This is a genomic window from Aquabacterium sp. CECT 9606 (genome assembly GCF_918741295.1).
Taxonomy (GTDB): Bacteria; Pseudomonadota; Gammaproteobacteria; order Burkholderiales; family Burkholderiaceae_C; genus Aquabacterium.
The window spans coordinates 1-57,044 of sequence record NZ_CAKKNB010000002.1 but is presented as its reverse complement, the minus strand read 5'-3'; the positions used below and the strand labels follow the sequence as shown (position 1 = coordinate 57,044).

48 protein-coding genes and 3 tRNA genes are annotated in these 57,044 nt (G+C 64.1%); 37 read left to right on the top strand and 14 right to left on the bottom strand.

Features of this window, described 5'->3' with window-relative positions:
• Window positions 1-77: 77 nt before the first annotated feature.
• The 3 genes from LQ232_RS08050 (at window position 78) to LQ232_RS08040 (ending at window position 2,030) form a co-directional block, all read left to right on the top strand.
• Entirely contained in the window at window positions 78-1,070 is a 993-nt protein-coding gene (locus LQ232_RS08050) for a LirA/MavJ family T4SS effector (RefSeq protein ID WP_230179805.1), read from the top strand.
• An 80-nt stretch (window positions 1,071-1,150) separates the two neighbouring features.
• Window positions 1,151-1,567 (top strand): MarR family winged helix-turn-helix transcriptional regulator, encoded by a 417-nt coding sequence (locus tag LQ232_RS08045; RefSeq protein ID WP_230179804.1) that lies wholly within the window; start codon window positions 1,151-1,153, stop codon window positions 1,565-1,567.
• Window positions 1,568-1,631: 64 nt separating this feature from the next.
• Window positions 1,632-2,030 (top strand): 4-oxalocrotonate tautomerase family protein, encoded by a 399-nt coding sequence (locus tag LQ232_RS08040; protein WP_230179803.1) that lies wholly within the window; start codon window positions 1,632-1,634, stop codon window positions 2,028-2,030.
• 16 nt (window positions 2,031-2,046) lie between these two features.
• On the opposite strand, the gene LQ232_RS08035 is transcribed toward LQ232_RS08040, so the two are convergent.
• Complete coding sequence (locus LQ232_RS08035) at window positions 2,047-3,702, bottom strand: autotransporter outer membrane beta-barrel domain-containing protein (RefSeq protein WP_230179802.1); 1,656 nt, start codon at window positions 3,700-3,702, stop codon at window positions 2,047-2,049.
• Window positions 3,703-3,964: 262 nt separating this feature from the next.
• Window positions 3,965-5,029, bottom strand: a complete 1,065-nt coding sequence (locus LQ232_RS08030) for a lipid A deacylase LpxR family protein (protein WP_230179801.1) — start codon at window positions 5,027-5,029, stop codon at window positions 3,965-3,967.
• Between the two features lie 286 nt (window positions 5,030-5,315).
• On the opposite strand from LQ232_RS08030, the gene LQ232_RS08025 reads away from it, so the two are divergent.
• The 7 genes from LQ232_RS08025 (at window position 5,316) to LQ232_RS07990 (ending at window position 16,349) form a co-directional block, all read left to right on the top strand.
• On the top strand, window positions 5,316-6,722 hold the full coding sequence (locus tag LQ232_RS08025; RefSeq protein WP_230179800.1) for an alpha/beta hydrolase domain-containing protein: 1,407 nt from the start codon (window positions 5,316-5,318) through the stop codon (window positions 6,720-6,722).
• Between the two features lie 124 nt (window positions 6,723-6,846).
• The gene (locus LQ232_RS08020; RefSeq protein WP_230179799.1) at window positions 6,847-9,867 is read left to right on the top strand and encodes a type VI secretion system Vgr family protein; all 3,021 of its coding nucleotides are present in this window, start codon (window positions 6,847-6,849) and stop codon (window positions 9,865-9,867) included.
• Between the two features lie 22 nt (window positions 9,868-9,889).
• Window positions 9,890-10,810, top strand: coding sequence for a DUF4123 domain-containing protein (locus LQ232_RS08015; RefSeq protein ID WP_230179798.1), 921 nt, complete (start codon window positions 9,890-9,892; stop codon window positions 10,808-10,810).
• Window positions 10,811-10,825: 15 nt separating this feature from the next.
• On the top strand, window positions 10,826-11,302 hold the full coding sequence (locus tag LQ232_RS08010) for a DUF3304 domain-containing protein (protein WP_230179797.1): 477 nt from the start codon (window positions 10,826-10,828) through the stop codon (window positions 11,300-11,302).
• Window positions 11,302-13,545: a DUF2235 domain-containing protein gene (locus tag LQ232_RS08005; protein WP_230179796.1), complete on the top strand. Its 2,244-nt coding sequence runs from the start codon at window positions 11,302-11,304 to the stop codon at window positions 13,543-13,545. Before LQ232_RS08010 ends, LQ232_RS08005 begins: the two co-directional genes overlap by 1 nt.
• A gap of 151 nt (window positions 13,546-13,696) precedes the next feature.
• The gene (locus LQ232_RS23590) at window positions 13,697-15,796 is read left to right on the top strand and encodes a bifunctional diguanylate cyclase/phosphodiesterase (protein ID WP_305878620.1); all 2,100 of its coding nucleotides are present in this window, start codon (window positions 13,697-13,699) and stop codon (window positions 15,794-15,796) included.
• 91 nt (window positions 15,797-15,887) lie between these two features.
• On the top strand, window positions 15,888-16,349 hold the full coding sequence (locus LQ232_RS07990) for a VOC family protein (RefSeq protein ID WP_230179795.1): 462 nt from the start codon (window positions 15,888-15,890) through the stop codon (window positions 16,347-16,349).
• Between the two features lie 13 nt (window positions 16,350-16,362).
• Here LQ232_RS07990 and LQ232_RS07985 read toward each other — a convergent pair whose 3' ends face one another.
• Window positions 16,363-17,325, bottom strand: a complete 963-nt coding sequence (locus LQ232_RS07985) for a LysR family transcriptional regulator (RefSeq protein ID WP_230179794.1) — start codon at window positions 17,323-17,325, stop codon at window positions 16,363-16,365.
• 125 nt (window positions 17,326-17,450) lie between these two features.
• Between LQ232_RS07985 and LQ232_RS07980 the strand changes: the two genes are divergently transcribed.
• The 5 genes from LQ232_RS07980 (at window position 17,451) to LQ232_RS07960 (ending at window position 24,553) form a co-directional block, all read left to right on the top strand.
• Entirely contained in the window at window positions 17,451-18,275 is an 825-nt protein-coding gene (locus tag LQ232_RS07980; protein ID WP_371820144.1) for an alpha/beta hydrolase, read from the top strand.
• On the top strand, window positions 18,272-19,498 hold the full coding sequence (locus tag LQ232_RS07975; RefSeq protein ID WP_230179793.1) for an efflux RND transporter periplasmic adaptor subunit: 1,227 nt from the start codon (window positions 18,272-18,274) through the stop codon (window positions 19,496-19,498). The genes LQ232_RS07980 and LQ232_RS07975 overlap by 4 nt, the downstream gene beginning before the upstream one ends.
• Before the next feature lie 12 nt (window positions 19,499-19,510).
• Entirely contained in the window at window positions 19,511-22,723 is a 3,213-nt protein-coding gene (locus LQ232_RS07970; protein WP_230179792.1) for an efflux RND transporter permease subunit, read from the top strand.
• Window positions 22,720-24,114, top strand: coding sequence for an efflux transporter outer membrane subunit (locus LQ232_RS07965; protein ID WP_230179791.1), 1,395 nt, complete (start codon window positions 22,720-22,722; stop codon window positions 24,112-24,114). The genes LQ232_RS07970 and LQ232_RS07965 overlap by 4 nt, the downstream gene beginning before the upstream one ends.
• A gap of 109 nt (window positions 24,115-24,223) precedes the next feature.
• A complete protein-coding gene (locus tag LQ232_RS07960) occupies window positions 24,224-24,553 on the top strand; it encodes a hypothetical protein (RefSeq protein WP_230179790.1) in 330 nt (109 codons plus the stop codon).
• Here LQ232_RS07960 and LQ232_RS07955 read toward each other — a convergent pair.
• From LQ232_RS07955 to LQ232_RS07925, 7 genes are read right to left on the bottom strand one after another with little or no spacing between them, the layout of a single operon-like run.
• The gene (locus LQ232_RS07955) at window positions 24,483-25,232 is read right to left on the bottom strand and encodes an aspartate/glutamate racemase family protein (RefSeq protein WP_230179789.1); all 750 of its coding nucleotides are present in this window, start codon (window positions 25,230-25,232) and stop codon (window positions 24,483-24,485) included. The two genes, LQ232_RS07960 and LQ232_RS07955, sit on opposite strands and share 71 nt — an antisense overlap.
• A 28-nt stretch (window positions 25,233-25,260) precedes the next feature.
• Window positions 25,261-26,058 (bottom strand): GntR family transcriptional regulator, encoded by a 798-nt coding sequence (locus tag LQ232_RS07950; RefSeq protein ID WP_230179788.1) that lies wholly within the window; start codon window positions 26,056-26,058, stop codon window positions 25,261-25,263.
• Between the two features lie 11 nt (window positions 26,059-26,069).
• Window positions 26,070-26,957 carry an ABC transporter permease gene (locus tag LQ232_RS07945; RefSeq protein ID WP_230179787.1) on the bottom strand — a complete coding sequence of 296 codons (888 nt, stop codon included), beginning with the start codon at window positions 26,955-26,957 and terminating at the stop codon, window positions 26,070-26,072.
• The gene (locus tag LQ232_RS07940) at window positions 26,957-27,832 is read right to left on the bottom strand and encodes an ABC transporter permease (protein WP_230179786.1); all 876 of its coding nucleotides are present in this window, start codon (window positions 27,830-27,832) and stop codon (window positions 26,957-26,959) included. Before LQ232_RS07940 ends, LQ232_RS07945 begins: the two co-directional genes overlap by 1 nt.
• Before the next feature lie 6 nt (window positions 27,833-27,838).
• On the bottom strand, window positions 27,839-28,915 hold the full coding sequence (locus tag LQ232_RS07935; protein ID WP_230179785.1) for a porin: 1,077 nt from the start codon (window positions 28,913-28,915) through the stop codon (window positions 27,839-27,841).
• Window positions 28,916-28,962: 47 nt separating this feature from the next.
• Window positions 28,963-30,288 carry a PotD/PotF family extracellular solute-binding protein gene (locus tag LQ232_RS07930; protein ID WP_230179784.1) on the bottom strand — a complete coding sequence of 442 codons (1,326 nt, stop codon included), beginning with the start codon at window positions 30,286-30,288 and terminating at the stop codon, window positions 28,963-28,965.
• A gap of 25 nt (window positions 30,289-30,313) precedes the next feature.
• Complete coding sequence (locus LQ232_RS07925) at window positions 30,314-31,369, bottom strand: ABC transporter ATP-binding protein (protein ID WP_230179783.1); 1,056 nt, start codon at window positions 31,367-31,369, stop codon at window positions 30,314-30,316.
• A 300-nt stretch (window positions 31,370-31,669) separates the two neighbouring features.
• Here LQ232_RS07925 and LQ232_RS07920 point away from each other — a divergent pair, with 300 nt between their 5' ends.
• The 3 genes from LQ232_RS07920 to gph all read left to right on the top strand — a co-directional run bounded on the left by LQ232_RS07920 (window position 31,670) and on the right by gph (window position 35,213).
• Window positions 31,670-33,640: a M64 family metallopeptidase gene (locus LQ232_RS07920; protein ID WP_230179782.1), complete on the top strand. Its 1,971-nt coding sequence runs from the start codon at window positions 31,670-31,672 to the stop codon at window positions 33,638-33,640.
• A gap of 118 nt (window positions 33,641-33,758) precedes the next feature.
• Window positions 33,759-34,448: a PEP-CTERM sorting domain-containing protein gene (locus tag LQ232_RS07915; protein ID WP_230179781.1), complete on the top strand. Its 690-nt coding sequence runs from the start codon at window positions 33,759-33,761 to the stop codon at window positions 34,446-34,448.
• A 27-nt stretch (window positions 34,449-34,475) separates the two neighbouring features.
• Window positions 34,476-35,213 carry a phosphoglycolate phosphatase gene (gene gph / locus LQ232_RS07910; protein WP_230179780.1) on the top strand — a complete coding sequence of 246 codons (738 nt, stop codon included), beginning with the start codon at window positions 34,476-34,478 and terminating at the stop codon, window positions 35,211-35,213.
• Here gph and LQ232_RS07905 read toward each other — a convergent pair.
• Window positions 35,197-35,823 (bottom strand): chalcone isomerase family protein, encoded by a 627-nt coding sequence (locus LQ232_RS07905; RefSeq protein WP_230179779.1) that lies wholly within the window; start codon window positions 35,821-35,823, stop codon window positions 35,197-35,199. The genes gph and LQ232_RS07905 overlap by 17 nt on opposite strands.
• Before the next feature lie 311 nt (window positions 35,824-36,134).
• Here LQ232_RS07905 and trpE point away from each other — a divergent pair, with 311 nt between their 5' ends.
• Window positions 36,135-37,610, top strand: coding sequence for an anthranilate synthase component I (gene trpE, locus LQ232_RS07900; protein ID WP_230179778.1), 1,476 nt, complete (start codon window positions 36,135-36,137; stop codon window positions 37,608-37,610).
• Between the two features lie 11 nt (window positions 37,611-37,621).
• On the opposite strand, the gene LQ232_RS07895 is transcribed toward trpE, so the two are convergent.
• Complete coding sequence (locus LQ232_RS07895; RefSeq protein WP_230179777.1) at window positions 37,622-38,737, bottom strand: acyltransferase; 1,116 nt, start codon at window positions 38,735-38,737, stop codon at window positions 37,622-37,624.
• Entirely contained in the window at window positions 38,734-39,771 is a 1,038-nt protein-coding gene (locus LQ232_RS07890; protein WP_256450034.1) for an acyltransferase, read from the bottom strand. The genes LQ232_RS07895 and LQ232_RS07890 overlap by 4 nt, the downstream gene beginning before the upstream one ends.
• 325 nt (window positions 39,772-40,096) lie before the next feature.
• Here LQ232_RS07890 and LQ232_RS07885 point away from each other — a divergent pair, with 325 nt between their 5' ends.
• Genes LQ232_RS07885 through LQ232_RS07870 form a run of 4 tightly spaced genes read left to right on the top strand, consistent with a single transcriptional unit; the run spans window position 40,097 to window position 43,280 of the window.
• On the top strand, window positions 40,097-40,681 hold the full coding sequence (locus LQ232_RS07885; protein WP_230179776.1) for an aminodeoxychorismate/anthranilate synthase component II: 585 nt from the start codon (window positions 40,097-40,099) through the stop codon (window positions 40,679-40,681).
• A gap of 9 nt (window positions 40,682-40,690) precedes the next feature.
• Window positions 40,691-41,719 (top strand): anthranilate phosphoribosyltransferase, encoded by a 1,029-nt coding sequence (gene trpD, locus LQ232_RS07880; RefSeq protein WP_230179775.1) that lies wholly within the window; start codon window positions 40,691-40,693, stop codon window positions 41,717-41,719.
• A 5-nt stretch (window positions 41,720-41,724) separates the two neighbouring features.
• The gene (trpC, locus tag LQ232_RS07875) at window positions 41,725-42,525 is read left to right on the top strand and encodes an indole-3-glycerol phosphate synthase TrpC (protein WP_230179774.1); all 801 of its coding nucleotides are present in this window, start codon (window positions 41,725-41,727) and stop codon (window positions 42,523-42,525) included.
• Window positions 42,525-43,280, top strand: coding sequence for a uracil-DNA glycosylase (locus tag LQ232_RS07870; protein ID WP_230179773.1), 756 nt, complete (start codon window positions 42,525-42,527; stop codon window positions 43,278-43,280). The genes trpC and LQ232_RS07870 overlap by 1 nt, the downstream gene beginning before the upstream one ends.
• Window positions 43,281-43,302: 22 nt before the next feature.
• On the opposite strand, the gene LQ232_RS07865 is transcribed toward LQ232_RS07870, so the two are convergent.
• On the bottom strand, window positions 43,303-43,878 hold the full coding sequence (locus tag LQ232_RS07865) for a hypothetical protein (protein WP_230179772.1): 576 nt from the start codon (window positions 43,876-43,878) through the stop codon (window positions 43,303-43,305).
• Between the two features lie 173 nt (window positions 43,879-44,051).
• Between LQ232_RS07865 and LQ232_RS07860 the strand changes: the two genes are divergently transcribed.
• The 14 genes from LQ232_RS07860 to LQ232_RS07795 all read left to right on the top strand — a co-directional run.
• Window positions 44,052-44,969 (top strand): glycosyltransferase family 2 protein, encoded by a 918-nt coding sequence (locus LQ232_RS07860; RefSeq protein WP_230179771.1) that lies wholly within the window; start codon window positions 44,052-44,054, stop codon window positions 44,967-44,969.
• 134 nt (window positions 44,970-45,103) lie between these two features.
• On the top strand, window positions 45,104-45,871 hold the full coding sequence (locus LQ232_RS07855; RefSeq protein ID WP_230179770.1) for a polysaccharide biosynthesis/export family protein: 768 nt from the start codon (window positions 45,104-45,106) through the stop codon (window positions 45,869-45,871).
• A gap of 30 nt (window positions 45,872-45,901) precedes the next feature.
• A complete protein-coding gene (locus LQ232_RS07850; protein WP_230179769.1) occupies window positions 45,902-47,881 on the top strand; it encodes a hypothetical protein in 1,980 nt (659 codons plus the stop codon).
• A gap of 11 nt (window positions 47,882-47,892) precedes the next feature.
• Window positions 47,893-49,146, top strand: a complete 1,254-nt coding sequence (locus tag LQ232_RS07845; RefSeq protein WP_230179768.1) for a glycosyltransferase — start codon at window positions 47,893-47,895, stop codon at window positions 49,144-49,146.
• Window positions 49,143-50,504: a beta-galactosidase gene (locus LQ232_RS07840; RefSeq protein ID WP_230179767.1), complete on the top strand. Its 1,362-nt coding sequence runs from the start codon at window positions 49,143-49,145 to the stop codon at window positions 50,502-50,504. Before LQ232_RS07845 ends, LQ232_RS07840 begins: the two co-directional genes overlap by 4 nt.
• A complete protein-coding gene (locus LQ232_RS07835) occupies window positions 50,501-51,718 on the top strand; it encodes a glycosyltransferase family 4 protein (RefSeq protein ID WP_230179766.1) in 1,218 nt (405 codons plus the stop codon). Before LQ232_RS07840 ends, LQ232_RS07835 begins: the two co-directional genes overlap by 4 nt.
• On the top strand, window positions 51,715-53,070 hold the full coding sequence (locus LQ232_RS07830) for an O-antigen ligase (RefSeq protein WP_230179765.1): 1,356 nt from the start codon (window positions 51,715-51,717) through the stop codon (window positions 53,068-53,070). Before LQ232_RS07835 ends, LQ232_RS07830 begins: the two co-directional genes overlap by 4 nt.
• The gene (locus tag LQ232_RS07825; RefSeq protein ID WP_230179764.1) at window positions 53,067-53,894 is read left to right on the top strand and encodes an acyltransferase; all 828 of its coding nucleotides are present in this window, start codon (window positions 53,067-53,069) and stop codon (window positions 53,892-53,894) included. The genes LQ232_RS07830 and LQ232_RS07825 overlap by 4 nt, the downstream gene beginning before the upstream one ends.
• A 19-nt stretch (window positions 53,895-53,913) precedes the next feature.
• Window positions 53,914-55,335, top strand: a complete 1,422-nt coding sequence (locus LQ232_RS07820) for a lipid II flippase MurJ (protein WP_230179763.1) — start codon at window positions 53,914-53,916, stop codon at window positions 55,333-55,335.
• Window positions 55,332-56,381 carry an acyltransferase gene (locus LQ232_RS07815; RefSeq protein WP_230179762.1) on the top strand — a complete coding sequence of 350 codons (1,050 nt, stop codon included), beginning with the start codon at window positions 55,332-55,334 and terminating at the stop codon, window positions 56,379-56,381. The genes LQ232_RS07820 and LQ232_RS07815 overlap by 4 nt, the downstream gene beginning before the upstream one ends.
• Window positions 56,382-56,446: 65 nt before the next feature.
• Window positions 56,447-56,532, top strand: a tRNA-Tyr gene (locus LQ232_RS07810).
• Window positions 56,533-56,569: 37 nt separating this feature from the next.
• A tRNA-Gly gene (locus LQ232_RS07805) sits at window positions 56,570-56,643 on the top strand.
• Window positions 56,644-56,772: 129 nt separating this feature from the next.
• Window positions 56,773-56,847, top strand: a tRNA-Thr gene (locus LQ232_RS07800).
• Between the two features lie 52 nt (window positions 56,848-56,899).
• On the top strand, window positions 56,900-57,044 hold a 145-nt coding region (locus tag LQ232_RS07795), incomplete at its 3' end, for a GTP-binding protein (RefSeq protein WP_230180685.1).

Sequence of the window (57,044 nt, the reverse complement as noted above, 5' to 3'; positions counted from 1 at the left end):
TTATCTGTTGATCGATCCTGGTCGGCTCAGTATTCTGGCGTGCTACACATGACCCACTTTGCCCAAGGGAGCTGAACATGGCCTCGAAAGAAAACGTGCGCAAGCATTTACTGGAGGAGTTTGCGGGCATCGCCGCGGTGGATGGGGATTTCCTCGATGCGTGCGCCACGATCGGTGCATTGCTGTCCGGCGGGCTTGAGCGAGGCCCCATCGACAAGGCCCTTGGCGTGCTTGAGAAGTTGATGTTCGAGGTGATCGACGAGCGCCTCAAACCCGATCTCAAGCAACAACTGGAAAGCGGCCAGCGCCAGGCCACCATGGGAAACGCGGCCAAGGGTGGTGCCTTCAACCACAAAGGCGATTTGACCCGACAAGACATCGCCAAGCAGGTGAAGACGCAGACCATCTCTGGTGAGGATCCGTTCAGCAAGGTGCTGGTCACGGCGTTGGAACGGTTCGAGAAGAACCTGAACTACCCGGTCAACAAGGACCAGTTCTTTCACCCGCGCTATGTGGGGTTTGTGAAGCCGAAGACCTTCCTGGACAACATCGCTCAGGGAGCCCACTGGAAGGACGTGGGGGCTTCGCCCGACCATGGCGAGTTCACCCATCGCATCCAATGGTTTGTCATTGCGGCATCGGGCGTCTTGCCCACCCACAAGGTCAGCGCCATCTACCGCGAGGTGGGGCAATGCAAGCTCAGCGCCCCGAACAAGGATCGCTTCAAGCAAGGGGCGCTGTGGGCGCGCCTGTGTGACCGGCCCATGAATCTGCAGAGCTTGGGTGAAGGCCAGATTGGGGTGGCGGAGTCCAATGACGACTACCGTTGCCCCGAGCATTTCAATGCCTACCTGAGGTCGGCCCAGCAGGCCTATCCTTTGTTGTCGAGTTTCTTGAAAGCCCGGCACGAGAAGCGCAGCATGGTGGTCGACAGCAACAACTTCCCCAGCCAGCCGATCATGAAGGACTACTGCGCCAAAAAGAAATACAAGGTCAAAAAATACAATGACCTGAACGAACTGGCCAGGAAGGACATCGACGAGATCGTGAAATCCGCTGTGCTGGCGTGACACCGGGCAAGGCGGTATTCACACCAGAAACGCCTGCGAAACTAGTTGCATTGCTAATTAATGGGGGTTATCCTTGTGCCATGTTCGATCACTGCCTGTACTTCAACACCACCGCCTTGGCGCGCCAGCTGGAGCGCGAGTGGGCGCTGGCCTTCAGGCCTTTCGACTTGACGCCCCCCCAGGCCTTCATGCTCCGGGCCGTGATCGAGCAGCCGGGCATGTTGCAACACCAGTTGGCCGATTTGCTGGACATTGCCCGGCCGACGGCCACCCGGGCACTCGATGGCTTGCAGGCCAAGCAGCTGGTGGAACGCCGCAGCGTGAAAGCCGATGGCCGCGAGCAGTCCATCCACCCTACGCCCGAGGCCGTGGCCATGAAGAAGGCTCTGAACCAGGCCAGCGCGGCCGTCACGACCAGGTTGAAAAAGCTGCTGGGCCCCGACAGCTTTTCCAGCACGGTCGACAGCGTCAAGGGTGTCCGCGCCGCCCTCCAGTAAGCACCGCTCTTCCCACATGTCTCACACCCAGATAGTTGCATAGCTAATCACATAGGAGAACACCATGCCAATCCTCAATGTCAAGGTCAGCGCCAACCGGTCTCCGGAGTTGTCCAGGCAGATTGCCAGCCTGCTGCTCGACCTCACCAGCCGCATCCTCGGCAAGAAACGCGAACTCACGTCCATCGCCATCGACTACGTCCATCCAGAAGACTGGATCGTTGGTGGCAAAACGCTGCACGAACAAGGCAAGCACAGCGTCTACTTTGACATCAAGATCACCGACGAGACCAACACCAAGGCCGAGAAGGCGGCTTACATCGCCGAGGCCTTCGCGGGTTTCGCGGCGCTGTTGGGTGATCTTCACGAAGAAAGCTACATCCACGTGGAGGATGTGCGCGCCGCGGCTTATGGCTATGGCGGCAGGACGCAGGAGTACCGTTACCAGCACCCTGCGTCTTGATGAGCGCGCTGGACGGCTAGAAGCGCCACAGCCCCACGATCTGGCCGGACGCCGAACCGTAATGCGGCGCGCGTTCGCCATCCAGCTGCAGGCTGAGCGAGAAGGTCTTGGACTTTTCGTAGACCAAAGAGCCGCCGATGTTGAGCGTGTTGCGCGCCAGCTTTTGGCCAGGCGTCAGGAAGGTGGCGCCCCCACCCGTGAAAGTGGATGTGGTGTCGACCCCGCTATTCTTGAACTCGTGCCGCCAGAACGCGTGAACCGAGGGCTTCAAGACCGCGCCACCACTCAAGTCGAACTTTGACGCCAACTTGCCGCCCAGCACGCTGCGGACCCGCGTGGCGGATTGCTCGTTCACCACCATCGACAGCGGGCCGGCGCCGGTTTCCGTGTAGCCGTCCTGCCGGAAGTGGTTCACCTCCAAGCCCACCGAGGGCGTGAGGGTGACCTTGTCGTTGGCGGCCCAGGGCATGCCTGCAGTCACCCGGGTGGCCCACTGGTCCCCATTGAAGCTGCTCTGGGCAATGCCTGAAATGGTGGTGTTGCGCACGCTGTCGAACTCTTGCCGGGCATACGCCAGCATCCCTTCGAGGTACCACTTGCCGTAGTCACGCGTGAAGTAGCCGGTCAACTGGTAGGTCTTGATGTCGCTGCCATCGCCAGCGAAGCTGTCGCGCAGTCCGACGTCCGTGTCGGCGAAGGTGAAGGCGGCGCCCAGAACCCAATTGTTGTTGACCAGGGTGTCCGTGCCCACCGACAAGCCGTAGGTGTTGGCCTTGTAGCCGGCGTAGCCCCCGTTGGCACCTTGCCGGGCTTCGCTGCCGAAAAGCTTGCCCCATACACCATGGGTCAGCGGGGTGTCGTCCGACACCAGGCCCGCACCGGAATCGGTTGAGGCGAGCATGAGCTTGCCGCTCAGGTAATCGTCCATCAAGGAGGGCGTGAAGCCACTGGTGCGGACGGCGTCCAGGCGCATCTGCACCGTGTCCAGCGCCCCGTTGACTGTCTGCGCCGAGGCCAGGCTCAAGGCGCGGTTGGTCTGTGGTGCGATGTGCTGGAGGGCCACGGCTTGCTGGTCCGGCGACAAGGCGGCCAGCGCCGCGAGTGTCGTGCCCAATTCGCCGGTGGCCGAGCCCACCAGACTGTCCAGTACCTGCGCGGCGCCACTGCTTCGGGTATTGGCATTGGGACTGAACAGGCCGCCGCCCAGGTCCGAAGATGTGAGGGTCACGGAACTGGACAGAATGACGTCGTCCGTGGGGCGCCAGGTTGACGAAGGATTGGTGATGGGTTGGTAAGTGAAGGTGTAGGTGTCGGGGGTCAAGCCCGTGAAGGTTGCCCCCTGCCAATTAACGATGTCATCGGTGGGGGTGCCTACCAGGACCGTGCCGTTGGAGTAAAAGTTGGTGGTCCCGTCGATGAGCCCCGCCGGCTTGGTGCCGACCAATAAAGTGAAAGGCACGGTGGACGAGTAACCCCCCGTGCCAGTCACCAACAGGCTGCCTTCGGTGGCGCTCACGCCACTGTGGTAGGTGCCGTACCAGAATGTGACCGCGCCAGGGCCAGCGTTTTCGTAGCCGACTGAAGTGGTGTGGGCCTGGGCGCCAGCGGAAAGCAGACCGCCAAGCACCAAGGCTGCCGAAGCCCCGGCAGAGCAAGCATGGTTGGTTTTCATGTGAGCAAGGCAGCGGTGAGCTGCAATCAGGTACTGCGTTGATGGGAACTACAAATAGTGCCAACGACAACTTCCCTGTGTGCTCCAATGCGGCCGATCATGGCGCGTGCTTGGTGCTCGCAGACTTGTTTTTTAGGGCAAGCCCACGGGCAAGTCAATCCAGTTATAAAGCCCGTGAGGACGGCGAGTGTTTGCCGCACCACAGTTCGCTGGGACTGAAAAGCGTGCTTACGGGCTGCAACTCATCGCAGTTCCTCTCGCCTCAAAGGTCGTGCGAGTAGCTCAGCACGCCCCAGCTTTGGTAACGGTCCCGGTTGGGACCGGCGCCACGCACCTCGAACTCGGGCGTGCGCCTTTTCCAGGCCACGCCCAGCTTGTGCTGACCCTGCTCGCCCAGAGGCACCACGAACCCCACGGTGGAGGTGCCCACCAGGCGTTCGGGATCGATCTCCGAATGGCCTTTGTAGGTGCGCCCTTCCAGGAACACGTTGTAGGCCACCGCGCTGACCTGCATGTGCGCGTAAAACACGGTGTGGCGCAGGCTGTCCATGAAGGTGCCTCGCGTGGGGTGTGCGCTGAAATCCGGTGTGAAGAACTCGCCCTCGTCCAGCCCCCCTGATTGGAGCCCTCGGCCCTGGCCGCCCGCCGGGCTCCAGGTCACGGCCACGGCGCCACGCAAGAAGGTGTGCACATTGCCTACCGCGCCGCCCCAAGAGGTTTGCAGGCCCACGGGGCTATCGACAAAGTGATAATGCGTGGACAGATAACTGAGCTGAACGCCCAGCCTGGGGCGCAACTGGTTGTCCCAACCCATCGGCTCCTTGGACGAACCCAGGCAGCAATGCGCCGCCTTCTGCGTGCCTTCGGCCAACGAGGCCGGCCCAGTGGGGCCCGCCTTGAAAGCCAGCATCTGGTGCCGGTTGCCATTGAAGTTGGACAAGCCGATGCCGCCATACAACCACCCTGCCCAAGGCCGGTCGTTTGTTTGAGGCTCTGCCACGCCCACTTCGCGAGGCGTGTAGATGTTTTGGCCCAGCACCGTGTTCAAGGTCAGGTTGCAACCATCGCCTTCGCAGTCTTGGGGCACCATCCACCGTCCCCATGACAAGGTGGGCTTGAGCACCTCGGGCTCGCGGCCCTCCTCAAACGCCAGCATCAACTGCAGGCCGTTGGTGTACCAGCGGTCCTTGGCGTTCTTGGTGCCCAGGAGGTCATTCTCCAGAACAAAAGCCCAGCCTTTCAAGTGGGCGCCACCATCATCCGTGCGGCCCTGTTGTGCGCTGGCCGGCATGGTGGCCAAGCCGCTGGCGGCAAGTACCGCGTACATCATCACAAGCCTGGAAGACGGTGCACCAACATGGGAAGGCAATGGCATTGTTTTTTCTTGAAGATTATTTGTAGTGATTATTTTCAATGCGGATGTCCGGTGCCCGTGTAGGCCTTTGACCTCACCGCTTGTCAGAGAAACCGCCATTTCAACCTTGGCGCACCGCTCCCCCTGGTCTAAGGGGGCCTTGAGGGGTTTTACCTGGTTGGGTTGTTATGGACTGGAACTATCTTGACGGCGCGGCCATGATGGCTGCCATGCAATTCAATTCGTTCAAGGAGATCCCATGAAGAGACTCAGCAAGACGACTGCGCGCCTGTGCGGTCTGGCCGCCTGGCTGGCCTGCGCCAGCACATCGAGCCTGGCGGCGGCGCCCCAGGCTTCGGTCACTGCCAACGCCGAAGCGCCGGGCTTCGGGGACCGCCTGGACCCAGTGGCCCAAAGCTATTTCGTGGAGCGTGAGTTCACCATCAACGGCCTGGCCCGCAAGTACAAGGGCACTGGCACCCTGGGCGCCGATGGCAAGTGGGCGGCGAGCGTGGTCTCCAGCGCCAACCCCTACAACACGATCATGATCGTGCGCCGGCCGGCCACCGCGGCCCAGTTCAACGGCGTGGTCATTGTGGAATGGCTCAACGTCAGCACGGGCTATCCGCTGGACGTGGACTGGAGCATGGCCCACGAGGCCATCTTGCGCGAAGGCTATGCCTACGTCGGCGTGAATGTGCAGAAGGTGGGCGTCACGGGCGTGCAAAAGCTCAAGCAGTTCGGCAGCCGCTATGCCGCCATGAGCATCCCTGACGACGACATCTCCTACGACATCCTGTCGCAGACCGCGCAAGCCGTGCGCGACCAGTACGCGGTGCTGCTGGGTGGGTTGCAGCCGCAGAAGATTCTGGCCACCGGGCATTCGCAATCGGCGATGCGTTTGTTGACTTACGCCAACGCCATCCAGCCCTTGGACAATGTGTTTGATGGCCTGCTGATCCACGGCCGCCTGGCCACCGGCGCCAAGCTCGCCTCCGGCGACAACCTGCCGTCCACCGCCGCCATCCGCAGCGACACCCAAGTGCCCGTTTTCTTGCTGCAAACCGAGATGGATGCCGCTTTGGGATCCGGAACGTCCAAGCAGATCGACACCGACAAGATCCGCCAATGGGAAGTGGCCGGCGCCTCGCATGCCGACCAGTACCTGCTGGACAACATCGCCGAGGTCAGCGGCCGCGATGTGGCTTGGGTGCCCCCCACGTGCATCAGCCCTTACAACGCCATGCCCTTCTACGCGACCGAGATCGCGGCCATCCACCACTTGAAGAACTGGATGAGCACCGGCACCGCGCCGCCGACCGCGCCCAAGTTGCAGCGCGACTGGCTGGGGTCCATCAAGAAGGACGCCAACGGCAACGCGCTGGGTGGACTGCGCCTGCCCGAGATCGAGGTGCCGATCGCCAAGTACGGCCACGCCAATTTCACGACCGGCTCGCTGGCCTTTCTGGACTTGTTCGCGTGCGTGGCAGGAGGCAACACCAACGTCTTCAACGCCAGCAAGCTGAAGGCGCTGTATCCCACGCACGAAGACTACGTGACCAAGTACAAGCTGGCGGCGGACGCGGCCCTGCAAAAGGGCTACATCCGCCCGGTGGAGCACGCCCATGGCATGGCGCGGGCGCAGGCGGCCAACGTGCCGCAGTGATGAGCGGGGCGGTGCTTTCAACTCGTTACATCGACACCCCATCAAGGGGGCCTTGCCCGGCCCCATTCAGCCCTGAAAATCTCCCCTGCATTTGCACACATAAAACAATGTCAGGGAACCCTCGATGGGTCTGGATTCTTTCAAGTCTGAGATCAGCCGCGCTTTGGCCGCCGTCATCGGCCAGTGGGGCACCGAGGCCCGCCTTTACACGCTGTCGTCGCCCGGCGGCCCCGAAGGCAGCCTGCCCGCCGACCTGATGGTTGAAAGCTTCGTGCTGCACGAGGCCGTCTCCCAGCCCTTTGCCCTGTACATCAACGCCTTGGTGCTCAACGCCCAGGTTGAGCTCAAGCAGCTGTACGCACGCCCCATCACCCTGCACACCACCTTGGCCGACGGCAGCCGCGCGCGCCGCAGTGGCTACGTTGTCAGCGCTGATGCGCTGGAAGCCGACGGCGGCCTGGCCCGCAAGGGCTTGCTGGTGCAACCGTGGATCGCCCTCTTGGGCCACACGCTCAACAGCCGTGTCTGGCAAGACAAGTCGCTCATCGATATCGTGGAAGACGTGTTCGCCGACCACGCTGCCATCGCCGCCTGGAAGTGGGACGAAGATGTGGCCAACCACGTGGCGCAGGGCCTGTTCGCCCGCAACGGCGGCCAGCGCTCCTACTGCGTGCAATACCGCGAAAGCGACCTCGACTTTGTCAGCCGCCTGTTGGCCGAAGAAGGCCTGTGCTACCGGGTCGAAGAAGACGAAGCCGCCCCAGGTGGTCACACCGTGGTGTTCTTTGCCAACAGTGCCAAGCAGCCGCAAGACCAGGTCAGCGCCAGCAGCACGGGCGGCCAGGGCATCCGATTTCACCGCAGCAGCAGCCAGGAAGCGCAAGACAGCATCCAGGCCATGGCCGCCATCCGCCGTGTTGGCACCACCGCCACCGTGCTGCAAGGCTGGGACTACGTCAGCAACAGCGCCATCACGGCGGACGCCCCCACCCACCACCCATGGGGTGGCGAGCAAGCCACCAGCCTGCAAAGTTGGCTCACCAGCTACGACCCCACGGGCGACTACCTCTTTGGCAACCAGGCCGAAGCCCAGTTCGCCGCCACGCGCCTGCAGGAAGCCCACGAGGCCCGTTTCAAGACCTGGTTGGGCCGGGGCACCGTGCGCACCCTGCGCGCAGGCACCTGGATCGCCGTGACGCAATCCACCCTTGACCCGTTGGCCGCCTTTGGCCTGAGCGCGCAAGACAAGGAGTTCTTCGTGCATGGCGTGGACGCTTATGGCGTCAACAACCTGCCCAAAGAGTTCAGCGAGAAGATCATGGCCAGCCTGGGGCAGGCCGAGCTGCCCCAACTGAACCGGTCTTTGGTCCACGAAGCCCTGATCGACACCCAGCAGCTGCAACGGCAAGCCGCCCAGACCGGCTTTGCCTGTGAGTTCCAGGCCCTGCGCCGAAACGTGCCCTGGCGCGCTGTGCTGCTGGATGGCACAGGCTTGCGCCCTCGTCCGCGTCCCACCGCGCGGGGCATGCAAACGGCCATCGTGGTCGGTCCTGATGGCAGTGCAACGGCCAACGGGGCAGACGAGCTCTACACCGACAAGCTGGGCCGCGTCAAAGTCAAGTTCCATTGGCAAACGAACCCGCACGCGCCCCAAAATGAAGGTCGCCAACACAGCGACCACAGCTGCTGGGTGCGCGTGATGCAGCGCTTCTCGGGTACGGGCATGGGCCACCAGTTCATCCCGCGCATCGGGCACGAAGTGCTGGTGGGCTTTTTGAACAACGACATCGACCGCCCCTATGTGCAAGCCAGCCTGTACAGCGGCCGAGGCGAAGGCGGCGTGCCGCGCACACCGGCCGGGCAAGCTGCCGACAAAGACACCAGCGCCTTTGCCCAATCAACCGACCACAGCCCCAGCGGCCAGATGAACCTGGTGGGCTCAGGCATTGGGGGCAACAGCCCCGCGTGGCACGGTGCGGCGCCCAGCGCGGCCAACGACGGCGCCGAGGGCCAGAACAACGCGGCAGCCCTGAGCGGCGTCAAGAGCAAGGAGTTTGGCGGCCAGGGTTACAACCAGCTTGTGTTTGATGACACGCCGGGACAGCTGCGCACGCAGCTTCACAGCACGCAAGCGCAGACCTGGTTGCAGATGGGCCACCTGCTGCACCAGGCCGACAACCACCGAGGCAGCTTCCGTGGTCTGGGCTTTGAATTGCGCACCGATGCGTGGGGTGGCGTGCGTGCCGTGCGGGGCGTGATGCTGAGCACGTACAAGCTGGCCCATGGCGCAGGCCAGACGGCCGAAGGCGCGGGCGACAACGCGGCAGGCATCGCGCTGGCCAAGCAGATGCAACAACTGGCGCAGACCTTTCACCAGGCAGCCACCACACACCAGACAGTGGGGCTGGCCAGCGCGGCCGGCAGCCGGCAGGCCAACCACAGTGCCTTGAACGAACAACTGGCCCCAGCGGCGGCTTTGACGAAGAGCTTGAGCGGCATGGTCAGCTTCGAACAACTGCCTGAGGCCTTGGCCGATGCGGCGCAACGCTCCACCAGCACAGGCACGGGCAAGGTGCCGCACATGTCCGATCCGAACATCGCCATCGTGGGCAAGGCAGGGGTGGGCGTGACAGCCGGGCAGGATCTGCACTTGAGCAGCGACGACACCACGACCGTGGCCAGTGGGCAGGACACACACTGGGCGGTGGGTGGCCAGGCGCGCATCCACACGGGGCAGGCCGTAGGCATCCTGGCGGGGGCGATTCAACCGGGCGGCGAGGCTGCGGGCAAGGGCTTGACGGTGATCGCGGCGCGGGGGGCAATTGATTTGCAAGCGCAGGCCGGGCCCGCACAGATTGCTTCCAGGGACGTGCTGGAGATCAAGACCGCGCAAGGGGTGGTCAACATCGCGGCAGCCAAGAAGGTGGTGTTGGCGGTGAGTGGCGGGGCCAGCATCACGATCGATGGTGGAAGCTTGACGGTTGAGTGCCCGGGCAAGATCACGGCGCAGGCGGGGATGAAATCGATGGTGGGGGGCGGGACGCAGTCTTGGGCCATGCCAACCTTCCCCAAGAGTGTGTGCGTGGCGTGCATGCTCAAGGCGATGAAGTCGGGCAGTGCCTTTGCGGCACCTGCCGGGGCTTGATTTAGAAAGTCAGGCAAACACCATGTTCTTCGCGGTCAATCCTTGGGCACCCGATGTGATCTCACGCTGTGTGGAAAGCGTGACCTTGACCTTCCCCGGGGAGGCCAGCTTTCCCTTCATCTTGATTGATGGCGCCTTCGACGAAACGTTATTTGATGCGCCACTTTGGCGACACAGCACACGGTATGCCTTGTATGACCAAACCGCATTGGCGGCACTTGGCAAGGTCGGGCTGTGGCTCGTTGCCTTGAAGGGTGACAAAGAGACGGTGGCCGAGTACTTGACCGCTTTGCATGCGCGGGCCAATGGCAAGCCCATGTGGAGTTTGTTGGTCAGCAGCGTGGCTGCGGATACGCTGGTGCAACATCTTCGCCCCTACCTGCTTGCCCGTACCGCTGATGGCCTGGATTGGCCCGTGCGGTGGGGCGATACCCGCGTGCTGCCCAGCTTGCTGGCGGCGCTGACGGATGTTGAGCGCACGCAGTTGATGACGTCCTTGCGTGGATGGCACTACCTTGATCGACAAGGCCAGGTCCAGCTTCTTCAAGGACTTGGTCTCACTGAGGCAGCCTCACCGTGGCGCATTTGGGAGCTGGACGATGAGCGCTTTCACGCTCTGGTTGATGCCGGTGAGGCCGATCACATCCTCAGTCGCATAGACGATGTGCGCCCGGACCTGCTTCGGCACGACACGCCTGCGCGCATCCATCAACAGGTGCAAGCCTGCTTGCAGCAGGCCAATCGCGGTGCTCTGAATGCAGCACCCGATCGGCAAGCGCTGGTGATGTTGGGCCTGGCTTTGGCACCAGGTTCTTTTCAACACCCTGCGTTCCAGCATTTGCTCCAACGCACGCGATCAGGGCATGGCTATGCCGATGAATTGAACGCCTTGCCGGATGAGTTTTGGGAAAGCTGCGCCCGATCGGACGATGCTGCGGCGTGATCAACGGAGACTTACATGCTTATTAAAGCAAACAGGATGATGTGGCTAATCAGTGGTCTTCTGGCGGGATCGTTGGTGGGGTGTGCTTTGGAACCCCAGAACCCTCAGCCAAAGAAATTTTCAGCCTCAGTGGGAGTCGTGAACCACACTGATAAATTTATCTACTCCGCTTCTGTTAACGGTGGGGGTGGCGGTGGAATGGATGAATTTGGCGCAGGCAATGCCAGTATTTGTTGCACCTTAGTCCCAGAACTTTGGCAGCCAGGCCTCATGGTCAAGGTGCGTTGGAACATGCCAGTGGGGAGAAACGATGTTGTCAAAGAAAAGATTGTGGAAGTAGAGAGGTATGACGAGCCGGGCGACATCTACATTCACGTTTTTCCAAATGATCAAATTCGAGTTGTAGTTACCAACTTCGGGGGCGCTAGCACTAAGCACCCTATTCCTGCTCCGGTCAAACCTGCAGGTTGGAAACGTAAGGAAGGTGCTTAATGTCGGAGAATCTGCAATCTCCACCAAAAGCGGCTCCGTACTATCCGAGTGCGCAGGCGCTCAAGTTGCCTGCTAATAGCGATGCGCGCAGCTTCTTGTCATTGGCTGTGGATGACGCCGGAAAACCGTGCAGCATTCCGGTGCAAGTTGGGTTGTTCTTTGATGGAACAAACAATAACTTGGAACGCGACCTCAATGGCAAGCGGATTGCGGTGCCAGTCTCAACCGCTAGGCGCAAGAAATTGGAGGCGCAAGCTAATAAAGCCGAGGGAAAGTTCAATAGTTCTGTCGAGCGATCGCTCCCAAAGCAGAAGTCACCCCTTCCGTTCAATGAAGCGAGCCACAGCAACGTTGCTCGTCTATACCAAGCATTTCCAAATTCAAAGACGGCCGCGGGCCTGCACGGAATTTACATCCAAGGTGTCGGCACTGATTTTCCAGAAATTGGGGAACCTACAGAGAGCGCAGAAGGCAAAGCTTTTGCCAAGGGTGGACAAGCGCGAATCATCTGGGGGCTTTTTCAGGTTCTCAACGCTATCCACATGACGGTGTTTACTCAAGAGCCTCTCTACAAAAAAGCTGTTCTTGGCCAACTCGCCCAAGCCTACGGCCGCGAAATCGGCCGAGTCGCCATTGCACACCAGCGTGACGGTAAACGTGTCACCCACAAGGACTGGTTTGCGCCGCATATAGATAAACTTCAGGCGGCCTTGAAAGCCACCCCCAAACCTGCTATCCCATCAGTCACCGTGTCGGTGTTTGGCTTCTCGCGAGGCGGCGCGGAAGCCGTGGCGTTCTGCCACTTGTTTGACAAGCTTTTGGAAGGAGGATGCTTGGCGGGCATCAAAGCCGAGATCAATTTCCTAGGCGTCTTCGATGTTGTGGCGTCGGTGGGCGGTTCCGCCTCGGTGGCCAAGACCTTGCCTATGCCGGGGGCCATCTTTGACGGGCACTGGTCTTGGGCCAACTACGTGGACAAGCCATTGCCAGGCTGTGTCACCAAGGGGGTGCACCTTATTGCTGCGCATGAAATGCGGATGAACTTTCCAGTGACCCGTCAACGTGGCGGTGGCATGCAGGAGTTTCTCTATCCAGGTTCGCACTCTGATGTTGGTGGAGGCTATGCCCCCAATGAGCAGGGCAAGGCGCGAGGGGGACAAGGCAGTTTGCTGTCGCAGATTCCGCTGGCGCACATGTACCTGGCTGCTCGCAAAGCAGGCGTGCCGCTTTTACCTTTCAGTGAAATGACTGATCGCGCGAAGGTCGACTTCGAAGTCGACGCCAACCTGGCCAGCGCCTGGAAAGCCTATGCCCAAGAACTGGGCGATGGCGGCGGTGTGCTCAAGTCCCACATGAGCCTCTTCTACCGGTGGAAGGCCATGCGCCTCACCAGCCTGGAGAGCACAGCCAGCTTCCAGGCAAGCAGTGAGCAGGACAAGGAAGACCTGTCATCCGCCAACCGGTTGCTGGCTGGTGACTTGGAGCTGCTGCACCACCGCAAATCCACGCATGCGCAGCATCACGACCGTGGTCATTCAAATCAACCGGAGTTCGGCTCCGAATACCGCTACAAGGCCAACCAATGGCAGGTGATCCGTGCCAACTCGCACACCGCGCTTGATGAGTGGGAAACCTTCGCGGTGGGCCACTTTGAAAATCCTGAGCCTTTGCCTGATGACGTGGCCCGTTTTTTTGACGACCACGTTCACGACTCGTTCGCGACGTTCTACATGGCTGGCGAAGTGACCGAGTTTGACAAGCGTAGCCGCGTCGAGAGGGTGATGGACCAGGACCCGTCTGAACTCAAAGGCTTCGACAAGAAAATCCACCAGAAGACCACCCAGGTGCATGAGGCCCAAGCCAAGCAAGCGCGGGGTGAAGAATTGACAGCTGAAGACGCGGCCTTGGTCAAGGAGGCGGAATACGGCACACCCTATCCCGTCATGAAGGATGAAGACGCCAGCGACCTGTTGAGTTGGGGCGAAGAGATGGCGGTTCGCACTCAGTCGGGAACGCGCAGAGAAGGCGGTGGATACTTTGTCCGGCGTGGCTATTACCCGCACAGTGGCTTCTTCATTCGGCGCAGCGAGCACGAGGATGAGCTGCGCCAGGCTCCGCCAAAGCGCGTTCGGAAAGGCGAGGACGAAGACAATGCGTCTGCGGTGTACGAGTGGAGTAACAACCTGATCAAGGACATCGCTCAAGCACGCAAGGAGCAGGAAGAACTTGTTCAGATGGCCTGACGCCACGGTCCACCACCTGTGACTAAAAGCACGCAATCGCCCAGCGTCTCAGCGCATTGCCGCTGCTCGGCCGCAAGCTGATTGAAGTTTGGGTCCAATGGGGCCGATAAGGGATGAAAGCCCTGCCCCCCTTCACAAGGACCACAACGACATGCCAGCCCTCGTTCAGCGGGACGTGCTGACCGCTGCGCCCCCCGGCAGCGACGATTGCCTGCGCGCCGCTCAGCACCTGATGGAGGTGGGTTTCATCCGGTGGAATGCCGCGAGCGATGCCTTGCATGTCTCGCCCGAAGCCCGTGCCATGTTGGGCCATGGCCTGGACGACGAGATGACGGTGGCCCACTTGCTGAGCCTGGTCGGCGCCGCAGATGCGTCCCGCGTCCATGGCCTGTGGTCCGATGCTTTGGCGCAAGGCCACACCACCGTGGACGCCGAGTTCGCGGCCCTGTTGCGCGATGGCTCGGTGCGGCGCTTGCGCGGCGTGGCCTTGCTGGAATACACCCCTGATGGCAGCTTGGCCCAAGGCACCATCGGCTTGCAGGACATGAGCGCGCAACATACCGTGCTGCAGGCGCTGTCCGACAGCGAGGCGCGGCTGGAAGAGATCCAGGAGATCGCCCACTTCGGTTGTTGGGAATGGGATTACACCCGCCAGCAGGCCCGCTTTGCGGCCGAGACCCTGCGCATGCTGCGCCGTCCCATGGACTGGGCGCCCGGCATGCAAGAGTTGATGGAGCTGGTGCCCGAAGACCAGCGCAACTGGGTGGTCGACCTGTACGTGAAAGCTTTCGCGGAGAAGGTCGAGAACTTGCGATACGAGGTGCGCCACGTTGAAGACGACGGCACCCGAGACCTGCACACGGTGGCGCGCATCAGCTACGACGCGCAGGGCCACCCCAAGCGCCTGCTCGCCACCGTTCAAGACATCACCGAGCTGAAGACCTACCGGCGCCAGTTGCACTCCCTGTCCTTCTTCGATCCCTTGACCGAGCTGCCCAACCGCGCCTTGTTCGTGGACCGGCTCAACCAGGCCTTGATCGATGCCTCTTGGCACCACCAGCAGGTGGGCACCTTGCTGTTGGACCTGGACCGCTTCAAGGACATCAATGATTCGCTGGGCCACAGCGCGGGCGATGACCTGCTCAAGCAGGCCGCGCAGCGTTTGCGCCAGGTGCTGCGCGACTACGACACCATCGCCCGCTTGGGTGGTGACGAGTTCGCCGTGGTGCTGCCCGACGTGCGCCATGCCACCGACATGGGCAGCATTGCCAGCAAGGTGATCAGCGCCTTCAAGATGCCGTTCACGGTCAGTGGCCAGGAGGTGTTCGTCACGACCAGCATTGGCGGCGCGCTCTACCCCAGCGATGCGCAAGATGCCAACCAGTTGCTCCAGCATGCTGATGCCGCCCTGTACCACGCCAAGGGCAAGGGCCGCAACAACTTCCAGTTCTATTCCAGCGACCTGACAGCGCAGGCCTCGGCCCGCCTGACGATGGAAAGCGAGCTGCACAAGGCCTTGGAGCGCGACGAGCTGGAGCTCCATTACCAGCCCAAGTTCGACTTGGCTTCGGGCCGCCTGGTGGGTGCCGAGGCCTTGATGCGCTGGAACCACCCCGAGCGTGGCTTGGTGCCGCCCGTGCAGTTCATTCCGCTGGCCGAAGACACCGGCCTGATCGTGCCCATGGGCGCTTGGGCTTTGCGCGCTGCCTGCGTGGCCGCCGCCGATTGGAACCGCCGCAGCAGCGATCCCTTGAAGATCGCCGTGAACCTGTCGGCGCGGCAGTTCGCGGGTGGCGAGTTGGTCAACACCGTGCGCGAAGCCTTGAGCGCTGCCCACTGCCAGCCCCAATGGTTGGAGCTGGAGATCACCGAAAGTCTGCTGCTGGACGGGCGCGACGAAATCCGTGGTGTGCTGGAGGAGCTGTCGCAACTGGGCATCACCATCGCCATCGATGACTTTGGCACCGGTTATTCGGCATTGAGTTACCTGACGCGCTTTCCGGTGCAGATCCTGAAGATCGACCGGGCCTTCATCAAGGAGCTGCCCTCGCACCAGGGCAATGCCGAGCAACTGGTCAAGGCGATCGTGTCGCTGGGCCAGAGCCTGAACATGGCGCTGGTGGCCGAAGGGGTCGAAACGAAAGAGCAGGCCGACTACCTGAGCGGCCTGGGTTGCGAGGTGGTGCAGGGCTTCCTGTTCGGCAAGCCGGTCACGCAGTTGGCCTTTGAACAATGGGTACACGCGTCCTGAGGTCTTGAGCCGCCCGCACTTGGCTTGTGCCTGGATTTGATCAACACTGAAGTGGCGATCGATCACAAAACATCCAGGTCAGGAGCCCCTCATGGACGATCCCTTTCGTCGTGCCACCTTCGCGTCTGCGGTCTATTACAAAGACCCGTTCGCCGCACTGGATTGGCTTGAAAAAGCCTTCGGCTTTGAACGCACCATGGTCATCACCGATGCCGAAGGCCACCTGGGCCATTCGGAGATGCACTTTGGCGATGGCCACGTGATGATCGGCCCGGCCTGGAACGAAACCACCGACAGCCCCTTGGCGCTGGAGGGCAAGAACACGCAGTCGGTGCATGTTCATTTGCAGTCTGGTCTGGACGCCCATTGCGAACGGGCCCGCGCGGCGGGCGCCACCATCGTGCGCGAGCCGGCGGATCAGTTCTATGGCGACCGGGTTTATTCCGCTGCTGACCCGGAAGGGCATGTCTGGACGTTTGGCCAGACCGTGCGCAAAGTCAGCCGCGAAGAGGCCGAGCAGCTCAGCGGTTTGAAAATCGAAGGCTGGGTCTGAAGCGCTTCAAGGCTCAGGCTGCAGTGAGCAAGGGCTTGCGCTTGGCCACCATGGCCAGCGAGCACTTTTGCTGGATCAGATCATGTGTGGCGAACAGCTCGGCGATCCAGTCCACGAACACACGCAGCTTGTTGCTCAGGTGCCGGTTGGGCGGGTAGACCACGTAGACCGGCCGCGGGCCTGAACACCAGTCCATCAGGATCGGGTCCAGCGCGCCGCTGCTGATGTGGTCCTGCACCAGGAAGGTCAGGGCCTGCATCACGCCCAGGCCCGCCAGGCCGGCGGCCACGTAGGCGTTGGAATCGTTCAGCGAGATCAGGTGCTTGCCTTGCACCTCGTGGGTCTCGCCGTCCTTGCTCAGCTCGATGGGTTTGAGTTGGCCCGTGCGCGGCATGGTGTAGCGCACGATGGTGTGGTTTTCTTCCAGGTCGCGCGGGTGCGTGGGCGTGCCGTGGCGCTTGAGGTAATCGGGCGTGGCGCACATCACCAGGTAGACATCGCCAATGCGCCGCGCCACCAGGGATTGGTCGGTCAGCTCGCCGCCACGCACCACGCAATCGATGTTCTCGCCCACCATGTCCACCGGCCGGTCGCTCACGCCCAGGTCCAGCTGGATGTCGGGATAACGGGCGTGGAAGTCGGGCAAGGAGGGGATGATGACGGCCAGGCCCAGCGAGGCGGGCACGTCCACGCGCAGGCGACCGCGCGGGTTGGCCTTGGCATGCGACATGCTGGATTCGAGTTCGTCCAGCTCGCCCAGCAAACGTGTGGCGCGGTCGTAGTAGGCCGCACCGTCGGGTGTGACGGTGACGCGGCGAGTCGTGCGGTGCAGCAGCTTGGTTTGCAGCTCTGTCTCCAGCGTCTGGATCAGGCGCGTGACCGTGGGCTTGGGCAGGTTCATCGAATCGGCCGCCTTGGTGAAGGTGCCCGCCTCCACCACCCGCACAAAGGTTTGCATGGCTAGAAATTTGTCCATGGGCCTGATTGTTGTCTCAACTGAAATAAAGCATGAGCGCCAGGGCTATTTATTGGTTGGCTTTAAGTGAATAAATTCTGCTGCATCGCAACATCGTGCAGGGGCCACCCACGTGGCCACGGAAGATGGTCACTCAGCCCACCGAGATCAACGTTCTGGACCGGCCTATGGCGGTGCGCTTTTACGGCGCCCGGCCCAAAGTGGGCGCGGTGCCTTTGGTGGTGCACTTCCACGGCGGCGCCTTTGTGCAAGGTGGGCTGGACAGTGGCTCGGCCATCGCACGGCTGATCGCCGAGGCGGGCGCGGTGGTGGTCTCGCTGGACTATCCCTTGGCGCCCGCCCACCCGTTTCCGCAGGCCGCCGAGCAAGGCTACGCGGCGCTGCAATGGGCCTACAAGCACCGGACCAAGCTGGCGGGTGACAAGGCGCCTGTGTTCGTGGCCGGCGAAGAAGCCGGGGGCAACCTGGCCGCTGCGGTGACGCTGATGGTGCGTGACCAACGCCAACCCCCGCTGGCCGGCCAGATCCTGTTGTCGCCGATGCTGAACCCCTGCCTGGGCACCGCTTCATTGCGCGCGGCCGAGGCTGGCGTCAAGGGCTGCCGCTGGGCCGATGGCTGGAAGCAGTACTTGTCGCAGGTGGGCGATTGCACCCACCCCTATGCCGCGCCTGGTCCCTCGCTGCGCCTGGGCGAATTGCCGCCCGCCTTGTTGCTGACGGCGGGTGACGACCCCTTCAAGGACGAGTCGCTGGACTATGCCCGGCGCCTGCGCGCGGCCGGTGTGAAGGTCAAGGACGCCGTGCTGCCCGCTCCCACCGGCTGGCCCTGCAGCTGCATGAACCCCGAAAGCCACGACGCCCCCTGGGCCCAGAGCGTGCGCGAGCACGTCCAACAATTTTTTGCCTCATCCAACGCATCTGCATCCGCTTCAAAGGGAATCACATCATGAAGAACCGCATCAACGCACGCCCCTGGGCCATTGGCACCGTGGTCACCGCCCTCATTGCGGCATCGGCTGGCTATTTTGGTCTGCGAGCCCTGCCCGATGCCAAGGCCAAGGCGCCCGAATCGTCGACGCAGCCACAGGCCACGCCGGTGTCTGTCGCCGTGGTCACGGCCTCGGACGTCGCCACGTGGGACGAGTTCTCAGGGCGGCTCGAAGCCGTGGAGCGCGTGGACGTCCGCTCGCGCGTGGCGGGCGCCATCCAGTCGGTGCACTTCCGCGAAGGTGCCATCGTCAAGCAGGGCGAGCTGTTGATCACCATCGATCCCGCGCCTTACGCGGCCGAGGTGGACCGCGCCGAAGCGCAGGTGGTGTCGGCCCAGGCCCGAGCCACCTACGCCAAGAGCGACCAGGCCCGCGCCAAGCGGCTGCTCGATGAACAAGCCATCGCCCAGCGCGAATACGACGAACGCCTGAACAGCCTGCACGAGGCCGACGCCAACCTGCGCGCCGCACAGGCCGCCCTGAACACCGCCAAGCTGAGCCTGGGCTACACGCAAGTGCGCGCCCCGGTCAGCGGCCGGGTGGGCAAGCTGGAAGTCACCGTGGGCAACCTGGTGGCCGCTGGCCCGGGCGCGCCGGTGCTGACCACGCTGGTGTCCGTCAGCCCCATCTACGCCAGCTTCGACGCCGATGAGCAGGTGGTGATGCACGCCCTGCGCGACTTGCCGGGCGGTGCCAGCGCGCGTGCCAAACTGGAGAGCATCCCCGTGCAGATCGGCACCGCGACGACGGAAGACGCGACCATCGCCGGGCACCTGCAACTGATCGACAACCAGGTCGATGCCAAGAGCGGCACCGTGCGCGTGCGCGCGGTGTTCGACAACAAAGATGGCAGCCTGATGCCAGGTCAGTTCGCCAAGGTGCGCATGGGCCAGACCAAGACGACCGGCGCCTTGCTGGTCAACGAGCGCGCCATCGGCACCGACCAGAGCAAGAAGTTCGTGATGGTGGTGGGCGCCGACAACAAGACCGCCTACCGCGAAGTGACGCTGGGCGCCGAGGCCAATGGCCTGCGGGTGGTCACCAGCGGCCTGAAGGCCAATGAACGCATCGTCGTCAACGGCCTGCAGCGCGTGCACCCGGGCACGTTGGTCGCGCCGACCAACGTGCCGATGGATGCCAAGCCCGAGCTGCAAGCGCGCCAAGAAGGCCAGAGCCAAATCTAAAAGAAGAACGCCATGAACCTGTCCAAATTCTTCATCGACCGCCCGATCTTCGCGGGCGTGCTGTCCCTGCTGATCTTCATCTCAGGCCTGATTGCATTGCGCGCGCTGCCGATCTCCGAGTACCCCGAGGTTGCCCCGCCCTCGGTGATCGTGCGCGCACAGTACCCCGGCGCCAACCCCAAGGTCATCGCCGAGACCGTGGCCACGCCGTTGGAGGAATCCATCAACGGCGTGGAGAACATGCTCTACATGGGCAGCCAGGCCACCACCGATGGCCTGATGACCTTGACCGTGACCTTCAAGCTGGGCACCGACCCGGACAAGGCGCAGCAGATGGTGCAGAACCGCGTCTCGCAGGCCGAGGCGCGCCTGCCCGAGGAAGTGCGCCGTTTGGGCGTGACGACGATCAAGAGCGCGCCGGACCTGACCATGGTGGTCCACCTGGTCTCGCCCAACGAGCGCTACGACATGACTTACCTGCGCAACTACGCGGTGCTCAACGTCAAGGACCGCCTGGCGCGGATCGAAGGCGTGGGGCAGGTGCAGCTGTTCGGCTCGGGGGACTACTCGATGCGCGTGTGGCTGGACCCGCAGAAGGTGGCGCAGCGCGGCCTGTCGGCCGGTGACGTGGTGCGCGCCATCCGCGAGCAAAACATCCAGGCGGCGGCCGGTGTGGTGGGCGCCTCGCCCGGCCTGCCGGGGGTGGACCTGCAGTTGTCGATCAACGCGCAAGGCCGTCTGCAAAGCGAAGCCGAGTTCGGCGACATCATCGTCAAGAGCAGCCCCGATGGCGCCGTGACGCGCCTGAAAGACATCGCGCGCCTGGAACTGGGCGCCTCCGAATACGCGCTGCGCTCGCTGCTGGACAACAAGTCCGCCGTGGCCGTGCCGGTGTTCGCCGCGCCCGGCTCCAACGCCATCCAGATCTCGGACAACGTGCGCGCCACCATGGCCGAGATCAAGAAGAACATGCCCGAAGGCGTGGACTACAAGATCGTTTACGACCCGACGCAGTTCGTGCGCTCCTCCATCGACGCCGTGGTCCACACGCTGCTTGAAGCGGTGGCCCTGGTGGTGATCGTGGTGATCCTCTTCCTGCAGACCTGGCGCGCCTCGGTGATCCCGCTGCTGGCCGTGCCGGTGTCGGTGATCGGCACGTTTGCGATCATGCATTTGTTCGGCTTCTCGATCAACGCGCTGAGCCTGTTCGGCCTGGTGCTGGCCATCGGCATCGTGGTCGACGACGCCATCGTGGTCGTTGAAAACGTGGAGCGCAACATCGAGGCTGGGCACAGCCCGCGCGAGGCCACCTACCGGGCCATGCGCGAAGTGTCCGGGCCCATCATCGCGATCGCGCTGGTGCTGATCGCCGTGTTCGTGCCGCTGGCCTTCATCAGCGGTTTGACCGGCCAGTTCTACAAGCAGTTCGCGCTGACCATCGCCATCTCGACCGTGATCTCCGCCGTCAATTCGCTGACCCTCTCACCCGCTTTGGCCGCCATGCTGCTGAAGGGCCACGACGAACCGAAGGACAAGCTCACGGTGTTCATGGACAAGACCCTGGGCTGGTTGTTCCGCGGCTTCAACAAGGTCTTCCACCGCGGCTCGCACGCCTACAGCGGTGGCGTCAAGCGCGCCATCTCGGGCAAGGCCGTGATGCTGGTGGGCTACCTGATTTTGGTGGGCGTGACCGTGGGCCTGTTCAAGGCTGTGCCCAGCGGCTTCGTGCCCGGGCAGGACAAGCAGTACCTGATCGGCTTCGCGCAACTGCCCGATGGCGCCACCCTGGACCGCACCGAGAACGTGATCCGCCGCATGGGCGACATCGTGCTCAAGCAGCCGGGCGTGGAAAGCGCCGTGGCCTTCCCCGGCCTGTCGATCAATGGTTTCACCAACAGCTCGAACTCGGGCATCGTGTTCGCCACCTTGAAGGGCTTTGATGAGCGCAAGACCAAGGAGCTCAGCGGCGGCGCCATCGCCGGCCAGCTGAACCAGAAGTTCGGCGCCATTCAAGATGCCTTCATCGTGATGTTCCCGCCACCGCCTGTGCCGGGCCTGGGCACCACCGGCGGCTTCAAGCTGCAGATCCAGGACAAGGCCTCGCTCGGCTATGAGGCGCTGGACGCCGCCCTCAAAGCCTTCATGGCCAAGGCCTACAAGGCGCCTGAGTTGACGGGCATGTTCTCGAGCTTCCAGGTCAACGTGCCGCAGCTGTATGCCGACATCGACCGCACCAAGGCCCGCCAACTCGGCGTGCCCTTGACCGATGTGTTCGACACCATGCAGATCTACCTGGGCAGCCTCTACGCCAACGACTTCAACAAGTTCGGCCGGACCTATTCGGTGCGGGTTCAGGCGGACGCTGCCTTCCGCGCCCGGTCCGAGAACGTGGGGCAGTTGCAGGTGCGTTCCAGCACCGGCGAGATGGTGCCGCTGTCGGCGCTGATGAAGGTCAAGCCCAGCTTTGGACCGGAACGTGCCATGCGCTACAACGGTTTCCTGTCCGCTGACATCAATGGCGGTGCTGCCCCCGGCTTCTCATCCGGCCAGGCGCGCGAAGCCGTCGAGCGCATCGCTGCTGAAACCTTGCCCCCTGGCATCGGCTTCGAGTGGACCGAGCTGACCTACCAGGAGATCCTGGCCGGCAACTCCGCCATCCTGGTCTTCCCCTTGGCCATCCTGCTGGTCTTCCTGGTGCTGGCCGCGCAGTACGAAAGCCTGACCCTGCCCATCGCGATCATCCTGATCGTGCCCATGGGCCTGCTGGCAGCGATGACCGGCGTGTGGCTCTCGAACGGCGACAACAACGTCTTCACGCAGATCGGCTTGATCGTGCTGGTGGGGCTGTCGGCCAAGAACGCGATCCTGATCGTGGAGTTCGCCCGGGAGCTGGAGTTGAACGGACGCACCCCACTGCAGGCCGCGATCGAAGCCAGCCGCCTGCGCCTGCGCCCCATCCTGATGACCTCGCTGGCCTTCGTCATGGGCGTGCTGCCCCTGGTGCTGTCCACCGGCGCGGGCTCGGAGATGCGCCAGGCCATGGGCGTGGCCGTGTTCGCCGGGATGATCGGCGTGACGGCCTTCGGCCTCTTCCTCACCCCCGTGTTCTACGTGCTGATGCGCCGCCTGGCGGGCAACCGCCCGCTCAAGCACCACGGCCACGTGCCGCACATCGACGCCCTGCCCGATGGCCGCGGCGCCCACTTGCAGGAGCAACCCGCATGAAGAAAATGCATCATCTCTTAAGCCCCTTGCTGACCGTGTTGATCCTGGCTGGTTGCGCCTCGGCTCCACCCGTGGACACCGCTCAGTTGCCCATCACGCCCGCCACCTTCAAGGAAGAAGGCCACACCCGCTGGACCGTCAGCACGCCCGCCGAGTCACAAGCGCGTGGCGCCTGGTGGAAGTCTTTCAATGACCCGGCGCTGGACGACCTGGTGGACCGTGCCGGTGCGCGCAACACCAGTATCCAGACGGCGGCGGCCCGGTTGGCGCAAGCGCGCGCCTTGCTGAGGTCGGCCGACGCCGATCGTTTGCCGCAGGTGGGCCTGGGCGCGGGCGTCAAGCGCCAGGCTGCCCCGGCCATCGGCACGCCCCTGGGCACCGTGGCCAACGTGGGCGCCAACCTGTCTTACGAGCTGGACCTGTTCGGCCGCCTGGCCAAAGCGTCTGACGCTGCGAGCTTGGACGCGAAGTCACGCGAAGCCTTGTTGCAGAGCACGCGGCTGCTGGTCCAATCCAACGTGGCGCAAAGCTACCTGCAACTGCGCGCGCTCGACACCGAACGCGCCCTGGTGCGCGACACCGTGGAGGCCTACCGCAACACCTTGAGCCTGACCGAGCGGCGCTTCCAGGCCGGCGACGTGGCCGAGCTGGACGTGGCCCGCGTGCGCACCGAGGTCGCGGCCACCGAGTCCGAGGCCATCGCCTTGGATCGCCGCCGCGCCGAGCTCGAACATGCCCTGGCCGTGCTGGTGGGTGAGGCCGCATCCAGCTTCCAGGTCGAGCCGCGCGACTGGAACACGAAGCTGCCCCTGATTCCCGCGGGCGTGCCCTCCACCGTGCTGGCCCGCCGGCCCGATGTGTCGGCCGCGCAGACCTCATTGCTGGCCGCCCAAGCCCGCGTGGGCGTGGCCAAGGCCGCCTGGTTCCCCAGCCTGTCGTTGACGGCCAATGGCGGCTACGCCTCGCCCGACCTGGGCGACCTGTTCAAGTGGTCGACGCGGGCCTGGGGCGTGGGTGCTCTGCTGTCGCTGCCCATCTTCGACGGCGGCAAGCGCGAATCCGGCATCCAGATCGCCAATGCCGACCTGGACATCGCCGGTGCCACCTACCGCGAACAGGTGCTGGTCGCCTTCAAGGACGTGGAGGACCAGTTGTCCGCCCTGCGCCTGCTGGCCGACCAGGCCCAAGCCCAGTCGCGCGCGGTGGACTCGGCCACGCGGGCCACGGTGCTGTCCGAATCGCGCTACCGCAATGGCCTGGTCAGTCAGTTGGAGCTTCTGGACGCCCAGCGCAGCGAACTGAGCAACCGGCGCCAGGCCCTGCAGGTGCGATCGGCGCAATACCAAGCCACGGTGGGCCTGGTGCGAGCCTTGGGCGGAGCCTGGGAATGAGGGGTGCCCCCCTTTTTGGGGTGACCCGGACGTGACGGTGCGGCGGTAGCATCCGGGGCATGGACCTGACCAGGGTCTTCACACCAACAGGGGGAAACAGCTCATGGACATGGCGGCCATTTCAGTCGGCGCGGCGCTCACGCTCGTTTTGGCGATCCTGGTCTTGCAGACCCCACCCATCTGGTTTGCCGCCAAGATTGTGGGCGCGGGCAAGTCCGAGTTGTTGCCGGTGGCCATGGCCGTCCTGGCAGGCGGGGTCATCTCCGGGCTGCTGATCTGGTCCCTGGGCTTGAAGGCCCTGCTGATCATGCCTTTCGTGTACCTGGGCATCTACAAGTTCTACCTGGAGACCTCGTTCCTGGGGGCCTTCATCCTTTGTGTGCTGGGCCTGGCTTTCCAGGCGGCCCTGAACAGGTTCCTGGGCGTGTTGGCGCTGTAGAGCCTGACTGAACCGATAAAGCCACGGCGGCGGCCAGCCAGCGTCCACCCGCGGCCACGCTGTCAATCAACACCGTGCTTTGCCGGGCGGGCAGCTTGTCCGCCCAGCCTCCCAGCGCGGCGCCCCCCAGGATCACCGCGCTCAAGGGCGGCTCTTGCGCCAGGATGTCCATCACCGCCTGGTTCAGGGCGGTCAAGCCCTGCGGGGGATCGGCGGCCAGTTCGCCACCATGGGCCTCGACCGTGAGCACCCGTTGCAAGCCGGCCGGGCCGCTCATGTCCCAGCCCCTTGCCAACCGCTCCAGCATGGGCCCCCAGGCCGCGCCTCCCGTGACGATGCCGAAAGGGCCGATGGCCCGTGCCTCGCGCATGGCGGCCTCGGCCAGGCCGATCACGGGCACCTCCGTCATCTCGCGCAGGGCCCACACGCCGGGATCGCCAAAGCAGGCCACCAACACGGCTTTGGGGTGGCCGTGCTGCAGCAAGTGCAGGTGCCACGCGTCCAGCACCGCGTGCGCGGCCATCACATAGCTGGCTTCCGAGGCGATGTAGTCGTGACCAAAGGTGGCCGTCGTGCCGATCACCTCCAGGCCAGGCCGGGTCACCCAGGGCTTGAGCTGCTCGACCAGCGCCGTCGTCAGTTCCATCCGCATGTTGGGGTTGATGATGAGCACGTGCATGGCCAGCTCCTTGGGATGTTGCGGTGGCTCAACGCGCCACAGGCGTGCGCTGGCGTCTCGGCTTGGACAGCGCCTGCGCCACGTCCATCTCGGCAGGTGCGGTCGGCTGAAAGCTCAAGCTGGCCTCGATGTGGGCCAGGTGTTCCGCCATCAGTTGGACGGCCTGATCGACACTGCTTTTGCCTTGGGTGGCGCTGCGCAAGGCCGCCAACAGGCCCCGATGTTCTTCGCAGCGACAGGCTTGCACCCAGCGCATGGGCAACTTGCCGCCAGCCACCTGCAGGTGCTCCACGGGCGTGTAGCTCATCAGGATCAGGCTGGTGCGCGACACCAGTTTATGCAAAAAACGCGCGAATGTCTGGTGCGAGGCGGTCTCGGCCAGGAGCAGGTGGAACTGGCCGGACAGCCGCAAGGCCATGGTCTTGTTGCCCGTGCGGCGCGCTTCCTCTTCCGCGTCGATGCAGTCGGCCAGGGTCTTCAGGTCGCGGGCCTTGGCATGGGCCACGAAGCGTTGCACCAGCACGGTCTCGACCACGGTGCGCGCCTCGAAGACCTCGCGCGCTTCTTCCACCGTGGGCTCGGCCACGCTGGCACCCTTGTTGGGCTGGAGGGTCACCACCTGCTCGTGTGCCAGCCGGATCAGCACCTGGCGGACCCGTGTGCGCGAGACCCCAAAAGCCTGGCCCAGTTTGTCCTCGACCAGCTTGGTGCCGGGCAGCAGGCGCTGGTCCACGATGGCCTCGATCAAGCGTTGGTAGATCTCCTCGTCCGACAGGGTGGACGCGGGCTCGGCGGGGATGGTGACGGGCGATCGGGAAGAAGGCATGGGCAAGAGGGTCAGGCCTGGGCACCGGCACGGCGCCGCATCAAGGCAGCGGCGCCCAAAGCGGCGAAGATCACGAGCAGCGACACCACCGTGGTGCTGCTGCCCAGCGCATAGATCGAGGGCGTGGTCACCGTGGTGGTCAGGCCCTGCAATTCCAGTGGCAGTGTATTGACATCGCCAATGGCCTGCGATGACCGCGCGATCTCATCCCAGCTCAGCGTGAAACCGAACATGCCCACGCCCACCAGCGAGGGGCCGATCAGCGGCAGCACCACGTGGCGCAGCGTCTGCCAGGGCGTGGCACCCTGGTCGCGCGCGGCTTCTTCATACGCGGGGTTGAAACGGTTGAAAACCGCGAACATGATCAGCATGCCGAAGGGCAAAGTCCAGGTCAGGTGAGCACCCAGGCCCGAGGTGTACAGGCCCATCAGCGTGGTGTAGGACTCCAGCGTCTCGGTCCAGGCCAGGTGCGTCAGCATCGTCTTGATGACATCGTCGAACAGTCGAAACTGCAGGCCGATGCCCAGCGAGATGATGATGGACGGCATGATCAGGCTGGCCACCGCGGTGTAGAACAGCACGCCACCACCCTTGAAACCCTTGCGGAAGGCCAGGCCCGCCATCAACGAGAACAGCGTGGTCAGCAGCATCACCACCACGCCCAGCGCCAGCGAGCGCCGGATGGCCGCGCCGATGTCGACCACGCCCAGGCCCTTGAACAACTCGTGGTACCAGTGCAGAGACAAGCCGCGCATAGGGAAGGTCAGCCCGCCTTCAGGCCCCTGGAAGCTCAGCACGAAGATGGTGATCACCGGCCCGTACAAGAACAGGATGTACAGCGCACAGAAGATGGCCAAGGGGATGAAGCCGCGCGAGCGGCGGCGAACGGTGCCAGCCATCAGAGTTCCTTGCGAAGGTCGACGAGGCGGTTCAGCGCCACGATGATCAACAACACGACCCCCAGCAGCACCACGGCATTCGCGGCGGCCAGTGGGAACTGCAGGTAAGAGGTCTGCACCTGGATGGTCTTGCCGACCGAGGCGATCTGCTGGCCACCCATCACGCCCACAGTGACGAAATCGCCCATGACCAGGGTGATGACGAAGATGGAGCCGATCAGGATGCCCGTGCGGCACAGCGGCACGATGACGTTCCACAGTGTCTGCCAGGCGGTGGCGCCCGCATCGTCGGCCGCTTCGATCAGCGAGCGGTCGATTTTCATCATCGAGTTGAAGATGGGCACCATCATGAAGGTGGTGTTCAGGTGCACGAAGGCCAGCACCACGGCGAAGTCCGAGTACAGCAGCCAGTCCAGTGGCGCGTTGGTCAAGCCCAGGCTTTGCAGGGTCTGGTTCACCCAGCCGTTGCGGCCCAGCAGCGGGATCCACGAGATCATGCGGATCACGTTGGACGTCCAGAAGGGGATGGTCATCACGGTGAAGATCACCGTTTGCGCGCCCACACTGGGCACGTGAAACGCCACGAAGTAGGCCAGCGTGAAACCGATCACCAGGGTGATCAGCCACACCAGCCCGCAGAACTTCAGCGTCGACAGGTAGGTCTTGAAGGTGGTGCACAGCTCGCCCGATTCACCCCCGCCAAAACAGCCCTGGAACAAGGACACGTAGTTGTCCAGCGTGAAGCCGGGCTCCAGCGTGTACTCGTTTTGCGGCCAGAAACTCACCGCGCCCACGAGCAGCAACGGCATCACGAAGAAGACCAGAAAGACCCCGCCCATGGGCAAGGCCTGGATCCAGGCGGGCAAGGTTTTCATGGCAGATCAGAAGCTGTGCGTGATGCCGGCGGTCACCAGCGTCTGCTTCTGGCCGGGCAGGCCGGCAAAGCCATTGCCCTCGGTGACGAAGGCGAAGTCGGCGTTGCCCATGTTGCGCGAGAAGATCAAGTTGGCGTTCAGGCTGGTGCGCTTGGACAGCGCGTAGCTGGCGCGCACGCGGGTGTAGCCGGTGCCGTCGGCGCTCTTGTCCACGTCCTTCTTCACGTAGTCCACCGACACGGCGGCCGCGGCGGTGATGGGCACGTCCAGGCCCACGTCGAACAGCTTGGCCTTGAAGGCGCCCACGTTGGTGCTGGCGGTGCCGGGGGGCGGGATCAAGTAGTTCACTTCGGACGAGGCCAGGCCCAGGCGGGTCTTGAGCACGCCAAAGTCGTAGCTCAGGCCACCGGCGTACATCGTGTTGCCCTTGTAGACGCCGAAGGGGTCCTTTTCGGAGAAAGCCGTCAGGCCGATGCTGAACATGCCGACCGTGTAGGTGGCCGCACCCTGGACCTTCTGGCCCGCGCTCTTCATGCCGGCCTTCTCGCCAGCTGAGTAATACAGGCCGCCTTCAAAGCCGCCCCAGTTGGGCGAGTTGTACTTGATGGCGTTGTCATAGTAATCGCTCAGCGCACCAAAGCCGCTCATCAGGAAGGGCGAGTAGAAGCCGAAGACGAAGTAGTTGCCCATGTAGTCATCGGCCACGTTCCATTGGTGGCCCAGCTTGATGGAGCCGAAATCACCGGCCAGGCCCACGTAGGCACCGCGGTTCCAAAAAGCACTGCTGTTGCCACTCGAGCCGGTGTCCGGATGGATCGTTGATTCGAGGTCGAAGACGGCCTTCAGGCCGCCGCCCAGGTCTTCCACACCCTTGACGCCGATGCGCGAGTTGACGATGGCGTTGTCCTCGATCTTGGCGACCGACTTGGTGGTGCCCAGCGCAGGGTTGTAGACCTTGCTGGCGCTCAACACATCCAGGCCGATGGCCCCGTAGATGGTGACGGACGATTGGGCCTGGGCCGAGCCGATCAGGCCCAGTAAAGAAGCGGCGGCAGTGGCCGACAGGCGAGAAAGCGTGTTCATGGATGGATGACTCCGTTGGGATGAAGAAAGAGGTGGTGAGGACAAAATCAGGCGGCCACGAACTCGTTCCATTTCTGGACCATGTAGGTGTTTTCGTCCATGAGCGCGTTCCAGCAGGCGATGCCGCCCATGCGCTCTTCGTAGCTGCCGCCATCGCGCTTTTCACCGGCCTTGGCCAGCAGTTGGCCGGTGGGCGATTTGATGTCTTGCGACGCGGGCTTGCCTTCCATCCAGTAAGCCCATTCGTAAGGCTCCATCTTGGCCTTGGCGGTGTCCAGCACGGCGCTGTAATAGCCCTGGCGGTTCAGGTAGGCGCCGGCCCAGCCATCAAGGAACCAGTTGATGAATTCATAAGTGGCGTCCAGTTTCTTGCCCGAGGCGGTGGCCGGCACGCCGAAGCCGGCGGCCCAGGCGCGGTATCCCTCCTTCAATGGCTGGAAGGTGCAGGCGATGCCCTTGGTGCGCACGGCCGTCACGGCGGGCGACCACATCGACTGGATCACCACCTCGCCCGACGACATCAGGTTGACCGACTCGTTGAAGTCCTTCCACAGGCTGCGGAACTGGCCGGCCTTCTTGGCTTCGATCAAGGTCTTGATCGTCAGGTCGATCTCCTTCTTGCTCATGTTGCCCTTGTCGGGGTACTTGTAGAGGCCCATGGCCTCGACCACCATGGCGGCGTCCATGATGCCGATGGAGGGGATGTTGAGGATGGCGGCCTTGCCTTTGAACTCGGGGTTCAGCAACTCTTTCCATGACGTGATGGGGCGCTTGATCAGGTCGGGCCGGATGCCCAGCGTGTCGGCGTTGTAGACCGTGGGGATCAGCGTCATGAACTGCGTGGGCGTCGAAGCGAACTTCTTGCTCTTCTCTCCTTCCAGGAACATCACCTTCTTGGGCGCGGTGCCCTGGTCGCCCACCTTCTTGCCGTTGACCTCGCCCTTGGTGAACAGCGAGGTGATCTTGTCGGCGTTCTTGATTCGCTTGACGTCGATGCCCTTCAGGTTGCCCGTGGGGATGATCTTCTTGAGCGAGAAGTACTCGGTGTCGATCAGGTCGAAGCTGTTGGGCGCGGTCACGGCGCGCTTGGTCACGTCGTCGGTCGTCACGGGGATGTACTGCACCTTGATGCCGGTGTCGGCCTCGAACTTGTCGGCGATGGTCTTGTCTTGGTTGACGGCGGTGCCCAGGTAGCGCAGCACGATGGGGTCGGCCGAATGCACGAAAGGCGCGTAGCCGCTGGCCAGGATGCCGGTGGCGCCCAGCAGGCCGCCTTTGAGCACGGTGCGGCGCGACAGGCCGCTGCTGCTGGCGTCAAGCGATTCAGTGGGTGTGTTGACAGGCGTGTTGAGATCTTCGGGGCGATGAGGCATGGGTCTCTCCAAGGGGGGTGAAAAATCAGGCGGCCAAGGCGTGCACGTCGGTGGCCAGCCAATGGGCTGATGCGGTCTCGCCAGGTTGCCAAGGCGATGCATCGAAGGCCGCCTCACTCAGCACCACGTTGAGCTCGCCTTCATCGGGCAAGGCGGGGCTGCGCAAGGTCAGCAGCACATAGGTGCCTTGGTATTCCACGCCGGTCACGGTGGCCGGCAGGCTGGTGTTCGAGATGGGCAGGGCCTCGCGGCTCAGTTGGGTCTTGTCTGTGCGCACGGCCAGCTTGGCGGTGGTGGTGGGGATCACGTTGTGGCCACCGATGAAGCGGGCCACGAACTCGGTGCGCGGCGCGTTGAAGATCTCGTGCGGCGTGCCGTTCTGCTCGATGCGGCCGGCGTTCATCACCACGACCTGGTCGGCCAGGGCCATGGCCTCTTCCTGCGAGTGCGTCACGTGGATGAAGGTCATGCCCAGGCTCTTCTGCCAGGCTTTCAACTCGGCCCGCATCTTGACGCGCAGGAAAGGGTCGAGGGCGGACAAAGGCTCGTCCAGCAGCAGCACACGCGGTTCGGTGATCAGCGCGCGGGCCAGGGCCACGCGCTGTTGCTGCCCGCCCGACAGCTCGGCCGGCTTGCGGTGCGCCAGGTGGCCCAGCGACACGCGTTCCAGCAGGGCCTGCGCCTTGGCGTGGCGCTCGGCCTTGTCCATGCCGCGCATCTTCAGGCTGAAGGCCACGTTGTCCAGCGAACTCAAATGCGGGAACAGCGCATAGCTCTGGAACATCATCGACGTTCCGCGTGCCGACGCCGGCAAGCGTGTGATGTTGCGGCCACCCAGCACGATGTCGCCTTCGCTGGCGTCTTCGTGGCCGGCGATCATGCGCAGCGTTGAGGTCTTGCCGCAGCCCGATGGGCCCAGCAGGCAGCAGTAGTGGCCTGCCTTGATGGTCAGATCGATGTGGTCGACGGCCATGGGGGCTTGCGGCCCCACGCCATAGCGCTTGACGAGGCTGCTCAGCTCAAGGTCGGCTTGGGCGGCCATGGTGGCCTTGCGTTGCTCATGAAGCGGCGGGGATGACATCGGACTTCTCCATCGGGCTTGCGCCAACGGAGGCCTTCATTGCAATGCATGTGCCAGGCATTTCACCGGACCAAAACGCCCATGCCTGCGCTTTTGCGGGGCGAAAATGGGCCCGTGCGCACCAGATTGCATACAAAACATGTATTCAATCTGCCTTCAAGCTGTGCATGCACTTGAATGGCGTGACCGCCCTGCAGCCGGACTCGGGTAAGCCTGGGTGCAAATGGGCCCAGTGGGTGATGAGTTTCTGCCTGGGGTCTGCTAAAAAGCGCCTTCCACCAAATGGAACGGGGAAAGCACATGAAACAACACAGCGGACGATTGAAATGGGTGGGCGGCGCACTGCTGGCCTTGGCGGCAGGCCTGGCGCAGGCCGAAGAGGCCCACTACTTCGTGGTGCGCGAGCAGGCCAATGGCGCGCTCAGCGTGGCCTCGCACCGGATTGTCAATGTCAGCGGCAAGATCTCGCCCCTGGCGGCCAGCCAGCCCGGGCGACAGCAAAGCGTGCTGGCTGCGTCCCTGGTCGACAAGAAGACGGGCAACGCGGGCTTCACCACGCAAGCCGTGGGGTCGCCCTGGATCCGCGCCGAGTTTCAAAGCCCGGGGCAGACCCAGATCGAAGGGCGTGTGGTACCCGCCAGTGAGCGCCAGTACGTGCTGCGCGTGCCCGTGCAGTCGGGCAAGGTGCTGCGCCTGAAAAGCAATACCACCGCCGCTGGTGTGAGCGCCCGTTCCAGTTCCGCCGCCGCCAAGGCGCCCCCGCCGGCCGTGCTTGAGATCGACCTGGACCAGTACAAGCCTTCATCCGCCTTGCAGCGCCTGGCCCCGGCCCCCGCGGTGCCGGGCAGCGACAGCGGCCTGCTGATCAACAACGGTGATGCGGCCAACCGCCTGGACCTGCTCGTGGTGGCCGAGGGCTACACCCTGGACCAGAAGGCCCAGTTCATGACCCAGGCCACCGAGCTGGCCAACAAGTTCCTGTCCATCTCGCCCTACAAGGACTACCAGCAGCTGATCAATGTGCGCTGGTTGTTCGTGCCCTCCAACCAGTCCGGCGCCGACAAGCCCGACTGTGGCGAAACCCCGGGGGCCGAGGTGGTGATGGTGGACACCGCCTTTGACGCCACCTACTGCGCGGCCGGCCTGCGCCGATTGCTGGTGGTCGATGGCGGCAAGGTGCTCACCGCCGCCGCCGATGTGCCCGACTGGGACATGGTGGCCGTGCTGGTCAACGATGAAGAGTACGGCGGCTCGGGCGGCTACATCTCGGTGTCGTCCACCAACGGCTCGTCGGCCGAAGTCATGCAGCACGAGCTGGGCCATTCCTTCAGCAAGCTGGCCGACGAGTACGACAGCCCCTACCCGGGCTACCCCGCGTGCAGCGACCTGCCGGGCTCAACCCTCGGGGCCTGCGAAGCCAACGTCACCGACCAGACCGCCCGCAGCAGCCTGAAGTGGCGGCGCTGGGTGGCCAGCACCACCCCCATCCCCAGCGTGGCACCGATGCCCGATCCCATCGAGGCAGGCTTGTGGCAAGGCGCGCGCTACCAATCCAGTGGCATGTACCGCCAATGCTTCAGCGGCATCATGCGATCGTTGGGCGCACCGTTTTGCCACGTGGACAGCGAGGCCTTCGTCAAGCAGTTGTTCGGCGGTGGCTGGGGCGCCCCCAGTGCGGGCATCAGCCTGATCGAACCCGGTGCCTTGCCCACCGCCTCCAGCGTGAGCACCTACGTGGGCACCCCGGTGGGCTTCCAGGTCACGGTGGCAGGTTCGGCCAACAATGGTGAGCTGACGGGCACTTGGCTGGTTGACCAGCAGCCCGTCAAAACCGTGGCCACCCAACATGGGCAGTGGCAGACCTTCACCTACACGGTGACCAACACCGCGCCGCACACGGTGGAGTTCAAAGTCAAGGACAACACCCCCTTGGCCCTGGACGCTCCCACGTCCTCCAAGGTCTGGACGGTCCAGGGCGTGGCGGCGTTGCCTGGCGCTCCCACCATCACGGCCCTGACCCCGGGCTGGTACTCGTTGAAGCTGTCTTTCCTGCCCCCGGCCGCCGTGCCGGGCGCGGTCGTCACGGGCTACGTGTCCACCTGCACAGCGCCCAACCGGGCCACGGTCACCGTCACGGCCAGCAAGTCGCCCATCGCAATGAACTGGCTGCCCGGCGGCGTGACCTACACCTGCACCCTGGTGGCCAAAAGCGCGGCGGGCAATGGCCCGGCATCGGCCCCCCGCAGCGCCAAGACGCTCAAGTTGTTCTGATCGGCCACGCGGGCTCGTCTCCCTAGTTCAAAGCACCTGACCCCCTAAGGCTTGGCCTTGTCGGCTTCGGTCGGCAACCCTAGCCTCGGGGTCTTGTCAAAGAACCAGGAGATACCGCATGACTTCTTCATTCCAACAAATGCTTGGCCGCGCCGCGATCGCGGTGTCGGTGGCTGCCACCGCGCTGCCCTCTCTGGCAGCCACCTCGGGTTACAGCGAAACCTGGGACACCGGTGGCAACCTGGCCGGCTGGCTGGGCAACACCACCGACAGCGTCGTCAGCAACCCAGGCGCGGGCGGCAACGGCGGTGGTTACCTCGAAACCGCCCGCAGCGGCCCCTTCCCCATCGGGGCGGTCACCCTGCTGCCCGCGGCCACCGGCAGCTTCGGCACCCAGGCCTGGAACGCCAAGGTCGACCTGGTCGGCCTGACCGGCACCACCAGCGATGTGTGGCTGCGCTTTCGTTACCAAGACGCCACCTTCAATGGCTGGCGCTACCGTTTGACCGGCGAACTGGGCCGCAACTGGCAGACCTTCGGCGTGAGTTTTGACCCCACCTGGACCGATGCTCAGGCGCAAGCCAACGGCTGGGAAACGGATTTCGCCAATGGCTCGGGCAGCGTGAGCTGGGCGCAGACCCTGGGTTCGGTCTACACCACCGAGATCCGCATTGATGGCACGGCCTCCTTGAAGGCGGGCATCGACAACTTCTCGTTGACCGCCGTGCCGGAACCCTCAAGCTATGCGCTGGTGCTGGCGGGCTTGGGCGTGGCCGGATGCATGGCACGCCGTCGCCGCGCCGGCTGAGGCGCCTCATGCCGCTAGGATGGCGGCATGACACCTCCAAAGCTGATTCCCGACACTCAGTTCCAAGCCGCCATCATCGACCTCGATGGCACCATGGTCGACACCCTTGGCGATTTCGTCATCGTCCTGCAGCACACGCTCGACGCCATGGGCTGCCACCCCATCGAGATCGCCCGGGTCAACCGCCGCTTCATCGAACTGACGGTGGGCAAGGGCACCGAGGACTTGCTGCGCCGCTCACTCGCCCACGCCTGGGGCCTGCCCGACGACGATGCCGAAGTGGCCCAGCACGTGCCACAGGCCTGGCAGCATTACCAGCAGCACTACACGCGCCTGAACGGCCAGCATGCCGAGGTCTTCCCCGGCGTGCTGGAGGGCTTGCAAAAGCTCAAGGCCGCCGGCCTGCCCCTGGCCTGCCTCACCAACAAGCCCACGGCCTTCGCGCAGACTTTGCTGGAGCGCAAAGGCCTGCGCGGGTATTTCAGTCAGGTGTTTGGCGGCGATGCCTTCGAGCGCAAAAAGCCAGACCCCTTGCCATTGCTCAAAACCTGCGAGGCCCTGGGAACATCACCCGACAAAACCCTGATGGTCGGCGATTCCAGCAACGATGCGCAGGCAGCCCGCTCCGCAGGCTGCCCGGTGGTGCTGGTCACGTATGGCTACAACCATGGTGAGCCGATCGAGCAGGTGCCCGCCCTGGCCCACATTGCCCGCCTGGACGAGTTGGATTGGGCCGCGTTGCCCCCGGTCAATCCAGCGCGTTGAGCACCGGCGGCGCGTGGTAATCCAGCAGCGCGTCTTTCAAGCCCTGTGAGGGTGGGTTCTTGCCCAGCCAGGTGCGCAAGATGGCGTTGAAAAAATCCGGCTCCTGGATCGGCAGGCCGGCGGGCTGGTTGTTCACGAAGAAGATCGTGCCTCGATTGGGCACCCATTCGATCGCGAAGACATCGCCCGGCGACATGCGCTTGATGCGCGAGAACTGCTCGCCCATGGTCCGGATGGCGGGGATCAATCCGTAAAACTGCGTCCGGGTGCTGTTGTTCTCCACGCCTGTGGTGATCAGCTTGCCGATTTCGTCAATGCGCATGCCCTGCAGCATCACGAAGCGCATTTGCTTGGGCCCGGCCATGGTCAGGATGGCGTCGGCGGTGTTACCTTTCTTGGGAACATAAAGCGCCACGGTGTAGATCTTGGCCACCGCCCGGTAGCTGATGCCGCTGCCATTGAGTACCAGGGAACTGCCTTCCACCTTCAGCGAATCGGGGTAGTGCACGCCTGCCAGATCGGCGTTCTGGGCCTTCACCGTCACGGGCGCCAACAGGCTCAATGCCAGCCCCAGGCCCGCCAACAACATCTTCGAATACTTCGACAACATAGTGCTCTTCCGTGCTCCAACCGCCAGTGCATTGGTCCGGGCATCTTAATCTTGCAGGTGTTCTGCAAGATTGGGTAATGCCCTTGATGCAGGGTTGGCCCTGCTAAACTGAATTGATGTTCATGACGCGCAAACTGATCAAGGGGTCACACGACCGGGGGGCTTGGCCCTGGCGGCGTGCAGCCTTGTCCATCATGTTGGCCGCGTCTGCATCGTCGCATCATAGGCGGTGATCCGCCGCGGTCGCAGGGCTCCCCCACCGGGGTGTAACAGGCCCTTTCATTTGATGATCCGCACGCTGAGTCCATCCCATGATCACTGAATCAGAATTCCAGGCATTGGCCGCCGCTGGCCACAACCGCATCCCCCTCGTCGCCCACGCCCTGGCCGACCTCGACACGCCCCTGTCGCTCTACCTCAAGCTGACGCGCGGCTCGCCGCACAGCTTCTTGCTGGAATCGGTGGTGGGTGGCGAACGCTTTGGCCGCTACTCCTTCGTGGGCCTGCCCGCCCGCACGCTGGTGCGCGCCACGGGCCGCCACGTCGAGGTCGTGACCGACGGCCAGGTGGTCGAGACATTCGAAGGCAACCCGCTCGATTTCATCGCCGATTACCAGGCGCGCTTCAAGGCCGCCATTCCCAAAGGCCTGCCGCGCTTTTGTGGCGGCCTGGCCGGCTACTTTGGCTACGAGGCCGTGCGCCACATCGAGCCGCGCCTGGCCAAGGTGAAAAAGCCCGGTGGTATCGGTACGCCCGACATCCTGCTGCTGCAATGCGAAGAGCTCGCCGTCATCGACAACCTGGCCGACCGCCTTTACCTGATCGTCTATGCCGACCCGGCCCAGCCTGGCGCGTATCAACAGGCCAGCCAGCGCCTGCAAGCGCTCAAGGCCTTGCTGAATGAAACCGTGGTCGCGCCCTCGATTGAAGCGGGTGAGCCGCAAGCCATCGAGCGCGAGTTCGACAAGGCCGATTACCTGGCCGCCGTGCTGCGCTCCAAGGAATACATCGCCGCAGGCGACATGATGCAGGTGCAGATCGGCCAGCGCCTGAAGAAGCCTTTCAAGGCGCACCCGCTCAGCCTGTACCGGGCCTTGCGCTGCATCAATCCCAGCCCCTACATGTATTACTACGACATGGGCGATTTCCAGGTTGTGGGCGCCTCACCCGAGATCCTGGTGCGGCAGGAGCAGGGTCCCGAAGGCCAGACCATCACCATCCGCCCCTTGGCTGGTACGCGCCCGCGCGGCGCCACGCCCGAGCTGGACAAGGCCCTGGAAGTGGAGCTGCTGGCCGACCCCAAGGAGCGCGCCGAGCACGTCATGCTGATCGACCTGGCGCGCAATGACATCGGCCGCATCGCCAAGACCGGCAGCGTCAAGGTGACCGACGCCTTCGTGGTCGAGCGCTACTCGCACGTCATGCACATCGTGAGCAACGTCGAAGGCATCCTGAAAGACGGCATGACCGCGCTGGACGTGCTCAAGGCCACTTTCCCGGCGGGCACGCTCACCGGCGCGCCCAAGATCCGCGCCATGGAAATCATTGACGAGCTGGAGCCCGTGCAGCGGGGCATCTATGGCGGCGCCGTGGGCTACCTGAGCTTTGGCGGTGACATGGATGTGGCCATCGCCATCCGCACCGGCATCGTCAAGGACCAGGTGCTGTACGTGCAAGCGGCAGCCGGCGTGGTGGCGGATTCCGTGCCCGAGCTGGAATGGAAAGAGACCGAGGCCAAGGCCCGCGCGTTGCTGGCCGCCGCCGAGATGGTCGAAAAGGGCTTGTAAACGCGGGGCGTTCAGGCCGTGGCGCGGGCGCGGCCCAGCGGCACCTTCTCTCGGAGCCACTGCTGTGCCGGGCTTTCGATGAAGCGGTAGCTCAAAGCCGCCAGCGTGTAGGTCAGCCCCAGGTAACCCAGCAACCACCAAGGGCTGTGCGCTGGCAGATCGCCCGGTTGGTGGATGAATACCAGCGCGGCCAGCAATTGCAGAGGGAAGTGCCACAGGTAGCTGGAATACGTCATGTTGCCCAGGCTCACAATGGCCTGCTTCACCCTGGCCGACTTGGGCTGCACCCAGTGAAGCAGGGCGATGATGGCGATCGGCGTCAACAGGGCCACGAAGAACATGGGCCGCAGCACCCCGATCACGGCCAGCGCCAGGCCAGACACCAGCAGCGCCAGCGCCGCGCTCAAGGTTGGCCACCGGGCGTCGGGCGGTAGCCGCTGGAAAGCCTCGTTTGCCTGGCAAGTCAGTGCGCCCAGGTAAAAGAAGAACACGCACAGCACCACCGGGTGCGTGGTCAGCTTGAGCGCGTACACCGCGCCCGAACCGGCGATCACCGCCATCACCATCCACGGCTTGGTCACGCCGAGCCTGCTCAGGCCATAGAACAGCGCGTAGACCAGCAGTTCCACCGAGATGCTCCAGATGGGCCCGTTGTACGACCAGTTGAGGCCCGGCCGCCAATCGCTGACCATGAACAGCTGCAGCACGAAATGCGAGGCGTCCTGGTTGGGGTAGACAAAGCCCGCGCTGGCGTTGATCGCCTCGTAGCGCCACGACATCACCGCCACGATCAGCAGGGTCAGCAAGTGCAGGGGGTACAGCCTGGAAAAACGCAGCAGCGCAAACTTCGAGAACGGCACCGAACCCTGCGCCACCGGCTTGGCGTACTTCCAGAAAAAGATGAAGCCCGACAGGCACCAGAAGGCCTGCACGCTCAAGTAGCCATACAGGTAAAACGGCTTGAGCAGCCCGTACCACGGCTGGGCCGAAGTCTCGAAACCCACGGGCAGGCCGTTGACGAAATAGAAGTGCTGGTAATGCCACAACAACACCGGCAAGGTGCACGCGAAACGGGCCAGCTCAATGCCGATCAGGGAGTGGGAAGGTTGGGAGGGCTGCGAACTCATGACCCCGATGTTGACATGCCTGGTTCGGTGGCCAGGCGGCGAGGCTTGAGAAAACGCCGCGTCAGGTATCGGGTGAGCGGTTGCTCAATCCAGCGGTGCACCAGCAGGCCAACCGCCGCGGCCACGGCCAATTGCACACCCACGGCCACCACCATGGCCACCGGGCTGGGCTGGTCAGGCGGCAAACCTTGCAGCAAAGTGCGCGAGAGTCGGAACGTGAACAAGTGCGTGAGGTAAATGGAAAACGAGGCGTCGGCCAGGCGGTGCAACCAGGGCACATGCCAACCGTTGAAAGCCAGGATACCCGCGTAAACAATCAGCGCGGCGAGCGGCCCGGCCACATAAGCCCGGGGAATGTGGTCGCCGGGCCAGAGCAGGGCCAGCCCCACAAAGCCGGAAATCAGCGCCAGCCAGGCCAATCGCGGGTGATGATCCTGACCATGCCTTTGCACCCATTTGCAAATCAATATGCCATATAAAAATTCGGCCATGATGGACGAGGTATAAAACTGGCCAAACGCTGACGGATATTCCACCAGGTGACCAAGGGTGATGAGAAATGCCAGGGCAGGAAAAATAATGGCATATTGATATTTGCCAAATAGCAATGAAATCGCAAAAACCGCGTAGAAAAACATCTCGTAGTTGATGGTCCAGCCCGGCACCAGCACAGGGAAGATGTGGTTGAAGTGGTCCGGGTTGAACCTGGGCAGAAACACAAAATCCAGGAGCACCGCCGGGTCCAGCTCAAGATGAACCAGGTCTCGTTTGGTAATCCATAACAAGGCCAACCAGTAAAGAGGCACCACGCGGATTAACCGGCGCACCAGAAAATCAAAGGCGGCCTGCGTGGGTGTCGGTCCTGCATGGCGCGTGGTCCAGGCCATGACGAATCCGCTGATGACGAAAAATACATCAACGCCCGCCTCACCAAAAGACGTCCATTCATCGGGTCGCGGAAAATATGAAACGGCATGGTGTCCAACCACCAGCATGGCGGCAATGGCCCGCAAATAATGAAGCCCGGTGATCATGTTTGAATTTGCCCTTGACCCGGTATTCACCAAAGCGTTACCAGCTGCTAATTACGTCATATTCAAAGTAGGCAAGAAATGGGCCTGACCTGCCGAGCCGGTCATCGTCCGCCACCTTGGCCCAAGACAAAACCGGCATGGCCCCAGGATGCCGCGCAGCATGGCTAAAATGGCGGCATGCACGCGTTCTTGCCCTCCTCAGCAGCCCTCTGGCGTCAGCGCTGGCGTAAGCCAAGCTTCTGACCAACCCCATCGCGGGTATCCAATCGGGTATCAACACGGGGGATGCCAAAATCCCTCATGAAATCAATAGGATAGAGCGCATATGCTGCTGATGATCGACAACTACGACAGTTTCACGTTCAACCTTGTCCAGTACTTTGCCGAACTGGGCGAAGACGTCCGCGTCGTGCGCAACGACGAAATCACGCTCGATGAAATCGCCGCCCTGAAGCCCGACCGCCTGGTGCTGTCGCCCGGCCCCTGTTCGCCCGCCGAAGCCGGCGTGTGCGTGCCCGCCCTGCAGCGTTTCACCGGCCAGTTGCCGATCCTGGGCGTGTGTCTGGGCCACCAGGCCATCGGCGCCGCGCTGGGCGGCAAGGTGATCCGCGCCCAAACGCAGATGCACGGCAAGACCAGCGTCATCAGCACCGACCAGAAGGGCGTCTACAAAGACCTGCCTGACCACTTCACGGTGATCCGCTACCACTCGCTGGCCATCGAAAAGAGCAGCCTGCCCGACTTCCTGGAGATCACCTCCACCTCGGAAGACGGCGAGATCATGGGCGTGCGCCACAAAGGCCCGCAAACCGACAAGCACTTCGCGCCGCTGGAAGGCGTGCAGTTCCACCCTGAGTCGATCCTGACCGAGCACGGCCACGCCATGCTCAAGAACTTCCTGACCATGTGAGGTGAGGGCATGACCACCATCACCGACACCCAGGCGCTGCAGCGCGTCATCGAGCACCGCGAAATCTTCCACGACGAGATGCTGGGACTGATGCGCCGCATCATGCGCGGCGAGATGTCGCCCGTGGTCATGGCCGCGCTCATCACCGGGCTGCGCGTCAAGAAGGAAACCGTGGGCGAGCTGGCGGCGGCCGCGCAGGTGATGCGCGAGTTCTGCACGCCCGTCCACGTGGCCGACACCACCCACCTGGTCGACCTGTGCGGCACGGGCGGCGATGGCGCGCACACCTTCAACATCTCGACGACGGCCATGTTCGTGGCGGCTGCCGCCGGTGCGCGCGTGGCCAAGCATGGTGGCCGCAGCGTGTCGTCCAGCACCGGCAGCGCCGACGTGCTCGAAGCCCTGGGCGTCCGCATCGACCTGACGCCCGAGCAGGTGGCGCAGTGCCTGGCAAAAACCGGCGTGGGCTTCATGTTCGCGCCCAACCACCATGGCGCCATGAAGCACGCCGCGCCCGTCCGCAAGGAGCTGGGCGTGCGCACGCTGTTCAATATCCTGGGCCCGCTGACTAACCCGGCCGGCGCACCCAACCAGCTCATGGGCGTGTTCCACCGCGACCTGGTCGGCCTGCAGGCCAGAGTGCTACAGCGCCTGGGCTCGCAGCATGTGCTGATCGTGCACGGCTGCGATGGCCTGGACGAGATCACCCTGTCGGGCGAGACCTGGGTGGCCGAGTTGAAAGACGGCGAGGTGCGCGAATACACCATCCGCCCCGAGGAGTTCGGCATGGCCGAGCACGATGGCTCCGCCCTCAAGGCGGCCAACCGCGAGGCCTCGCTGGCCACCGTGCGCCGCGTGCTGAACAACGAGCCCGGCCCCGCCCGCGACATCGTCGTGCTGAACGCCGCTGCTGCCCTGTATGCCGCCAATGTGGCTGATTCGCTGGCCGACGGCGTTCAGCGCGCCCGCGAAGCGCTGGCCAGCGGCCGCGCCGCCCAGGCGCTGGCCGCCTTTGTTCAGACCACCCAAGGCTTTTGACGACCATGTCCGACATCCTCAAGAAAATCGTCGCGGTCAAGCACCAGGAAATCGAGCAGGCCTTGAAGCGCCAGCCTCTCGCCGCCGTGCGCGCCGAGGCCGAAGTCCGTAACCTGGAGCAGGCCGACCTGCGTGATTTCGTGGGCGCCGTTCGCGCCAAGATCGCGGCGGGCCAGGCCGGTGTCATCGCCGAAGTCAAGAAAGCCAGCCCCAGCAAAGGCGTGCTGCGCGAGCATTTCGTGCCCGCGCAGATCGCGGCCAGCTATGCATTGCATGGCGCCGCCTGCCTCAGCGTGCTCACCGACGAGCAGTTCTTCCAGGGCCAGGCCAGCTACCTGCAGCAGGCCCGCGCGGCCTGCGATTTGCCCGTGCTGCGCAAGGATTTCATGGTCAGCGATTACCAGGTCTACGAAGCCCGGGCCATGGGTGCCGACTGCATCCTGCTGATCGCCGCCTGCCTGGACGATGCCCAGATGGCGGATCTGGAAGCGTGCGCTCACTCACTGGGCATGGCTGTGCTGGTTGAAGTGCATGATGGCGAAGAGCTGGACCGCAGCCTGCGCTTGAAGACCCCGCTGGTCGGCATCAACAACCGCAACCTGCGCACCTTCGAGGTCACGCTGGACACCACCCTGGGCTTGCTCAAAAACGTGCCGGCCGACCGCGTGCTGGTCACCGAATCCGGCATCCTGGGCCGGGCGGATGTGCAGCGCATGCGCGATGCCCAAGTCCACGCCTTCCTGGTTGGCGAGGCGTTCATGCGCGCGCCCGATCCGGGTGCGGCCCTGGCCGATCTGTTCGCCTGATGCCCGCGGATCTGTTTGGCGAGGTGGCGACCACCGTCGTGCCGGCCAACCGCCTGAACGTGCCTTTGGCCGATTGCTTTGACGCCGTGCCGCCCGACTGGCGCGATTTGACCGAAGCGTTCCGCCACAGCGCCGCGGGACAGGCCTTGATCCAGCGGGTCGAACAACGCCGGCTGGCGGGCGACACCATTTTCCCTGGGAATGTGTTCGCGGCTTTGGCGCTGACCAGGCGCGCGCAAGTGCGCGTCGTCATCTTGGGCCAGGACCCCTACCACGGCCCCAACCAGGCGCATGGCCTGGCGTTTTCAGTGCTGCCGGGCGTGAAAGTGCCGCCGAGCTTGCGCAACATCTACAAAGAGATCCAACGGGATCTGGCGTTGGCGCCGCCCACCCACGGTTGTTTGCAAAGTTGGGCCGGGCAAGGCGTGCTGTTGTTGAACACCACGCTCACGGTGACCGAGTCCCAGGCGGGGAGCCATGCGGGCTGGGGCTGGGAGGTGCTGACCGACCTGATCATCGCTGCGGTGGCGCAGGATGCCGGCCCAAAGGTGTTCATGCTGTGGGGCGCTCATGCCCAACGCAAACGCGAGCTGATTGAAAGCCACGGCCAAAGGCACGAGTTGCTGCTCAGCAACCACCCGTCGCCTTTGTCGGCCACGCGGGGGCCGGTGCCCTTCATCGGCTGTGGCCACTTCCGTGCGGCACAGGATTTCTGGGCACGCCATGGCGTGGCCTTGGATTGGCGCTTGCCCTGAAGAAGGGCCGAGGCGCCAAGGCTCAGCGGAAGTAGTACACGCCCAGCAGGCCGAAGTGGCTGCCGTCGGCTTTTTCGCCGGTGGCGCGCGAGGTGTAGTCTTCTTTCACGTAGCGGGCCTTCAGGCCAACGCTGGGGGTGATGGCGTACTCGCCTTCCACGATCCAGCCCATCGAGCTCTTGTACTTTTGGTCACTGCCAAACTGGGTGCCAGCGCCTGAGCCGTTGTACTTGGGCTCCAGGGCTTTGCGAATGCCGCCGGCAAACGCCCATTTTTCATTGGCGTGCCACTGCACCAAGAATTCAATCGGCATGCGGGTGAAGTCGACCGAACCGTTGTCCGCGTTGGAGCGGTCAGTGTGGTACGCGATCACGCCTTGCAGCGAGATGTCGGAGTTGACCATGCGGAAGTCCAGCCCGGCTCGCAAGTCGATCAGGCCGCCGCCGTGCAGGTTCTGGGTGTCGCCGCTGACGTAGGTCACCTGGGTGAGCTTGTCGCCGCCAGCCGTGAGGCCACCGCCCAGGAACGGGCTCCATTCGCTGGCCCAGCAGGAGCCCATGACGCCTGCGGCCAGCGCGGCCAAAAAGATCTTCTTCAAGAAAAACTCCCGGAGTTGCAAGGAAATGGGCGTCCCAGGCCTCTGCGGCAGGGTGAGCCACGTTACAACGTTACAAATGGCAACGCACGGCGATTATCCGCCCAGATGAGGGGGACCTCAACACTGGGGTTTCCCCGACAATCAGAACGTAGCCCGTTAAGAAGAAAGCCGTCATGTCTCAAACCGCCGCAGGCGAGCCTTCATCTCCGACCAGCACCCTTGGCGTCGTCATCGTCAATTACCGCACTTTTGATCTGACCATGCAGTGCGTTCGCTCGCTGCTGGCGCACCAGATCGCCCAGCCGTCGGACATCGTGGTGGTGGACAACCACTCGCCCGATGGTTCAGGTGAGCAGTTGAAGGCGGCACTGACCGACGGCGTGCGGGTGATCCTGTCGGGGCGCAATGGCGGCTTTGGCGCTGGCGTCAATCTGGGCGTGGCGGCCTCTCACACAGACCTCGTCCTGGTGCTCAACCCGGACACCTACTTCCTGAGCAATACCGTGCAGGTCATCCAGCGCCTGTTTGACCAGCAGCCCAAGGTGGGCGTGGCCGGCCTGAAGCTGATCAACCCGGACGGCTCCCTGCAATATTCGGCGCGGCGCTTTTATTCGCTGCCTGACATCCTGGCGCGGCGCACCGCACTGGGCAAACTGGCGCCCCTGCGCCGTCTGGTCAAGTCTCACCTGCTCAAGCGCAACTGGCGCGAAGGGCCCTTCGAGGCGGACTGGGTGATGGGCACCGGTTTTGTCGTGCGCCGCACCGCCTTCGAGCAGGTCGGTTGCATGGACGAGGGCTACTTTTTGTACTTCGAGGAAGTGGATCTGTGCGCGCGCATGTGGGTGGGCGGCTGGTCGGTCATGGCCGTGCCCGAAGTGGAGTTGGTGCACGAGCACCAGCGCCACAGTCAGGCGGGCATCTGGTCCACCTCGGGCAAAACGCACCTGCGCAGCATGTTGCGCTTCTTCGTCAAATTTGGCGTGCCCTGGATCTGGCGCCCCAACCGGTCCGCCATGGGCAAGGCTTACCGGCAGTGGCGCAGCCAGTTCGTCGAAACACCACGGATCAAGCAGCCCGACGTGTCGGCATGACGATGGCGGGCGGCAATTCCGGCACGCGCCCTCTTATGATGCGCTCACCTGTCGCTGACGCCACTGCCCGGCCGCGCTCGCCCGGCCCATCCCCCCGATTTGTCCATCGCCTGCAAGGCCCCTCGCCGTCTGCCATGAAGCTCTTTGTCCTGCTGTTCAGCTTGTTCCTTGCCGCCTGCACACCCATGGGCAACCTGACGCCGCCCAGCGACGCTGCCCTGGGCGCTCGGCGGCTGACGGCCGATGACATCGCCCGCATGGCCAGGCAGCCCACGCGCATTCACCCGGGCGACACTTTGCGCATCGTGCGTGATTCGCAAGACGCGGTCTCGCTTGATTTGCGCAACCTGGTCGAAGACAGCCAGTCGCAGATCTATTCGGTGCGCTCTGATGGCAGCTTCTCTTACCGCTATGCGGGCCGCGTGGAGGCCGCCGGCAAAACGCCCGACGAGGTCGCGCAACTCATGCGATCGCGCCTGGAGGCCTACTACCGGGAGCCCGGCGTGACCATCAACATCGTGTCCTCGCCCAGCAGCAAGGTGGTCATCGGCGGTGCGGTGCGCACCCCCGGCCCGCTCGACATGTCGGCCGTGGCCACCCTGGAGCAAGGTCTGTTCGCCGCTGGTGGCCTGATGCCCAGCGCCGATCCCACCCACGTGGCGTTGCTGCGCCTGGACGAGCAATCGCGCTACCAGCTTTATTTCGTGGATTTCAGCCGCCTGCTGCAACCCACCGAGGGCGGCACCCCCACGCTGGCCTTCCAGCGCGGCGATGTGTTGTTCGTGCCCAAGTCGGCCGCGGGCAATGCGGGCGATGGCGTCGAGGTCTACATCAACCAGTTGCTGCCTTTTACCCGCGCGCTGGGTGTGAGCTACAGCTGGGGCGAAACCAAGGTCAAATGACGTGAAGAAGAAAGCAGTCCGCCAAGCATCATGATCGATATCCGTTCTTTCCGGGACATCGTCCGGCTGTTCTACATCTTCCGCCGTCAGTTCTTCATCGGGCTGTGGGTCACCGTCGCCTTGATCGTGGTGGGGGCTTTTCTGTGGACACCCAAATACGCATCCGACGCGCGCTTGCTGGTCAAGCCTGGCCGTGAAAACCTGACGGTGCCCATCGACGTGACCGACCGGGCCACCTACGCCCCGCAAAGCAGCCAGCGCGATCCCATCATCGATGAGGAAAAGATGCTGACCGGCCGGCCTGTGGTCACGCAAGTGGCGCGCCTGTACCTGCCCGAAATGCAGTTGCCGGTCGAGGCCCCGCCGGGTTTCAAGAACGCCTTGAAATACCACCTCAAAAAGACCGTGAACGCGGTGCGCGATGGCATCCGCGCCTTCACGGTCATGCTGGGCCTGTCCGAGGTGCAGAGCGAGGAAGACCGCCTGGCCAGCCGGCTGGAAGATGCTTTCACCGTGACGCACGGGCCGGGTTCCAGCGTCATGGAGTTGCGCTTCACGTGGGGGGACCCGGTACTGGCCCAGCGCATCATGAAGACCTGGATCAAGGTCTACACCGATGAGCGGACTTCGGTGCTGGGCCGCAAGACGCTGGTGGTCTTCTACGACAACAAGGTGCGCGACACTGACCAGCAGATTGAATCGATCAAGGGCCAACTGCGTGGTCGCCTGACCCAGATCAATGGCATCAGCGCGGAAGAGCGCCTCACGGCCATCACCAAGCGCTTGAACGATTTGCGCACACGCCAGTCCGAGTTGCTGGCCGAGCGCTCGGCGTTGGAAGAAGGCGCGGCCTACGCGGCCGGGCGTGCCAAGGGCCTTTCCAAAGAGACAGTGGCCGAGCGTGACGTGGGTTACGGGCCGGCCTGGTTGGCCTTGAGCAACCAGTTGGGCGAGTTGAAGCGCCAGCGCGCCGAGGCTTTGCGCGTGTTCAAGGACGGCGCGCCGGCCATCCTGGCGCTCAATGAAAGCATCACCGCGCTTGAAGCGCAACTGAAGGTGGAAGACCGGCCCATGCAGCGCGGCGAGAAACGCGCGCCCAATGAGCTGAGCAGCTTGCTGGCCAAGAGCGAGCTTGAAAAAGCCGTGCGCCTGCGCGAGATCGTGTCCCTGACCTCCGCCTTCAACAAGGAACGCGACGAGCTGGTGGAGGCCCGCCAGCAGGTGTTGTCCAGCGAGCCCGAACTGGCCCGCCTGGAACAGGCCCTGACGGTGGCCGAACGCAGCCGCCTGCTCTACCTCGACAGCCTGGAGAAAGCCCGCATCGACCAGGCCCTGGACGACAACCGCATCAACAACATCGCCGTGATCCAGGACGCCACCTTGAACCCCTCGCGCGCCTCGCCCAAGAGCCTGGTGCTGCTGGCGCTGGCCTTGCCGGCCGGTGCGGTGGTGGGTTTGCTGGTGCTGTATCTGTGCTCGGTGATGGACCAGCGCATCCACGATGGTGGCCGCATTGAAGCCCGCTTTGGCGTGCCGCTGTGGAGCACGGTGAAGGACATCTCGGGCATTGCGCCGGACAATGATTTCCATGCCAGCTTGCACCGCATTTATGGCACCCTGCCCTTGGGCCAGGTGGCTGAACGGGGGCTGACCGTGGGCCTGACTTCGTCGCGCTCCGGTGAGGGGGTGAACTTCATCGCCCAGCATCTGGTGATGGTGCTGCAGGCGCAAGGGGTGACGGTGGTGGTCGATCCGGCCTCGGGCAAGGCGCAGCCGGGCGAGATTGCCTTGCTGCAAGCCTCCAACCTGCTCAGCAACCGGCAGGCGTTTTTGTCGCTGGGCAAGGCCGACCTGATCGTGATGGTGGTCGAGGCCCGAGCCAGCGTGGTGCCGGTGGTGGACAACGCCCTGGGCGTGCTCCGCACCGCGTTCCGCAAGGTCGACGGCATCATCCTGAATCGTCGGCGCTTTGAGGTGCCAACCCGCGTCATGCGCTTCTTCCAGAGCTGAAGGAGGCCTGATTGAGACTGGCCCTGCTGTCACCGCTGCCGCCCGAACAAACGGGCATCGCCGATTACGCGGTGCAATGGCGCCGCGCCGTGAACGCGGCTGGCGTTGAAGTGCTCACGCCCTTGCAAGGGCAACGCCCCATCCTGTCGATGGAAGACGCGCAACGCTGGGTGGCCGAGCGCGACTGGTCCAAGGTCGATGTGGTGCACGCCGAACTGGGCGGCGGTCGGCATGGCGAGTTCTTCGTGCTCCGCGCGTTGGCCATGCTGCCCAACCGGCCGGCCTTGTCGGCCACCGTGCATGATCCAGAGCGCATCGTGTGGCGGCCTGTGAGCGCCCTGTGGCGCGCGCTGGACAGTGCCCCGTGGGTGCCTGGCCTCGTCAGCAAGATTCTTGCGGTGTTGGTCGATCCTCACACGCTGTGGGTCGAGCGCTCCTTGGCCCGGCAACTGGATGGCTTGGTGGCTTTGACGCAAACCGGCGCGCAGCGATTGGCCCGTCGCATGAAGGTGCCGCAGGCCAAGGTCCGCGTCATTCCGCATGGCACCCCCGGCTTGCCTGCGCAGCCGCTGCCCGACTTGTCATCACTGCGACTGCTGTACTTCGGTTTCATCTACAGCGGCAAGGGCATCGAGGACCTGGTGGACGCATTGGGGGCGCTGCTCAAGCAGGAGCCTGAGTCGGCCAGCCGGGTGCGGCTCACGATCGCTGGCGGCACCGCGCCCGACATTGCTTTTGGCGCTGGCGGCAGCTACCTGGACAGTTTGCGCCAACGCGTCGAAGCGCAGGGCTTGAGCGGCCAGGTCGACTGGGAGTTCGACATCGACGAGCACGACATCGCCGGCCTGATCCAGCGCCATCACCTGATGGTGCTGCCCTACCGCGAGTCGCGCAAGCTGTCGCTGATGGGGCAGATGCGCGGCACCAGCGGCGCCTTGTCCTGGGCGATCGCCGCCGGGCGTGGTGCGATCACCTCCGATGCTCGGGCGTTTGCCGAAGAGATCAGCCATGGCAATGGCGTGTCGTACCCACAGGGCCAGGTGGGCGCGTTGACCGAGGCCATCGGCGCCGTTCTGAAAGAGCCGGAAAAGGTCCGGCAATGGGCCAAGGCCGCCACTGCCTTGAGCGAGCAGCGCCTGTGGTCCCGCACGGGCCAGGCCTTTGTCCACTATTTCGAGACGCTGAACCCCTGGGCCGCGCGCAGCCCCCGCGGCGGCGTGCCCGGCCAGGCGGCCTCCATGGTGTCGGGCGGCAAGCGGCCATGAGCGCACCATCCGCCTTGCGCCGTGCCTTGCTGCTCAGCAGCGGGGTGCTGGCCGCCTTGCCGGCCAAGGCCTTGAGCCTGTGGGGCAACAAGGCTCATCCCCCCGTGGAGCTCAAACCCATGCGCACGGTGGTCTGGCGCGACTTCCTGGGTGTCAACGCGCAGCTGCAGTGGTTCGAGCCTGCCATGGCGCGCAAGCAGGTCGAACGCCTGAAGGCACTTGACTTGAACTGGGTGCGCCTGGGCCTGCACTGGATGCTGATGGAGCCCAAGGAAGGCCAGTTCGAGTTGGAGGCCATCGACCGCATGATGGCCCTGGTGAAAGACGCCGGCCTGCGCAACATCACCAGCGTGGTCGGCACGCCGCGCTTTGCCTCGGTGGTGGCCAAGGGCGACCGCTACGAGCAGTACTTCGACAAGTTCCCGCCCAAAGACCCGGTGCTGTTCGCGCAGCGCATGGCGATGCTGGCCAAGCGCTACCCGCAGGTCGATGTGTGGCAGGTCTGGAACGAGCCCAACATCCTGGGTTTCTGGGCGCCCAAGCCCGACCCGCAAGGCTACGGCCGCCTGCTGCTGGCCAGCGTGCAGGGCCTGCGCGCCACGGTGCCGAACAAGCCCATCGCCATGGCGGGCATGGCCTACTTCAGCGAGATGGCACCGGGCAACGGCCTGATGATCCAGAAGATGGGCGAGCTGGGCGCCTTCAACCTCGACCTGATCATCGCTTACCACCCGTACACGGCCACTGCCGAGGGCTCCGAAGCCGACCCGCGCGACTTCGTCAAGCGCGTGCTGCCCGCCCACCAGTGGCTGCGCAGTGCCAAGGTCAAGCAGATCTGGGCCACCGAATGGGGCTGGTCCAGTTACGACGGCCCCAAGGAAGAACAACCCATCGTGGGCGAGCAAGGCCAGGCCGACCTCACCCTGCGCCGCCTGGCCTTGATGGCCGCGCTGGACTACGACCGTATCTTTTTATTCACCCTGTCCGACCTGGACAAACGCGCCAGCGTGCGCGACCAGCACTACGGCCTGCTGCGCGAGAACGGTGACCCCAAGCCGGTTTATTTCGCCCTGCAGCGCTTCCTGAAGATCTGCGGCCCGCGCATCGAACCCGGCACGCCACCGGCCATCGTGGGCGACAAGCCCGAGGGGCTGATCGGCATCGCCTGGCGCCAGCCCGATGGGCAAAAGCTGTGGATGGTCTGGGCCGACAAGCCCGGCACCTTGCGCCTGAAGGGCATTGACCAGGCCACCTTGCACAGCCCCTTGAAGGGCGGCCAGCGCACTTTGAAGGCCGATGCCAAAGGCCAGTTGAGCGTCCCGGTCGACACCAGCCTGCAGATCCTGAGCCACGCATGAAGCCGCTGCGCCTGCTGTGGACCTTGCCCTATTTGCCCTGGCCCATCACCAGCGGCGGCAAGGCGCGCCAGTTCCACCTGCTGCGCGAGCTGGCCGGGCGCGGGCACCGCATCACCCTGCTGGTGCAGTCCAAAACACCGGCCGATGACGAGGTGCGCAAGACCCTGGCGCCGCTGCTCGAAGAGCTCATCGTGCTGCCGCGCCGGCCGCTGCGCCACCCGATCACGCTCTGGCATGCCGCAACCTCGCCCTTGCCTCTGCTGGCCACCGTCAACGGCCACGCACCGGCCCTGGCGCAGCGCTTCGCGCAATTGCTGCGCCAAGGCCACTGGGACGCCATCCAGGTTGAGCACAGCTACGGCTTCGAGCCCTTTGGCGCCGAGTTGGCCCGCACGGCCCAGCCTTTCATCATCACCGAGCACAACGTCGAATCCGAGCTGGGCGCGGCCACGTATGGCAAGTGGCCTGCTCCCCTGCGCGGCCTGGCCCGCTACGACCAGTTCCGCGCGCGGCGCTGGGAGCGCGAGGTGCTGGCCAAGGCCGCCGCCATCGTGGCCGTCACCGAATCCGATGCACGCACCTTGTCCCAACTCGGTGGGCGGCCCGCGCACGTGGTCAGCAATGGCGTGGACACGCGCGGCTTCGCCCATGTGAAGCCCGATGCCGCCTCGCGCACCGTGCTCTTTGTCGGCAACTACGAATACGCCCCCAACGTCGATGCGGTCGAATGGGCGCTCTCCGAGATCTGGCCCCGTGTCTGGCAACTGGTGCCCGATGCCCGCTTCCGCATCTGCGGCCACGGCCTGCCCGAGGCCTGGCGCCAGCGTTTCGCCGACCCCCGCATCGAGTGGCTGGGCTATGTGCCCGACCTGACCGAGGTGCAATCGCGCTCGGCCGCTTTCCTGGCGCCTTTGCGTTATGGCGGTGGCTCCAAGCTGAAGGTGCTGGAGGCCATGGCCGCCAGCCTGCCACTCATCAGCACCGCCGAGGGGCTGTCCGGCCTGAAGGCGGCGGCAGGTGTCCATGCCCTGGTGGCCGACACGCCTGACGCCATCGCCCAGGCCATCGCGCAAACCTTGGCCGATCCCGTGGCGGCCCGCACCATGGGCCTGGCGGCCCGCGACCACGTCACGCAGCAGTTCGACTGGGCCCGCTCGGCCAGCCAGCTCGAGGCGGTCTACCAAAGTTTGCCCTCAGCCAAGGTGGCCGCATGATCGGCGCCTCCACGGTGTTCCCGGCGGCCATCGGCGCGCTGTTCGCCTTGCTGATGCTGGTGGGCGGTGCGCCCCTGGGCATGCTGGCGGCCGGCGCTTTGGCCTTCGCGGTTTACATCATCACCCAGCCTTTGCGCGGACTGCTGTTGTTTTGCCTCTTGGCGCCCGCCCTGCCGTGGATGACCATCACGCTGGGTGTGCGCATCACCACCTCCGAAGCCATCCTGGCCCTGACCTGGGTGGGCGTGTTCTGCCAATGGTGGTCGGGCAAGTTGCCGCCTTGGCCCGACAGTCCCACCGAACGCGCCATGCAGCGCCTGCTGGTCTGGAGCGTCGTGCCCCTCGTTGCAGGCCAGTTCATGGTGCAGGCCGAGGGATTGGGGCCCGTCAATTGGGTTCGTTGGCTGCTCAACGTCTCACCCGTCTTCCTGGTGCCCTTGCTCACGCCCGACCAGCGCACCCGCGACCGATTGCTGCTGTGCCTGCTGCTGGGTTTTGCCGGCCTGCTGGTGATCTCGCTGGGTTTTTTCATCAAGGGCCGCGATGCCCGCCAGATGGTGCCTTTCCTCACGGCCCTGCAATACGCCCGGCCCGACGCCATCCAGGACATCTTTGGCGCCGATCCCACCCGCATGGCCTCGCCTTGGGTCCACCCGAACTCCACGGGCGGCGCCCTGCTGCTGGGCACGCCTCTGGGCCTGTTCTTCGCCGTCATCCACCGGGGCTGGCGCCGGGCGCTGGGCCTGTTCGTGGCCGTGGGCGGCGCGGCCGGCATCGTCTTCAGCGGCTCGCGCGGCGCGCTCTTGTGCATGGGCCTGTTCGTGGGCTGGCTGGCCATCAAGAAAACACCTTACGCGGGCCGGGGTCTGCTGCTGGCTTTGTTCCTGGCCGCCGCCTTGCTGGTCATCTACCCGCCGGCCCAACAACGTTTTGCCTCGCTGTTCTCGTCCAACGACGTCAGCACCGGCGTGCGTTTCGAGGAATACCTGCACTTCCCCGAATCGGTCGCCCGCTACCCGCTGGGCATGGGCTTCAAGGCCGAGACGCCCGCCACCGCCAATGGCGTCTACGGCATCTCCAACTTGTGGCTCAACTATTGGTACAAGCTGGGCCTGCCTGGCATGCTGCTCTTCATCGCCGTGACCACGGCCTGGTGGCGACAGGTGCGCATGCCGGGTGACTTCAAGGTCATCGACGAAAGCAACGCCATGCGCATCGCCACCGTCGGCACGGTCCTTGCGGCCCTGGCCACTGGTTTCATTGACCACTATTTCAGCTTCACCCAGGTATTGATCTCGCTGTTCTGGTTGATCCTGGCCATCAGTTTGCAAACGGCCAAAGCGCGCCCATGAAACACCGCATTCTCCACAGCACCAACCTGCGCCCCCGCCTGCCCGAGTACGCGGCCCGCCTCAAGGTTGACCCAGCCCAGCTCGAAGCCGCCTACGACTGGGGCCTGCAGAACGACCTCTTCTTCGAATCCAAAGGCAAGGGCCCGGAGGACGTGGTGCTGCACATCTGCTCACTCGACATCCGCAAGCGCATTCCCAACCCGCTGGCGCGCGACCTGTTCGTGCTGCTGTTCGACGAGGTGCCCGGCCGCAAGGTGCCCGACTACGGCCGCAACTGGCCCACCATCGTCGACCGCCTGCGCCGCATCTGGGAACAGATCTACAACATCGTCATCAACAAGATCCCCAGCCACAACGTGCGCCTGGCTTGGTTGCGCCTGGGCGGCGCCAAGATCGGCAAGGGCTCCAGCATCTGGCGCAACACCGAGGTGCTGGGCGTCGAAAGCCTGGTCATCGGCGACGACACCTGCATCGGCTGGCATTGCCAGATCGACGCGCGCTCGGGCCTGACCATTGGCAACCACGTGGCCATCGCCTCGCACGTGTTGATCGTGGCCGGTGGGCACGACCTGGACGCGCCCGAGTTCTGGTCCGTCTCGGCGCCTGTGCGCATCGACGACTACGCCTGGATCACCTCGCGCGCCATCATCTTGCCCGGCGCCCACATCGGCGAAGGCGCGGTCGTGTCGGCCAACACCACGGTCGGCAAGAAGGTCGAGCCCTACGCCATTGTGGCCGGGCAGGGCGGCAAGACCGTGGGCACGCGGGCACGCGGCCTGAACTACAAGGTGGGCGCCAAGGGCTTGTTCACCTTGCTGCATTGAACTGAAGAAGGCGCTGACCATGCTCGGCTCGGCCGGACTCCTCACTTTGGTGACCCTGCTGGGCCTCATCGCTGGGCTGGGCCGCGAGTGGCTGCTGGTCGCCTCCTGGGGCGCCGGCGCCCGCACCGACGGTTTCCTGATCGCCCTCTTCATCCCCGAAGCGCTGCGCATCATCCTGGCCGGTGGCCTGCTGTCGTCCGCCTGGATGGCCCTGTACCAGGAGCGCAGCGAGCCTGAGCGCGCGGTCTGGCTAGGCCGCGCCACGTTCGCCGTGGGCCTGCTCGGCCTGGCATTGGCGCTGGTTTTGTCACTTGGCGCGCCATGGTGGGTCAGGCTCGTGGGGCCGGGCCTGGCGGCGCCACTTCGTCCGATCACCCAGGAGGCCCTGCAGATCCTGGCCTGGACGATGCCCGGTCTGCTCCTGCAATCCTTGTGGAGCGTGCCTTTGCAGGCGAAGGGCCGCTTCCTGTTGGCGGGCCTGTCGTCCCTGGTTTACAACCTGCCCGTGGTGGCGTACCTGGCCTGGCACCGGACCGAGTCCTTTGAGCCCTCACTGGCCTGGGCCTTCGTGGGCGGCAGCGTGGCCACCGCCGTGTTGATGTTCCCATCGGTTCGCGCCCATGGCCTGCTGGCGCGGGCCATCCGCTGGCACGCGCCCACGGTGCGTGAATTGTCCACCCGCGTCGGGCCCTTGCTCGGCAGTGCCCTGATCGGCCAGGGTCTGATGCTGTTGGAGCGCATGGTCGCCTCCTACCTCGGTGAAGGCGTGGTCACCGTGCTGAACCTGGCGCGCAAGCTGGTCAACTTGCCGCTGGTGGCCCTCATGTCGGTCAACCAGGTCTTGCTGGGTTTGATGAGCAAGGGTGGCGGGGCTGATCGCCTGCCGCTGCTGCGCCAGGGGCTGGCCCTCAACACCCTGGTCACCACCCCGGCGGCCGTGGGCCTGCTCCTGTCGGCCCAGGCCATCGTCGCGCTACTGTTCCCCAATGTGCAGGGCACCGACATCCTCGCGCCGCTGTTGGGCTGGTACGCCGTGGCCCTGGTGCTGGCCGGTTGGAACACCTTGCTGGCCCGCTACAACTATGCCGCGGGCGACACCCGTTTGCCTTTCGTTTGCGAGACCTCGGGCAACCTGGCACAGGCCGTGACCCTGCCCTTGTTGGCGTGGCTGTATGGCGCGCAAGGCATGGCCATGGCGCTGTTGCTGGGCGTGGTGGTCAACGGGGGTTTGCTGCTTCATTTCAACCGCCTGTGGGCCAGCGTTCGCCTGCCCACGCTGGTGCTGGCCGGCGCCTTGTCGCTGGGCCTGAGCGCAGTCTTTCTCTTGCCCTTGTGGCCCGTCGCCCCTCTGATCCGCCTGGCCGCTTCGGCGGCCGCTGGCCTGGTCTGCCTGCTCAGTCTGGCCGCCTGGCTCAAACCCTGGAAAGCAGTCCCCGCATGAACCGCCACAACAATTTCGACCTGCTGCGCCTGATCGCCGCCGCTGGCGTCATGGCGCTGCACGTGGTGGATTTGTCGCGCGAGCCCTCGCTGTCCTTCCTGCTCTGGGCCGACACCAAGATCGCCCTGTCCATCTTCTTCATCATCAGCGGCTACTTGGTCTACATGAGCTGCGAGCGCACGCCTTCGCTGGGCGAATACACCAGCAAACGACTGCGCCGCATCGTGCCCGCTTACGCCGCAGTCGTCGTGGTCTGCGCCTTCCTGGGGTGCCTCATCAGCGCTTTGCCGCTCGCCACCTACTTTGGCAAAGCCTGGGTGCAGTACCTGGTCGCCAACCTCAGCTTCCTGAACTTCCTGCAGCCCAGCCTGCCGGGGGTGTTCGTCAACAATCCCATGCCGGGTGCGCCCGTCAATGGTGCCCTGTGGACCATCAAGGTCGAGCTGATGTTCTACGCCGTGGTGCCCGTCATCGTGTGGCTGAGCCGGCGCTTCGGCCACCACCTGGTGCTGGGCCTGGGCTTCATCGCGTCCTGCGTTTGGTGGGGTACTTTCGTGCACCTGGCCTACAGCACCGGCAAGGGCGGTTTCTTCGAAGTTGCCAAGCAGATGCCCGGCCAGCTGATGTTCTTCTTGCCCGGCGCCTGGTGCTATTGCGAGCGCGACCGGCTGCGTCGCCTGGGCTGGCGCCTGGGTGCCATCGGCATCGCGTTGCTGCTCCTGGCCTACCAATGGGACCAGACCCACCCCACCTTCGGCGTTTTCCTCTACCCGCTGGCCCTGTCCGCCTGCGTGTCGTGGGCGGCGCACAACCTGCCTTACCTGGGCTCCGTCACCCGCCATGGTGATTTGTCGTACGGCATCTACATCCTGCACTTCCCCGTCATCCAGACCCTGGTGCATTTCGGTGTCTTCAAAGCGTCGCCTCTGGGGGGCGTGGCTTTGTTGCTGCTGGTGGTGACCAGTCTGGCCTGGGCGTGCTGGCACTTCATCGAGGCGCCCATGCTCTGGCGCAAGAAGCCGGTTCTGCAGACAGTGCCCGCCTGATTTGGCAAATTCGCCACCAACTTGATGCGGCGGCCGCTTCTGTGATATAATCTAGGGCTTGCCTCGGAGGGGTGGCCGAGTGGTTAAAGGCAGCAGACTGTAAATCTGCCCGCTTACGCGTACACAGGTTCGAATCCTGTCCCCTCCACCAAGGCAAACAAAATCACGTGATCGTGAATCACTCCCGGGCGGGAGTAGTTCAATGGTAGAACCTTAGCCTTCCAAGCTAATGACGCGGGTTCGATCCCCGTCTCCCGCTCCAAGTCGCGGTTCTGTCATGGTTCGCGTGCTAAACTCGCGGTCTTCCCGATTTTTGGGGTGATTGCGGTCGACACTGGTGTGGGTGGGGTGCCAATGCTGAAAAAAGCGCTGCGCCCAGACCCGTGTCGATGCCCATGTGGCTCAGTGGTAGAGCACCCCCTTGGTAAGGGGGAGGTCGGCAGTTCGATCCTGCCCATGGGCACCACACCTTTCTTCTTCAATTCTCTCGGCTAACAAAGCCGCTAGGAGCGCGAAACATGGCAAAAGGCAAGTTTGAACGGACCAAGCCGCACGTCAACGTCGGCACGATCGGTCACGTTGACCACGGCAAGACCACGCTGACAGCAGCGATCACCACCGTTCTGTCCAAGAAGTTTGGTGGCGAGGCCAAGGCCTACGACA

Coding starts and splice junctions, on each gene's coding strand:
- LQ232_RS08050 (WP_230179805.1), top strand. CDS start 78: ATGGCCTCGAAAGAAAACGTGCGCAAGCATTTACTGGAGGAGTTTGCG.
- LQ232_RS08045 (WP_230179804.1), top strand. CDS start 1,151: ATGTTCGATCACTGCCTGTACTTCAACACCACCGCCTTGGCGCGCCAG.
- LQ232_RS08040 (WP_230179803.1), top strand. CDS start 1,632: ATGCCAATCCTCAATGTCAAGGTCAGCGCCAACCGGTCTCCGGAGTTG.
- LQ232_RS08035 (WP_230179802.1), bottom strand. CDS start 3,702: ATGAAAACCAACCATGCTTGCTCTGCCGGGGCTTCGGCAGCCTTGGTG.
- LQ232_RS08030 (WP_230179801.1), bottom strand. CDS start 5,029: ATGTACGCGGTACTTGCCGCCAGCGGCTTGGCCACCATGCCGGCCAGC.
- LQ232_RS08025 (WP_230179800.1), top strand. CDS start 5,316: ATGAAGAGACTCAGCAAGACGACTGCGCGCCTGTGCGGTCTGGCCGCC.
- LQ232_RS08020 (WP_230179799.1), top strand. CDS start 6,847: ATGGGTCTGGATTCTTTCAAGTCTGAGATCAGCCGCGCTTTGGCCGCC.
- LQ232_RS08015 (WP_230179798.1), top strand. CDS start 9,890: ATGTTCTTCGCGGTCAATCCTTGGGCACCCGATGTGATCTCACGCTGT.
- LQ232_RS08010 (WP_230179797.1), top strand. CDS start 10,826: ATGCTTATTAAAGCAAACAGGATGATGTGGCTAATCAGTGGTCTTCTG.
- LQ232_RS08005 (WP_230179796.1), top strand. CDS start 11,302: ATGTCGGAGAATCTGCAATCTCCACCAAAAGCGGCTCCGTACTATCCG.
- LQ232_RS23590 (WP_305878620.1), top strand. CDS start 13,697: ATGCCAGCCCTCGTTCAGCGGGACGTGCTGACCGCTGCGCCCCCCGGC.
- LQ232_RS07990 (WP_230179795.1), top strand. CDS start 15,888: ATGGACGATCCCTTTCGTCGTGCCACCTTCGCGTCTGCGGTCTATTAC.
- LQ232_RS07985 (WP_230179794.1), bottom strand. CDS start 17,325: ATGGACAAATTTCTAGCCATGCAAACCTTTGTGCGGGTGGTGGAGGCG.
- LQ232_RS07980 (WP_371820144.1), top strand. CDS start 17,451: ATGGTCACTCAGCCCACCGAGATCAACGTTCTGGACCGGCCTATGGCG.
- LQ232_RS07975 (WP_230179793.1), top strand. CDS start 18,272: ATGAAGAACCGCATCAACGCACGCCCCTGGGCCATTGGCACCGTGGTC.
- LQ232_RS07970 (WP_230179792.1), top strand. CDS start 19,511: ATGAACCTGTCCAAATTCTTCATCGACCGCCCGATCTTCGCGGGCGTG.
- LQ232_RS07965 (WP_230179791.1), top strand. CDS start 22,720: ATGAAGAAAATGCATCATCTCTTAAGCCCCTTGCTGACCGTGTTGATC.
- LQ232_RS07960 (WP_230179790.1), top strand. CDS start 24,224: ATGGCGGCCATTTCAGTCGGCGCGGCGCTCACGCTCGTTTTGGCGATC.
- LQ232_RS07955 (WP_230179789.1), bottom strand. CDS start 25,232: ATGCACGTGCTCATCATCAACCCCAACATGCGGATGGAACTGACGACG.
- LQ232_RS07950 (WP_230179788.1), bottom strand. CDS start 26,058: ATGCCTTCTTCCCGATCGCCCGTCACCATCCCCGCCGAGCCCGCGTCC.
- LQ232_RS07945 (WP_230179787.1), bottom strand. CDS start 26,957: ATGGCTGGCACCGTTCGCCGCCGCTCGCGCGGCTTCATCCCCTTGGCC.
- LQ232_RS07940 (WP_230179786.1), bottom strand. CDS start 27,832: ATGAAAACCTTGCCCGCCTGGATCCAGGCCTTGCCCATGGGCGGGGTC.
- LQ232_RS07935 (WP_230179785.1), bottom strand. CDS start 28,915: ATGAACACGCTTTCTCGCCTGTCGGCCACTGCCGCCGCTTCTTTACTG.
- LQ232_RS07930 (WP_230179784.1), bottom strand. CDS start 30,288: ATGCCTCATCGCCCCGAAGATCTCAACACGCCTGTCAACACACCCACT.
- LQ232_RS07925 (WP_230179783.1), bottom strand. CDS start 31,369: ATGTCATCCCCGCCGCTTCATGAGCAACGCAAGGCCACCATGGCCGCC.
- LQ232_RS07920 (WP_230179782.1), top strand. CDS start 31,670: ATGAAACAACACAGCGGACGATTGAAATGGGTGGGCGGCGCACTGCTG.
- LQ232_RS07915 (WP_230179781.1), top strand. CDS start 33,759: ATGACTTCTTCATTCCAACAAATGCTTGGCCGCGCCGCGATCGCGGTG.
- gph (WP_230179780.1), top strand. CDS start 34,476: ATGACACCTCCAAAGCTGATTCCCGACACTCAGTTCCAAGCCGCCATC.
- LQ232_RS07905 (WP_230179779.1), bottom strand. CDS start 35,823: ATGTTGTCGAAGTATTCGAAGATGTTGTTGGCGGGCCTGGGGCTGGCA.
- trpE (WP_230179778.1), top strand. CDS start 36,135: ATGATCACTGAATCAGAATTCCAGGCATTGGCCGCCGCTGGCCACAAC.
- LQ232_RS07895 (WP_230179777.1), bottom strand. CDS start 38,737: ATGAGTTCGCAGCCCTCCCAACCTTCCCACTCCCTGATCGGCATTGAG.
- LQ232_RS07890 (WP_256450034.1), bottom strand. CDS start 39,771: ATGATCACCGGGCTTCATTATTTGCGGGCCATTGCCGCCATGCTGGTG.
- LQ232_RS07885 (WP_230179776.1), top strand. CDS start 40,097: ATGCTGCTGATGATCGACAACTACGACAGTTTCACGTTCAACCTTGTC.
- trpD (WP_230179775.1), top strand. CDS start 40,691: ATGACCACCATCACCGACACCCAGGCGCTGCAGCGCGTCATCGAGCAC.
- trpC (WP_230179774.1), top strand. CDS start 41,725: ATGTCCGACATCCTCAAGAAAATCGTCGCGGTCAAGCACCAGGAAATC.
- LQ232_RS07870 (WP_230179773.1), top strand. CDS start 42,525: ATGCCCGCGGATCTGTTTGGCGAGGTGGCGACCACCGTCGTGCCGGCC.
- LQ232_RS07860 (WP_230179771.1), top strand. CDS start 44,052: ATGTCTCAAACCGCCGCAGGCGAGCCTTCATCTCCGACCAGCACCCTT.
- LQ232_RS07855 (WP_230179770.1), top strand. CDS start 45,104: ATGAAGCTCTTTGTCCTGCTGTTCAGCTTGTTCCTTGCCGCCTGCACA.
- LQ232_RS07850 (WP_230179769.1), top strand. CDS start 45,902: ATGATCGATATCCGTTCTTTCCGGGACATCGTCCGGCTGTTCTACATC.
- LQ232_RS07840 (WP_230179767.1), top strand. CDS start 49,143: ATGAGCGCACCATCCGCCTTGCGCCGTGCCTTGCTGCTCAGCAGCGGG.
- LQ232_RS07835 (WP_230179766.1), top strand. CDS start 50,501: ATGAAGCCGCTGCGCCTGCTGTGGACCTTGCCCTATTTGCCCTGGCCC.
- LQ232_RS07830 (WP_230179765.1), top strand. CDS start 51,715: ATGATCGGCGCCTCCACGGTGTTCCCGGCGGCCATCGGCGCGCTGTTC.
- LQ232_RS07825 (WP_230179764.1), top strand. CDS start 53,067: ATGAAACACCGCATTCTCCACAGCACCAACCTGCGCCCCCGCCTGCCC.
- LQ232_RS07820 (WP_230179763.1), top strand. CDS start 53,914: ATGCTCGGCTCGGCCGGACTCCTCACTTTGGTGACCCTGCTGGGCCTC.
- LQ232_RS07815 (WP_230179762.1), top strand. CDS start 55,332: ATGAACCGCCACAACAATTTCGACCTGCTGCGCCTGATCGCCGCCGCT.